The organism is Micromonospora endolithica, from assembly GCF_003626595.1.
GTDB lineage: Bacteria > Actinomycetota > Actinomycetes > Mycobacteriales > Micromonosporaceae > Micromonospora > Micromonospora endolithica.
In genome coordinates this window covers 516,682-563,972 of the sequence record NZ_RBAK01000004.1, presented here as the reverse complement: position 1 = coordinate 563,972, position 47,291 = coordinate 516,682, and the positions used below count along the sequence as shown (strand labels likewise).

Below are 47,291 nucleotides of genomic sequence, written 5' to 3'. Positions count from 1 at the left end.
GCAACGACCACGACTCGCAGGGCCTGTTCCAGCAGCGCCCGTCCTCCGGTTGGGGCACGGTGGAGCAGATCACCGACCCCGAGTACTCCACCCTGGCGTTCCTCAAGGGCCTCAAGCAGGTCGACGGGTGGCAGGACATGCCGCTGACCGAGGCCGCGCAGACCGTGCAGGTGTCGGCCTACCCCGACCACTACGCCCAGTGGGAGCAGCAGGCCGCCGACCTCGTCGCCGAGCACTGGAACAACTGACAAGCTTTCCTCGTAAGGGGGAACAAGGCCGCTGGCCGGCACCCGAAGCCGGGTGCCGGCCAGCGGCGTCTGTGCGTGCAGATCTTGGACAGTTACCGTCCCGCCGGAACAGAAACTGTCCACGATTCACATTGACGCCCCCACCGAGGCGGGTCACCGGGGCGGGACGGCGCGGGCGGTCAGGAAGGCCCGCTCGGTCGCGTTGTCGGTACGGGCGGCCGCTGCCCGGTACGCCGCCGACGCCTCCTCGCTGCGGCCCAGCCGCCGGAGCAGGTCGGCCCGTACGGCGTGGAAGACGTGGTACCCGTCCAGCGGCAACCCCTCCACGACGGCCAGCGCCGCCGCCGGGCCGGCCACCTCGGCGAGCGCCACGGCCCGGTGCAGTGCCACCACCGGCCCGGGGGCGAGGACGGTCAGCTGGTCGTACAGCGCGAGGATCTGGCCCCAGTCGGTGTCGGCGGCGCGCGGCGCGGCGCTGTGCACCGCGGCGATCGCGGCCTGGATCTGGTACGGGCCGGGCCGGTCGCGCCGCAGGCAGCGGCGGACCAGGGCCTGACCCTCCGCGACGAGCGCGGCGTCCCACCTCGTCCGGTCCTGCGCGTCCAGCGGCACCGGCGTGCCGTCGACGGTGGTGCGGGCCGGGCGGCGGGATTCGGTGAGCAGCATCAGGGCGAGCAGCCCCAGGGCCTCCGGCTCGTCCGGCATCAGCTCCACCAGCAGCCGGCCCAGCCGGACCGCCTCGGCGCACAGCTCGTCCCGGACCAGCCGCGGTCCGGAACTGGCGGTGTGCCCCTCGGTGTAGATCAGGTAGACGACGGCGAGGACGCCGTGCAGCCGGTCGGGCAGGTCGGCGTCGCGGGGCACCCGGTACGGGATGCCGGCGTCGCGGATCTTGGCCTTGGCGCGGACGATGCGCTGCGCCATGGTCGCCTCGGGCACCAGGAAGGCACGAGCGATCTCCGGGGTGCCCAGGCCGCCGAGCAGGCGCAGGGTGAGTGCGACCCGCGCGGCCGGACCGAGCGCCGGGTGGCAGCAGGTGAAGATCAGGCGGAGCCGGTCGTCGCGCACGGGGCCCTCCTCGGCCGGTACGTCACAGGCGTGCAGCAGGGCGGCCTCGGTGTGCCGGCGGTCCCGGGACGCCTCCCGGCGCAGCCGGTCCAGGGCACGGTTCCGGGCGGTGGTGATGATCCACCCGGCCGGGCTCGGCGGTGTGCCGGTCACCGGCCAGCGGGCCGCCGCCACCGCGAACGCCTCCTGCACCGCCTCCTCGGCGAGATCGATGTCGCCGAGGAGGCGGGTCAGGACGGCGACCGCGCGGCCGTACTCCGCGCGGAACGCCGCCTCCACCGCGTGCACCCCGGCGCCGGGCGGCTCGCCGCCCGGCACGGAGGTGTCGGGCACCGTCAGGCCTCGCCCTGGAAGGGACGCACCTCGATCGGCAGGGTGGTGGCCAGCGCGTACCGGCGGCCCCACTCCAGCGCGGCGTCCAGGTCGGGCGCCCGGAGGATGGTGATGCCGCCGAGGTACTCCTTGCCCTCGGCGAACGGCCCGTCGGTGACCAGCACGTCGTCACCCTTCGGCCGCAGGACGGTGGCGGTGGACGGGTCGTGCAGGCCCTGGCCGAAGACCCAGCACCCGGAGTCCTCCAGCTCCCGGCGGATCTGGCCGAGGTCGCGCATCACCCCGGCCAGGAACTCCGGGTCGGGCATCCCCGCGCCGGCGGGGTGGTGGATGCTGATCAGGTACTGCCGCATGGCTCCTCCTGGCGTGCTGGCCGACCGTACGCCGGCCTCTCATCCTCCACACGAACGCCGCGGGTCCGGATCGACACCGCGCCGGGACTTTTTCCGCCCGGGCCGGGTAGGCGGGCCGGGTGCGTACCGACGTGGTGGTGGTCGGCGCGGGGTTCTCCGGGCTGGCCGCGGCGCTGGCGTTGAAGCGGGCCGGCGCCGGGGTCCGGGTGCTGGAGGCCCGTGACCGGGTCGGTGGGCGGGTGCTGACCCGCTGGCTGCCCGACGGGACCCAACTGGACCTGGGCGCGCAGTGGATCGGTCCCACCCAGGACCGGGTCCGCGCGCTGGTCACCCGGTACGGGCTGGCGACCTTCCCGTCCGCCGCGCACGGGACGCCGACGGTGCTGTGGGACGGCCGCCGGTACGCCGAGCCGCCCGCGCCGACCGGTGCGGTGCTGGCGCTGCTCGACGCGTACGCCCAGGGGGTCGATCCGGCGGCGCCGTGGGCGGCGGCGCGGGCGGAGGCCTGGGACCGACGGACCGTCGCGGACTGGTTGGCGCGGGCCGCGCCCGACCCGGTGACCGCCCGCTACCTGGGTCGGCAGCTCGCCGGTGGTCTGCTGGCCGCCGCGCCGGCCGAGATCTCGATGTTGCAGTTGCTGTTCTATCTGCGCAGCGGCGGTGGCAGCGCGATGCTGCTGGCGATGGCCGGCGGGGCGCAGCAGGATCGCCTGGTCGGCGGTCCGGGGGTGCTCGCCGACGCGCTCGCGGCGGCGCTCGGCCCGGACACCGTCCGGTGCGGCGCGCCGGTGCACGCGATCGTCCAGGACCGCACCGGGGTGACCGTCCGCACCGACGACGAGGTGGTGACCGCCGGTGCGGTGGTGGTGGCGGTGGCGCCGGCCCTGGCCGGTCGGATCCGGTACGACCCGCCGCTGCCCGCCCTGCGCGACGGGCTGAACCAGCGGATGCCGATGGGGTCGGCGGTGAAGGTGCACGCGGTATACCCGGAGCCGTTCTGGCGTGCCGACGGCCGGTCGGGCGTGGCGACCTGCGCCGACGGCCCGGTCACCGAGACGGTGGACAACGGCACCCCGGGTTCGGCGCGCGGGGTGCTGACCGCGTTCAGCTACGGCGCCGAGGCCACCGCGCTACGCCGGTTGTCGCCGCCGGCCCGTCGGGAGGCGCTGCTCGACGCGCTGGTGGCGATCGTCGGCCCGGCGGCGGGGCGTCCGGACGAGGTCGTCGAGTACGACTGGTCGGCCGATCCGTGGACCCGGGGCTGTTTCTGCGGGGCACTGACCGTCGGGGCGTGGCGGGCGTACGGGCCGGAGCTGCGCCGGCCGGTGGGCCGGGTGCACTGGGCGGGCACCGAGACGGCGACCCGGTGGGCCGGGTACCTGGACGGCGCGATCGAGGCCGGCGAGCGGGCGGCGGCCGAGGTGCTCGACACCACCGATCAGTTGTCGCTTAAATAAGCTTGGCCTGATATAACTGTCCGGTGCACGCCTTCGATGTGCTCGGCGACCCGGTGCGCCGGCGGATCCTGGAACTGCTCGCCGACGGGGAGATGACCGCCGGCGCGCTCGCCGACGTCGTCCGGGCCGAGTTCGGGATCTCCCAACCCGCCGTCTCCCAGCACCTGAAGGTGCTGCGGGACAACGGTTTCGCCACCGTACGCGCGGCCGGCACCCGGCGGCTCTACGCCGTCGACGCCCGACCGCTGCGCGAGGTGGACCAGTGGCTCGACCACTTCCGCCTGTTCTGGACCAACCCGTTGCAGGCCCTCGTGACCGAACTCGCGCGGGGCCGCCGCGAACGGCGTACGGGCACCCCGCCCGCCGCCGCGCCCGAGGAGAGGAACCAACCATGATCGACGCCACCAGCCAGGTCAGCGCCATCCGCCGGCAGCTCGGCACCCGCACGCTGGAGGCCGGCGAGGCCCGCGTGATGACCATCAGCCAGACCTACGACGCGCCCCTGGAGGACGTCTGGGACGCCTGCACCAACGCCGAGCGCATCCCCCGCTGGTTCCTGCCGGTCACCGGCGACCTGCGGCTGCACGGGAAGTACCAGCTGGAGGGCAACGCCGGCGGCACCGTGGAGCGCTGCGACCCGCCGAAGAGCTTCGCCGCCACCTGGGAGATGGGCGGCGAGGTGAGCTGGATCGAGGTCACCCTGACCCCGGTCGACGACGGCCGTACCCGCTTCCAGCTCGACCACGTCGCGAACGTGGCCCAGGAGTTCTGGGACCAGTTCGGTCCGGGCGCGGTCGGCGTCGGCTGGGACCTGGGGCTGCTCGGTCTGGCCAGCCACCTCGCCGCCGACGGCAGCGGGGTCACCCCGGAGCAGGCCGCCGCCTGGACCGCCTCGGCGGAGGGGAAGGACTACATCACCCGCAGCAGCCAGGCGTGGTACGAGGCGAGTGTCGCCGCCGGCACCGACGAGGCCGCGGCCCGGGCCGCCGCCGAGCGCACCACCGCCTTCTACACCGGCGAACCGGCGGCCTGACCCGGCGCGGTGGCCCGCCGGGACCACCCCGGCGGGCCACCACCGGACGGCCGGGCCACGCCGACCCGGCGGGCCGCGCCCTGCCGTCCCGGGCGACGGGAACCCGGCGGTCACCGCCCGGCGGTCCGGCCGCCCGCCCGGTAACGTGCTGCGGCATGACCGGCGTGGCGTACTCGCACTGTTCCTTCTGCGGCGCGGCCTACCCGGCCGGGGCCGGGTGGCCGCGGGTCTGCGCCGCCTGCGGGCAGACCGTCTGGCGCAACCCGACGCCCGTCGCGGTCGCGGTGCTGCCGGTCCGCACGGCCGCCGGCCTCGGGGTGGTCGTGGTACGCCGGGACATCGAGCCGGCGCGCGGCCAGCTCGCGCTGCCCGGCGGTTTCGTCGAGTACGGCGAGGAGTGGCGCGACGCCCTGGTCCGGGAACTGCGGGAGGAGACCGGCCTGCTCGCCGACGCCGACGACGCCCGGCTGTTCGCGGTGCACGGCGCGCCGGCCGGCGGCACCATGATGGTCTTCGGTGAGCTGCCGGAGCGGCCCGCCGAGGGCCTGCCGCCGTCGGCGCCCACCGAGGAGGCCACCGAGTGGCTGGTGCTCACCGAGCCGACCGAGCTGGCCTTCTCCACCCACACCCGGGTACTGGCCGACTTCCTGTCCCGCGGACGCGGCTGAGGTCCGCCGGTGCCTGAGCCCGGTGTAGCTCACCCGGTCAGGTAGGCCGACGGCACGGCGTCGGTGAGCCAGACGCCGTTGGCGCTGCGGTGGAAGACGTGGCCGTCGCGGCTCATCGCCGCCGCGTCCACGGTGAGCACGACGGTCGCCCCCGACCGGCGGGCGCCCACCCGGCGCGCGGTGTCGACGTCCACGGACAGGTGGACGTGGTGCCGGCCGCCCCGGTGCAGGCCGGTGGCGCGGATCGAGTCGAGGTTGGCCGCGCTGGTGCCGTGGTAGAGCCGCTCCGGCGGCGACGCGGGCGCCAACCCCAGGTCGACCGGGATCGAGTGGCCCTGGCTGGCCCGGATGACCTCCGCGCCGTCGGGTCCGAGAGCCACCGCGAAACGCTGCTTGTCGTTCCCGGCGACCACCACGTCGAGGTCGGCGCGGTCGATCCGCAGCGCGACGAGGAACTCGGCGAGCGGCACCCAGCCGGCCCGGTCGGGCGTCAGACCGAAGCGGCCGGGTTCGTGGCGTAGCGCCAGGGACATGCGTTTGCTCAGCCGTACCATCGCGCGGTGTTCCACGCCCGCATTCTCGCCCGGCCGGCGGCGCGCCGCGAGTGCGATTTCTGGCGGCGGACCGCGGGCGTGCCGGCGGGGACCCTCAGCACGGGACGGTGTCGTCGGGGTGTGGCGCGCGGGCGAGGTAGCCGCTGGCCTGGAGGTCGAACAGTTCCCGGTAGAGGCCGCCGGCGGCCATCAGCTCGTCGTGGCTGCCCGCCTCGACCAGCCGGCCGGCGTCCATCACGAAGATCCGGTCGGCGTGCCGGACGTTGGCCAGCCGGTGGGTGATCAGCACGACCGCCCGGTCGGGCCGGCGGCGCAGGTGCCCGAACAGGGCGTGCTCGGCCCGGGCGTCCAGCGCGGCCGACGGCTCGTCGCAGATCAGCAGGGCGGCGTCCCGGTAGAGACCCCGGGCGGCGACGAGCCGCTGCCACTGTCCGCCGGAGAGGTCCTGGCCGTCGCGGAACTCCCGAGCCAGCAGCGTGTCGTAGCCGTACGGGAGGCCGTCGATCATCTCGTCGGCGGCGGCCGCACGGGCCGCCTCCCGGACGCTGGGTCCGGGCCGGTCGGGCCCGCGGTCGTGCCGGCCGATGCGGATGTTCTGCCCGGCGGTGAAGGGGAACTTCCACCAGTCCTGGGTCATCACGGCGACGTGCGCGGCGGTGGAGTGCGGGTCCAGTTCCCGGGTGTCCACCCCGTCCCAGCGGATGACGCCGTCGGTGGGCCGGTAGAGCCCGGCGATCAGTTTGGCCAGGGTGGTCTTGCCGGAGCCGTTCTCCCCGACCAGGGCGATCACCTGCCCGCGCCGCACGGTGAGGCTGACCCGGTCGACGGCGGGCCGGTCGGTGTCCGGGTACCGCAGGCTGGCCCGGTCCAGCGTGATCGTGTCGAAGCCGGCCGCCGCCCGGCCACCGCCCGGGGTCACCCGGTCCCGGGCACGGGTCAGGAAGTCCCGGTAGTCCTGGTAGTAGAGCGCGTCCTCGTACAGCGAGTTGGTGGCGACCACCGCGACGCCCAGGCTGGTGCGGGCCGACTGGAGGGCCAGCAGCGCGGTGGCGGCGGCGGCGAGCGCCACCATGCCGCTGAGCAGCAGGGCGCCGAGCACCGCGTACACCCCGAAGGTGGCCAGGCCGGCGATGGCCGCGCCGGTCACCCGGGTGCCGGTCTGGGCACGGACCAGGCGCAGGTGGGCGCGGGTCTCCACGGCCATCACGGTGCGGTACTCGGTGAGCAGGAAGTCACGCATCTGGTAGGACCGCACCTCGGCGGCGGTGTGCCGGTTGGCCATCAGGTGGGCGAGCATCCACATCCGCCGCCGCCGGTTGATCCGGGCCAGCATCGCCAGATATTCGCGGCGCGCCATCCGGATCGCGGTGATCGCCTGCGGGACGGCGGCGAGCAGCAGGCACGGCAGCAGCAGCGGCTGGATCACGGTGACGGCCACCGCGGTGGCCACCATGCCCACCACCCCGGTGACCAGGTTGACCGTGTGGTCGACGATCCACGCCGCCTCGGCCATGCCCCGGTCACGGGCGCGGTCCATCTCCTCGGCGAACCCGGCGTCGTCGAACGCGGCCAGGTCGACGGCCGTGGTCGCCTCGAACAGCCGCAGCTCGACCTGGTAGTTGATCTGCGGGGTGAGCCGGGCCTGGGCCCAGCCGGCGGCGATGGTGAGGCCACCCCGGGCGGAGACCGCGCCGGCGGCCACCAGCAGCGCCGGCAGGGCGGCCCGCACCCGGTCCGGGGTCGGTCCGGCGGCGAACAGCTCACGCAGGACGCTGGTGGTGGCGAGCAGCCCGAACGTGGTGAGCACCCCGGCGGCGACGTTGAGGCCGATCGAGGCGACCGTGTCCCGCCGGTTGGTCGCCCAGGCCAGGCCGACCGCCTCCCGCACCAGGCGCGGCAGCCGACGGGCCACCGCCCGGAAGCTGGTGTGCGCGAAGGCGGTGGCGTGGTGCAGCCAGTCGGAGTCGTCCAGCTCCGGCAGCACCGTCTCGCCGCCGGGCGGGGACGCGGCGCCGGGCGCGGGCTCGCCTCCGGGCCGGGGGTCGTCGGACGGGGGCCGGGGGCGGGCCATCGACTCCACGGGCGCTCCTTCTCCGCGTACGGCGACGGTCCCCGGGAGCCTACTGTCCGCAGTCGGGTCGTGTCTGCGGGTGATCGGCGTGTCGAACGCGTGTGCCAGAAGGCGTGTCGCGCTCAGCCGGCCGGCTCGACCCGCCACGGCAGCAGCACCCGGAACACGGTGGCGCCCGGAACGGACTCCACCCGGATGTCGCCGTGGTGCTTGCGGACCACGATCCGGTACGAGATGTCCAGGCCCAGCCCGGTGCCCTCGCCGACCGGCTTGGTGGTGAAGAACGGCTCGAAGATGCGCGGACGCACCTCCGGCGGGATGCCCGACCCGGTGTCGGCCACCTCGACGGCCAGCCGTTCCCCGTCGCGGCCGGTGCGGACGGTCAGGGTGCCCTTCTCCCCCATCGCGCCCAGCGCGTTGTCGACGAGGTTGGTCCACACCTGGTTCAGCTCCGCCGGGTACGCGGGGATCGGCGGCAGCGTGCGGTCGTACTCCCGGACCAACCGGACCCCGGCGGGCAGCTTGCCCTTGAACATGGCCAGGGTGGCGTCGAGCAGGTCGTGGACGTCGACCACCTGGTGCGGTGCGCGGTCCAGCTGCGAGTACTGCTTGGCCGCGCCGACCAGGCCGGAGATCCGGGTGACCGCGTCGCCGATCTCCCGCATCAACAGCTCGGTGTCGACCGTATAGGTGATCCACCGGACCGCCGCCTCCAGGTCGGCCGGGCCGACCGCCGCCTCCACGTGGGCCAGCCACGCCACGTCCAGGCCGCCGGCGACCAGCGTCGGCGCCAGGTCCCAGCCCCCGCCCACCCCGCGTTCGTCCAACCAGTCGGACACCTCGTCCTCGGCGTCGGCGGCGGCCATCGCGCCCAGCGGCGGCGCGCCCGCCGCCCGGGCCACCGCCTCCTCCTGCAACGCCACCAGGCCGTGCAGGTCCCGGCCGTCGAGCCGGCCGTCGGCGATCATGGCCAGCTTGTGCCGCATGCCGGCCACCCGCTCGCGCAGCGTCGCGGTCGCCCGTACGGCCGCGCCGGCCGGGTTGTTCAGCTCGTGGGTGAGGCCCGCCGACAGCGAGCCCAGGGCCAGCAGGCGCTCCCGCTCACCGACGATCGTCTGGGTGTCCCGCATGCCGAAGAAGAGGCCCTCCAGCAGGTGCATCGCCATCGGGAACCAGGACCGCACCGCGTGCGCGAAGTCCTCCGCCGGCAGCACGAAGAGGTCCGCCTCGTCGATCGCCCGCAGGCTGTTGCGGTAGACCTGCTCGACCTGCTCGTCCAGGTACGCCTGGGTGGCCCCGCCGTACACACCCCGCTGGTCGGTGCGGTTGACCTCCACGTCGTCGCCCCGGACCCGCCGGCTCATCGACACCGTGCCCCGCAGCAGCACGAAGAAGCAGGTCGCCGGCTCCCCCTCGGCGTAGACCAGGGTGCCGGCCGCCCGCCGCTCGACCCGGCCCTGCTCGGCCAGCCAGGCGAGCTGGGCGTCGTCCAGGGACTCGAAGAGGAACAGGCTCCGCACCTCGTCCGGCGTCAACCGATCCGCGGTGGTCATTGGGCCTCCAGGTAGCGGTGGACCAGGGACACAGCCATCGCGCCCTCGCCGACCGCCGAGGCGACCCGCTTCACCGACTCGGCGCGCACGTCACCGGCGGCGAACACGCCGGGCAGGCTGGTCTCCAGGTGGTACGGCTCGCGGGACAGCGACCAGCCCGGTGGTCGCCGCCCGCCGGCCACCAGGTCCGGCCCGGTGACCAGGAAACCCCGCCGGTCGCGCACCACGGTGCCGTCCAACCAGTCGGTACGCGGCTCCGCGCCGATGAAGATGAACAGCCACGACGCGTCGACGGTGCGGGCCTGCCCGGTGCGGGTGTCGCAGAGGGTGAGGCGTTCCAGGTGGTCGGTGCCCTCCCCGCCGGCCACCACGGTGTGCGGGTGCACCCGCACGTTGTCGATCCGCTCCAGCTGGTCGATCAGGTACCTCGACATCGAGGCGGTCAGGTCGGCACCCCGGATGAGGATGTGCACGCGGGTGGCGTACCGGGAGAAGTGCACCGCCGCCTGGCCGGCGGAGTTCGCCCCGCCGACGACGTACACGTCCTGGTCGACGCAGCTCGGCGCCTCGGTCGCGGTGGAGCCGTAGAACACCCCCCGGCCGGTCAGCTCGGCCAGGCCGGGGGCGTCGAGGACCCGGTAGGCGACGCCGGTGGCCAGCACCACCGTGTGGGCGGCGATCCGGCTGCCGTCACCGAAGCTCAGCACCCGGGCCGACCCGGCGTCGGCCAGCCCCACCACCTCCCGGGTGGTCAGCAGCTCCGCGCCGAACTTCAGCGCCTGCCGGCGCGCGCGGTCGGTCAGCTGCGCGCCGGACACCCCGTCGGGGAATCCGAGGTAGTTCTCGATCCGGCTGCTCTGCCCGGCCTGACCGCCGGTGGCCCGCCGTTCCACCAGCACCGTCCGCAGGCCCTCGGAGGCGCCGTACACCGCCGCGCCCAGCCCCGCCGGACCGCCGCCGACGACCACCAGGTCGTAGAAGTCGGCGGCCGGGGCGACGGTCAACCCGACCAGCGCGGCCAGCTCCGTCTCGGTCGGGGCGACCACCGCCTTGCCCTCGGCGGTCACCACCAGCGGCACGTCCGCCTCGCCGGCGCCGGCCGCGGCCAGCAGCCGACCGCCCTCCGGGTCGTCGGCGAGCAGCCACCGGTACGGCACCAGGTTGCGGGCCAGGAAGTCCCGGACCGTGAAGGAGGGCGCCGACCAGCGGTGCCCCACCACGCGCAGCTCGACCGACGCCGCGTCGGGGGTGGCCGCCCACGCGTCCAGCAGGGTGTCCACCACCGGGTAGAGCTTCTCCTCCGGCGGGTGCCACGGCTTGAGCAGGTAGTGGTCGAGGTCGACCAGGTTGATCGCGTCGATCGCCGCGTCGGTGTCGGCGTACGCGGTGAGCAGCACCCGCCGGGCCGCCGGGAACAGGTCCATCGCCCGTTCCAGGAACTCCACCCCGGTCATCTCCGGCATCCGGTGGTCGGCGAGCAGCAGCGCCACCTGCTCGCCGCGGAGTTTTATCTCGCGCAGCGCGTCGAGGGCCTCCGGGCCGGAGCCGGCCCGCACCACCCGGTAGCGATCGCCGTAGCGCCGCCGCACGTCCCGGGCCACGGCCCGGGACACCACCGGGTCGTCGTCGATGGTGAGGATCGCCGGGTTCGCCATGGCGCCCATGAAACCACCTCCGCCGTCCGCCGCCCACCCGGCCGACACCGCCGGGGTTGGTGGCCGGCGCAGCGGGTAGTCCACCGGGCCGCGCGGGCGGCGGCGGTGGTCCGGTCGGCGCCACCGCGAGAGGGCTGCCGGGGGGTCGATGTCGGAAGGACCAGCACCGTCGGTGGAACCGGTCGAGGCCGGGGACGTGGTCGAGTTGCGTGTGCACGGGGTCTCCGGCGCGGGCGCCGAACAGGTGCTCGACCGCCCGAACGTCCAGCAGGTGGCCGGGGACGGCTCCGGCGGGTTCTACCGGGTCCGGCGCGGATACCCGGAGCGGACCGGGGCGGGCGGGGTGGTGCTGGAGGCGTACCGGTGGAACGACCTGCCCTCCGGGACGGCGGTCCGGACGTTGTCACTGGTGTTCCTTCTGCCTTTCATGCTCTGCAACGTGGCGACCTGGATGCGCCCGGTCACCCGCACGTACCCTCGGGCGGTCAAGGGCCTGAGCCGGGTGCTCGCGCTGAGCCTGACCATGCTCTACGTGCTGGCCGCCGCCGGCGTGGCCCTGGACCTGCTCGCCTGGAAGTGCCTCGCCACGCCGAGCTGTCTCACCGGGCGGACCTGGCTGTCCTGGCTGGGCGGCCAGCCGGTCGGCCTGCGGCTGGCGGTGCTGTCGCTGCTGCCGGTCGCCGCGGTGGTCATGGTCTGGCGGCTCGGCGCCCGGCCGGGCAGCAGCTTCGCCGCCTTCCGCGGCTCGACGGTCACCGAGGGCTCGCACCAGTTGAGCGCGGTCGGCCAGTGGGACGGCGCGCCACTGGTCGGGCGGCTGCGGTTGATCCACGTGGCGGCCGCCTTCGCCACCCTGGACCTCACCCTGCTGACCGCCCGACTGGCCGGTGGCGGATCCGTGGCCGCGGCGGCCCTGCTGGTGCCGACCGTGGCGATCCTGGTGACCTGCCTCGTCCTGGTCTGCCTGCACTCGCTGATCGACTCGGTCGGCCCGCACCAGCGGGTGGACCTGCTCTGCCGGGCGTTGCTGGCCGGGGCCGGCGCGTCGACCGTACTGGTGGTGGTCCTGGTGGCGGCCGACCCGAGGCCCTGGGCCGACGGCGGAAGCCTGCCCGGCTACTCGCTCACCATCGCCACGCTCTTCGCGACCCAGACGGTGCTGCTGTTCGCGCTCTGGGGCGTGGTGCTGCGGGAACGGCTCGGGCAGCCCGACGGCGGAGCGCGGCGCGGCTACGGCACACCGGTTCTGACCAGCGCCGCCGCCGGGCTGGCGGTGGCGTTCTCCGCCGAACTGGTGTACCGGGTGGCGGACCTGCTGGACCGCAACGCGCCGACCGCGGACCGGCTGGCCACCGGGCCGCCGCTGCCGTACAAGTGGGCGATCTTCGGGTTCTTCCTGGCGGTGGTGATCGCGCTGGCGGCCAACGCGTTCATGGTGGTGCAGTCCCGGCCGACCCGGCGACGCGCCGCCGCCGATGCGGTGGCCCGGGACTTCCCGCACGCCCCGCCGGAGGCGGCACCCCGGCTTCGCCAGGTGGTCAAGATCGTCGCCCGGGCGGCGTTCACCGAACGGCTGGAGTCCCTCGGCGTGGTCTTCGCGTGGCTCGCCGGTCTCGGCATGGCGACCAGCACCCTCGGCCTGCTGCGGCTGACCCCGGGTCCGGTCGTCGAGGACGTCACCGGCGTGCCGGCCGGGCTGGTCGAGTTCGGCATCATGCTGGGCAGCTACGTGATCGCCGGGTCCGTCCTCGTACTGCTGGTCGGCGGGCTCTTCGCCTACCGGACGATGGAGTTCCGGCGGTACGTGGGCGTGCTGTGGGACCTGGGCACCTTCTGGCCCCGGGTGACGCACCCGTTCGCGCCGCCCTGCTACGCCGAGCGGGCCGTGCCGGAGCTGAGCCGGCGGATCACCTGGCTGGTCGAGCAGGGGCACCGGGTGCTGCTCACCGGGCACAGCCACGGATCGGTCCTGCTCGCCGCCACCGTGCTGCAACTGCCCCCGTCGGTCTGCGGTCGGGTGGCGTTGCTGACGTACGGGTCGCCACTGCACCGCCTCTACGAACGGTTCTTCCCGGCGTACGTGGGCGGCGACGTGCTGCGCGACGTGGGTGACCGGGTCGGCTGGCGGTGGCTGAACCTCTGGCGGGACACCGACCCGATCGGCGGCTGGATCTTCTGCCCGCACCGCCTCGGCGACCCGCCCACCGTGGCCGGGCCGGCCGGGTCGGTGGACCGGCGACTGCGCGACCCGTGGGACGTGGTCCCGCCGCCCGGCGACAGCGTGCCGCCACCGGTGTGCGGGCACTGGCCGGGCGAGTCCGACCCGCGGTTCGCCGCGGCGGTGCGGGAACTGGCCGACCGGCTGCGCCGCGCCGGCTGACCACCCGCGCCGGCCGAGCGCCGGCAGGTCAGCAGGGAACGGGACGGCCGCCGCGGAAGAGGCCGCCGGTGGGCCGGACGGCCGATCCGCGGGTTTCTGTTACGCACCCGCGGCACGGCGGGTCTCCGGACCGGTCAGCCCGATCCGGGGCCTGCCGAACAGGAGGACGACACCGTGCCACAGCAGCACATGACCCCATCCACGTGCCGTACGGCCGGGAGGCGCGGGCGGTGAACTGGGGAGATCTGACGGCGTTCCGCGCCGTCGTCGAGGAGCTGAGTTTCACCAGGGCCGCCGCACGGCTGCGGATCGCGCAGCCCGCCCTGTCGGTGCGCATCCGCCGGTTGGAGCGGGAGCTCGGCACCCGGCTGTTGGAGCGGACGACCCGCAGCACGCGGGTGACCCCGCAGGGCCGGGCCCTCGCCGACTGGGTCGACGAGACCGCCCGCAGTTGGGACCAGGTCCGGGCGGAGGTCTCCGGCGTGGTCGCCGCACGTGCACCCGGTCATGCCGACACCATTAATAATTGTCCGCGGATAAATGCGCGGCGCGTTTCTTAAATCCGCCATAACTATCACCACCAAGTTGCACCGGACAGTCCTTCACAGCTAATTTCTGAGCGCTCACACAACCGGTCGCGACCATTTTTGCCGACCGGGCAGCAACCGTCGAAAGGTGCACGACAGATGTCGGCTCAACAGTCCGGCGCGCGACGCCGGATCCGGTCCCTGGCGACCCCGGTGGGGCTCGCCCTGGCGCTCGCTGCCACCGTCCTGACCGGATGCGACCCGACCGGGAAGACCGCCGCGCCGGCAAGCCCGACGGCCCGCCCGTCGGCGGCGGCCAGCCCGACCGGGGACGGGGTCACCGGACCCCGCCCCACCACCGCGGCACCCGCCACGTCCCGGCCGGCGCCCACGCTCGCGCCGCCGACGCCGACGCCGGTGCCGGGGGGCCGGACCGCCGGGGCCGGCATCGGCGGCCCCACCTGGGGTCCGGACCGGTTGCCACCCACCCGAGGCGGCCGCTACCTGTACGTCTCCGGCCGGGGTGACGACCGCAACGACGGCCTGAGCCGCGCGCGACCACTGCGGACGCTGGCTCGGGCGGCCCGGCTGACCGACCCCGGCGACACCGTCCTGGTCGACGACGGCGAGTACAGCGCCCCGGGACGACCGACGGTGGTCGCCATCGAACGCTCCGGCACCGCCGCCCGGCCGATCACCTGGGCCGCCCTGCCCGGCGCGCGGCCGACCGTCCGGGCCACCGGCTTCCACGGCATCTGGGTGCACGCCTCACACATCATCGTCGTCGGCTTCACGATCACCGGGATGGAGGGGAAGCTGAGCAGGGCGCAGATCGCCGCCGCCGCCCGCGGCGACGTCAGCGACCCGGCCGTCTCCAACAGCTGCATCAGCGTCTCGGAACTGAAGAACGCCAACCCGCTGCGCCCACCGACGCACGTCCAGGTGTGGGGCAACTCGGTGAGCGGATGCACGCTGGGCGGGATCGTCACCCAGCTGGCCGACTACGTACGGGTGGAGTACAACGTCTCGACCGGCAACGGGTTCCGGTCGTCGTGGGGCGGCAGCGGCATCTCCCTGCACGGGAACTTCGACTCCGACCGCAACACCGGATACCGCAACCACGTACGCGGCAACGTCAGTTGCGACAACGCGAACTACAACCGGAGCCACGCCAGCGGTCTGACCAAGGTCCAGGACGGCAACGGCATCATCATCGACTACTTCAACCGGCCGCCCCGGGCGAGCAGGGCGTACACCGGGCGGACGCTGATCGAGAACAACATCGTCTGCCGCAACGGCGGCCGGGGCATCAACGTCTTCAACAGCTCGTACGTGGACGTGGTCAACAACACCGCGTACCACAACGCCTGGCACCCGGAGATCGACGGTGACCTGACCATCGTGCGGGGCACCGACGTGCGGGTGGTGAACACCATCGTCGTCGCCCGGCCCGGCGAGATCGCGCTGTCCGCCGGCGGGACGAACGTGCGCCTGGATCACAACCTGGTGGTCGGTCCCTACCGGGCACCCGCCGACCGTGCCCTGCTGACCGCCGACCCCCGGTTCGTCGACCCCGTGAAGGGCGACTTCCGGCTGCGGCCGGGAAGTCCCGCGATCGACCGCGGTACCCGCACGCTCGCCCCGAGGACCGACGCGCACCGTCGACCCCGGGCCGGCGTGGCGGACCGCGGCGCGGTCGAGCGGGGCTGAGGCGGGACCGGCCACTCACCTCCGGGTGCCGGACGAGCGCCGGCACCCGGAGGACCGCGCATTCATAATCGGTACGACATAATTGTCGCCCGACTCGTGCGCGCTTTCGCCGGGCGCCCGGCCCGGCGACATCCCCGATCCCGCCGCGACTATTCTCAGCGCGCCGGGCCACGACATTCCGGTGGCCCGGCGGTGGATCCGGAAAGGGCCGGTCACGTGACGACTGACGCGTACGACAGGCGGCGCCGGCTCGGGCCGGACGACGACGGACTGGTGGCCGCCGCCCGTGGTGGGGACCGCGCCGCCTTGGACGCGCTGCTGCGGGCGTACCTGCCGCTGGTCTACAACGTCGCGGCCCGCTCGCTGGATCGGGCCGACGCCGAGGACGTGGCGCAGGAGACGATGCTGCGCGCGGTCGCCGGGCTGGACCGGCTGCGCGACCCGGGCCGCTTCCGCTCGTGGCTGGTGGCGATCGCGCTCCGGGAGACCCGCCGCTTCGGTGGGCGGCGCGGCGCCGACCAGCGGTGGCGCGCCGACGAGGGGCCGGAGGACCTGCCGACCGGCCGACCGGGACCCGACGACGACGCGGTACGCCGGGTCGAGATGGCACGGCAGCGCCGGCACCTGGCGGCCGGGGCGCGCTGGCTCGACGCCGACGACCGTGAGCTGCTGCACCTGTGGTGGCTGACCGAGGCCGACGCGCTGGACCGGGCGGAGTTGCCGGCGGCGCTCGGCATCTCCCCCGCCCACACCCGGGTGCGGCTGCAACGCCTGCGCGAGCGGCTGCGGACGGCACGGCTGATCGCCGAGGCGATCGACGCCGTCCGATCGCCGGACGGCTGCGACGTGTTGCGGGCGCTGCTGCGCGGGTGGGACGGCCGGCCCGCACCGGTGTGGCGCAAACGCATCGCCCGACACCTCGACGGCTGCGCCGCCTGTGGCGGAGCCGACCTGCTGCCGCCGGAGCGCCTGCTGGCGGCCGTACCGCTGCTGGTGCCGCCGGTCGACCTGGCGGGCGCGGTCGTCGAACGGCTGGCCGGCGCGGTCGCGGCGTCCGGCCCGTCCGGCGGCGCCGCGGCCGGTGGCGGGTCGGGCCCGGCCGGCCCGGCCGTGGCCAAGGCCGGCGCCGCGGTGCTGGCCGTGGTCGCCGTCGTGCTCGCGGTCGGCATGATCCTCGTCGACCCGCCGGGACGGCCCGAGCGCGCGATCGCCACCGCGCCGACCCGGCCGGGCAGCGTCCCGGCGGCGACCTCGGCCGCGCCGGTGCGGCCGACCCCCTCGCCCGCCGCACCGGCCGGCCCCGTCGCCGGCGCCGGCACAGGCGGACCCACCTGGTCGGCCGGCCAGCTCGCCCCCCGGGACGGCGGTCGCTACCTGTACGTCTCCGGCCGTGGCGACGACGGCAACGACGGCCGGAGCCGGGCGGAACCGCTGCGGACGCTGCGACGGGCGGCTCAGCTCACCGAGCCCGGCGACACGGTGTTGGTCGACGACGGTGAGTACGTCGCGCCCGGCCGTCCGGACGTGCTGCCGATCGAACGCTCCGGAACGGCCGACCGGTGGATCACGTGGGCGGCCCTGCCCGGCGCCCGTCCCGTGGTCCGCACCACGAGTTGGAACGGCATCCGGATCCGCGCCTCGTACGTCACGGTGGCCGGCTTCACGGTGACCGGGCTGCGCGACGAGCTGAGCGCGGCGCAACGGGAGGCGGCGCGCCGGGGTGACACCTCCGACCCGGCGATCTCCGGCAACTGCCTGTCGGTGGCGGAGCTGCGCAACGCCGACCCGCCCCGCCGTCCGCACCACGTGGTGGTGTGGGGGAACACCGTGACGGACTGCCCGCTCAACGGGATCAGCGCCCAGTTCGCCGACCACGTGACGATCGCCCACAACGTGGCCGCCCGCAACGCCTGGTGGTCGCCCCTGGGCGGCAGCGGCATCTCGGTCAAGAACACCTGGAACTCCGATAATTCGACCGGGGTGAAGATGGTCGTGCGGGGCAACGTCACCTACGACAACCAGAACCTGGTGCCCTCGGTGGGGACCGGCAAGATCACCGACGGCAACGGCATCATCGTGGAGTCGACCGACAACACCGACTTCCGGGGTGCCCCGCTGTTCCAGACCCCGTACGCCGGTCGCACTCTGGTGGAGAACAACGTCTCCTACCGCAACGGCGGGCGCGGGATCAACGTGTTCCGGACGGCGCACGTCGACGTGGTCAACAACACCCTGTACCGCAACGCCGCGCACCCGGACATCGACATCGACCTGGCGGTGACCGACTCGCGGGACGTGCAAGTGGTCAACAACGTGGTGGTGCCCGGCCCGGCCAGCCCGGCCGCGGCGGTCTCCCGGTCCACGCGGGTGCGCTTCGACCACAACCTGCTCGTCGGCCGCACGCTCGGGGTCGCCGACGCGGCGCGGCTGGGCGGTGACCCCCGCTTCGTCGACCCGGCGGCCGGCGACTTCCGCCTGCGGCCCGGCAGCCCCGCGGTGGACAGCGGCGCCGAGGGCCCGGCGACCGACGTCCGTCGCGTGGCCAGGACCGGCCGGGTGGACCGGGGCGCGTTCGAGAGCGGCTGAGCCGGCCGGCGACGGCCAGTGGCGGTGGCGGATATCCTCCACCGGTGAGCGCCGCCCGGCAGACCGACCGCACGCTGATCGCCTCGAACAAGAAGGCGCGGCACGACTACACCGTCCTGAAGACGTACGAGGCGGGCATCGTGCTGTCCGGCACGGAGGTCAAGTCGCTGCGCGAGAGGCGGGCGTCGCTGGTCGACGCGTTCGCGCAGGAGCGCGACGGGGAGCTGATGCTCTACGGGCTGCACATCGCCGAGTACGGCTACGGCACCTGGACCAACCACGCGCCGCGCCGCACCCGCAAGCTCCTGCTGCACCGGGTGGAGATCGCCCGGATCCTGGAGAAGCTGCGCGAGGGCGGGGTGACCCTGGTGCCGCTGTCGATGTACTTCTCCGGCGGCTGGGCCAAGGTGGAGCTGGCCCTGGCCCGGGGCAAGCGGTCGTACGACAAGCGGCAGACCCTCGCCGAGCGGGACGCGCAGCGGGAGATCGCCCGCGAGCTGGGCCGCCACCTCAAGGGCCGTCCCCGCCGGGGCTGATGCGGAGCTGCTGGCCTGGGTGGAGCCGGCGAACCGGGCGGTGCTCGCCCGCCTCACCGAGGTGGTCGACGCGACGCCCGCAGGACTGGAAGGCCGGGATCGGGGCGGGCGGGCGCGGCGGGCGGGGCGGTCAGCGGGCGCACTGGGCGCAGGTGCCGAAGATCTCCAGGGTGTGTCCCACGTCGGTGAAGCCGTGCTCGGCCGCGACCTGGTCGGCCCACCGCTCGACGGCCGGGCCGGCCACCTCGACCGCCCGGCCGCAGGACCGGCAGACCAGGTGGTGGTGGTGTCGACTCTGGCTGCACCGGCGGAACAACTGCTCGCCGCCGGGCAGCCGGGTGGAGTCGATCTCACCGGCGTCGACCAGCAGTTGGAGGGTGCGGTAGACGGTGGTCAGCCCCACCTTGGCGTCCCGGTCGCACAGCATCCGGTGCAACTGCTGCGCCGTGTGGAAGCCCTCGACCTCCCGGAGCAGGGTCAGCACCTCGGCGCGCTGCCGCGTGTTCCGGGCCACGTTCGGGATCGCCTGCGTCACCGTACCCTCGCCATCTCCCCAGCCCGGGCCACGGTCGGCGGCCCGGTCGCCGACGTCAGGGCCGGCAGCACCCATTATGCGCGTGTCCCGTCGCGGCGGCCGGTCGGGCCGCCCCGCGACCCTCGCGGCCGGCCGTGCCGCGCGGGGACCGGCCGCCCCGCTCCCCCACCGGCTCACCGGGGCAGCGGAGGCGTCGGTGCCGGCGGGCCGTCCACCGGCACCCGCCCGACGCAGCGCGGATCGGGCTCGTCGACCGGCTGCCGGGGGATCATCCAGTCCAGCGCGGTGTCCTCGACGTGCCACCCGTAGACGTCGATCCGGCTGACCGGTATCCGCCCGGGGTCGGGACAGAGGCGTTGACCGCGCACCTGGTCGTTCGGGAGGAACCGGACCTCACCACCCCGGTCCAGCACGATGGTCATCCGGTCGGTCACGGCCACCGCCTGACCCCGGACGACCTCACGGGTGGGGCCCGCCTCCGGCCCCACCTCCACCGCCACCTCGGGCAGCAGCGGCACCCGCAGGAAGACCACCCCCATCACCACCGGCACCACGGCGGCCACCGTGTAGGCCAGCGCGCGGGTCAGCCCCGGCGCGACCCGCCGCGGCAGCGGGCCGGTCAGCACCGCCACCCCGGCCGGTGGCACGAGCAGCAGCAGGGCGGTGAACGGCTCGACTGTGAGGGCGGACAGCGCGGCCGGGGCCAACCAGGCGTAGCCGGCCGCGGCCACCGTCACCGGCAGCAGCAGCCCGGTGACCAGCAGCAGGCGCGGCCGGTCCGGGTGACGGTGCCGGGTCCGCAGGGCCAGCACCGCCAAAGCGAGCATCGCCAGCAGCGGCAGGAACCGCAACTGCCAGGTGAGCGCGGCCAGCCCGACCGCCGCGACCAGCACCCAACCGGGCGTACGGGTGGTGCCGTAGGCGAGCAGCGACCGCTCGGTGTCGAACCGGTCCGGCGCGCTGACCCGGAGCAGCCGGCCGAGCAGCCCCAGCACCAGCACCACCAGCGGGAACGCCCAGATCAGGGCGATCAGCAGCGCGCTGAGCAGGCCCAGCGGGCTGACGTACTGCACCAGCAGCAGCATCGTGGGCATGTCCTGCCGGCTGAGCCGCCACAGCCGCAGCACCAGCAGCAGCACCGGGAACGCGGGCAGCAGGGTCAGCAGCCACTGTTGCGCCTGCTGCGCCGGGCGTGCGCCGGGACGGCGGTCCGGACGCCCGTCGCCGGCCGGTTCGGCGTCGGCAGCGCCCACCTCTCCCACGGCCACTGCCGCACCTCCACCAGTTCCTCGGGGTCCGGTTCCGGCTGCCGGGAGACCGCCACCTGCTGTTGTTCGCTGTATCGCTGCTCGGCGCCCAGGTAGCGGTCGAAGGCCCGCTTCCACCGGTCGCCGTCCGGGCCGGCGAAGGACTCCTGCAACGAGAGGTTGACCAGGTCGCGGACGGCCGGGTTGGTGCCGGTGTTGATCCCCCACTTCTCGGGGGTCTCGTCGCCGATGTCCCAGTGCGCGAGTTCCTTGCGGTTGTTCAGGGCCACGGCGGGTGGCAGCTCGCCGGGCGGGCGGGGGCCGACGAAGCCGGCGAGGATCGCCGCGTCCGTGGTGACCGCTGCCACCTTCCCGTCGTAGAGATCCTGGATGCAGTCGCTGATCCGGTTCTTCCCGACCACCGTGGCGCCGACGTCGGACAGGCTCGGCTCCGAGCTGGTGGCCTTCTCCAGGCTCTGCTCCGAGGTCGAGGTGGCCAGCGTGCAGACCTTCCGGTCGGCGAGGTCGCGCAGGCTCGACACCGCGCGCCGGTCGGACTTCAGCGTCACCACCGACTGTTCGGTCTCCAGGTAGGGGAAGGAGAACACCACGCCGTCGGCCTTGCGCTCCTCGGTGATGCTGTACGAGGCGACCACCAGGTCGACGGTGACGTAGCTGCCGTCGGTGTTGCGTGCCTGCCGCCGGGCCCGGTCCTCGCTCTGGATGGCCAGCAGGGTGACCTCCGGCGCGTCGAACCCGAGGTCCTCGGCGACCATGTAGGCGATCTCGATGTCGAAGCCCTCGAAGGTGCCGTTGGTGAGTTTCTGCGACACGCCGGGCTGGTCGTCCTTCACCCCGATGAGCAGCTTGTCGCGCTTGGTCAGGCCGGCCCGCTCCCGTAGCTCGTCCCGGGTCGGCGGACCGGTGGCCACGATCACCCGGACCACGGCCACCGCGATGACCGCGAGCAGGACCACCAGCGCCGCCAGGCGCAGCCGCCGCGACCGCGACGAACCGGCGGCGGGGTCCGGCCCGGGCAGCACGTCGTCGGATCCCCGTGCCTGATCCACTTCAGCCTCCCCCGCCGCCGACACCGTGAGTGTCCATTGTGCTGCACATCGTTCTCGGCCCGGCATCCGGCGAACGGTTCGGCGGGTCGGGGCGCCGACGACGCCGTACCTGCGAGGGCTCGGCCGCCAGAACGCCGCATCTGCGGCTGCGGGCCCTCTTTCGGATCGCAGATGCCGGAACGTATGGTGCTCCGGTGGAGATGTTCCGGATCGGTGAGGCGGCCGACCTGCTCGGGGTCAGCGCCGACACCGTCCGGCGCTGGATCGACGCCGACCGCCTCGCCGCGGTCCGCGATCCGCAGGGGCACCGGGTGATCGCCGGGAAGGACCTGGCCGCGTTCGCCCGCGGACGGTCGGCCGACCCGGACGAGCGGGCGGACGCCTCGTCGGCCCGCAACCGGCTGCGCGGCATCGTCGTGAACGTCGTGAAGGACACCGTGATGGCCCAGGTGGACATCCAGGCCGGGCCGTTCCGGGTCGTCTCGCTGATGAGCCGCGAGGCGGTCGACGAGTTGGACCTCACCGTCGGCTCGCTGGCCGTGGCCGTGATCAAGTCGACCACCGTGGTGGTGGAACGGGTCGCCCCACCGGGCGGCCGGGGAAGGACCGCGCCGTGAGCCGAACCCTGTCGCGTACCGTCCGGGCGGTCGTCGCGGTCGTCGCGGTCGTCACCGTCGCGGCGCTGGCCGCCTGCGGCGGCACCGGCCCCGGCGGCGGGTCCGGTGGGTCCGGCGGCGCGGTGACCGTCTTCGCGGCGGCCTCGCTGACCGACTCGTTCACCCGGATCGGCAGGGACTTCGAGGCGGCCAACCCGGGCACCGCCGTGGTGTTCAACTTCGCCGGCAGTTCCGCGCTGGCCACCCAGATCGACCAGGGCGCCCCGGCCGACGTCTTCGCCGCCGCCGCGCCGACGCCGATGGACACCGTCACGAGGGCGGGCAACGCCGACGGCGAGCCGGCGGTCTTCGTCCGCAACCAGCTCGTGATCGCCGTCGCCCCGGGCAACCCCGCGGGCGTACGCGGGCTGGCCGACCTCGCCCGGCCCGGCCTGAAGGTGGCGCTCTGCGCCGAGCAGGTGCCGTGCGGTGCGGCGGCCCGGCGGGTCCTGGACGCCGCCTCGGTCACCCTCACCCCGGTCACCCTGGAGCAGGACGTGCGCGGGGCGCTGGCCAAGGTGAGACTCGGCGAGGTGGACGCCGCCCTGGTCTACCGGACCGACGCGCGGGCGGCGGCCGCCGAGGTGGCCGCGGTGGAGTTCGCCGAGTCCGCCGGGGCGGTGAACGACTACCTGATCGTCGTCCTCGCTGACGCGCCCCACCCGGACGGGGCCCGCGCCTTCGTCGCGTACGTCCGCTCGGCGCCGGCCCGGGCGGTGCTCGCCGGGGCCGGGTTCCAGTCGCCGTGACCCCGGCCGCCACCGATCCGGCAGCGGGCGCGCCGGTGCGGACCCGCCGCCGGCCCGGCCGGGTACCGGTAGCCCTGCTGGTGCCGGCCACGCTGGGCCTGGTGTTCCTGGTCCTGCCAGTGGCCGGACTGCTCGCCCGCGCCCCGTGGGCCACGCTGCCGCAGCGGCTGGCCGACCCGGCCGTGCTCACCGCGCTCCGGCTGTCGTTGCTCACCGCCACCCTGGCCACCCTGCTCTGCCTGCTGCTCGGCGTGCCGTTGGCGTGGCTGCTGGCCCGCGTCGAGTTTCCCGGCCGCCGGGTGGTCCGCGCCCTGGTCACCGTGCCGCTGGTGCTGCCGCCGGTGGTCGGTGGCGTGGCGCTGCTGCTGGTCTTCGGCCGCCGGGGTCTGCTCGGCGAGTGGCTGGACAGCGCGTTCGGCCTCACCCTGCCGTTCACCACCACCGCGGTGGTGCTCGCCGAGGCGTTCGTGGCGATGCCGTTCCTGGTCATCGCCGTGGAGGGCGCGCTGCGCGGGGCCGACCCGCGGTACGAGGAGGCCGCGGCGACCCTCGGCGCCGGCCGCTGGACCACCTTCACCCACGTCACGCTGCCGCTGGTCGCCCCGGGACTGGCCGCCGGTGCGGTGCTGTGCTGGGCCCGGGCGCTCGGCGAGTTCGGCGCGACCATCACCTTCGCCGGCAACTTCCCCGGTCGCACCCAGACCATGCCGATCGCGGTCTACCTGGCGCTGGAGACCGACCTGGAGGCCGCCGTGGTGCTCAGCCTGATCCTGCTCACCGTCTCGGTGGTGATCCTGGCCGGCCTGCGCGACCGCTGGCTGACCGGCCCGTGACCGCGCCGCTGCTGGACGCCCGCCTGGTCGTGGACCGGGGCACGTTCCGCCTGGACGTGCCGGTGACCGTGGCCGCCGGGGAGGTCGTCGCGGTGCTCGGGCCCAACGGCGCGGGAAAGACCACCGCGCTGCGGGCCCTGGCCGGGCTGCAACCGCTGACCGCCGGCCACGTCACCCTCGGTGGCGTCGACCTGGACCACCCGGACCGGCGGGCGTGGACGCCGGCCGAGCGTCGCCCGGTCGGCGTGGTCTTCCAGGACTACCTGCTCTTCCCCCACCTGAGCGCCCGGGACAACGTGGCGTTCGGGCCGCGCCGGCACGGCGTCGACCGGCGCACCGCCCGCCGGACCGCCGACGAATGGCTGACCCGGGTCGGCCTGTCCGGGTACGCAGGCCGCCGGCCCGGGCAGCTCTCCGGCGGTCAGGCGCAGCGGGTCGCGCTGGCCCGCGCGCTCGCCGTCGCGCCCGCGCTGCTGCTGCTCGACGAACCACTGGCCGCCCTGGACGCCCGCACCCGGCTGGACACCCGCGCCGAGCTGCAACGGCACCTCACCGCGCACGGCGGCGCGACCGTGCTGGTCACCCACGATCCGCTGGACGCGCTGGTGCTGGCCGACCGGCTGGTGATCGTGGAGGGCGGCCGGGTCGTGCAGGAGGGCGACGCGGTCACCGTCACCGCCCGGCCGCGCACCGACTACGTCGCCCGCCTCGTCGGGCTCAACCTGTACCGGGGCCACGCCGCCGGGCACACCGTCCGGGTCGGCGACGGACTGACCCTCACCGTGGCCGACCGGCTCGACGGCGAGGTCTTCGTGGCCTTCCGGCCGGCCGCGGTGGCGCTGCACCCGCACCGCCCCGACGGCAGCCCCCGCAACACCTGGCCGGCGACCGTGGTCGGCGTGCAACGGCACGGCGACAACCTGCGGGTACAGCTCGACGGGCCGATCGCGGTGGCCGCCGACGTGACACCGGCCGCCGCCGCGCAGCTGCGCCTGGCGCCGGGCCAGCCGGTCTGGGCCGCGGTCAAGGCGGCGGAGACGAACGCGTACCCCGCGACGTGACCCCGCCGGCCGTCAGCGCCGCGCGCCCAGCGGCACGGCCAACCAGCAGCCACCGGCGGCACGGGGCGGCCTGCGAGCGCCGCCGCCGATCGGCCCCACATCGCGGCCTGCCAGCGGCGCGGACGGCCGGTGGATTCGGGCTCAGTCGGCCAGCAGGTCGGCGTGGGCGGCGCGCAACCGGGCGAGGGCCGGGTCGCTGCCCGGGGTGACCCGGCGGTCCAGCTCGGCCCAGACCTCGGCCAGGGCGGCGGTGACCGCACGCAACTCGGCGGAGTGCCGGCGGGCGCTGAGCCGGTGCGCCTCCTCCAGCCGGCGGGCCCAGCCGGCGGTGACGGTGGCCAGCCGGTCGGCGTCGGCGCGGGCCTGCGCCCGGGTGCGGGCGGCGGCGGCCGGCACGATCGCGGCGACCGGCCGCGGATCGCCGTCGCGGGTCACCACGGTGACGGTGTCGGTCAACTCGGCCAGTGCCACGATCTGGGTGAGCCGGGTCCGGGCCTCGCGCAGCGGCACCGCGCGGGGTTGGTCGGCGTGCGGGGTGAGGGCGGGGACAGCCATGGATGCATGGTGCCCCCGGGGTACGACACATTCCGGTGCCCGTACCGCCAGGACGCCACGCACCGGTGTGCCGCCGGCGGCGGTCCGGCTCCGTTGTGGACACCCGGTCGACGTCCGACCGTCGGGTTAGGCTGCCCGCCCGACGTCGGGCTACCGGCGGAGGACCGCCACGGCCGGGAGGAGGCGACGATGACGACGGCGACCTGGCGGCTCGCCCACCAGACGGCCCGGTGGTGCCGGTTCGCCGTGGTGACCGTCGACGTCGCGCCGGCGCCGCGGCCCGAGGTCCGGGTCACCGGCGTCGTCGCCGGCATGCGTGACGAGCGGCGGGAGGTGGAGCTGGGGGCCCGCGCCGCGTTGCGCCGCCTGGCGGGCGCCGGCCCGTTCGTGGTGACGGTGACCGGCATCCGGGCCACCGTGGTCGACACCGGCGTGGGCGACCTGCACGAGGCCGCCGCGCGGGCGGTGTGGCAGGCGGCCGGTGGCGTCGCGGAGCGGCTGCGGTACGCCGGCTTCGGTGAGCCGGAGCTGGTGGCGGCCTGGCTGCGGGACCGTCTCGGGCTGCGGGTGGAGAGTGTCACCGAGGCACGGCCGCAGCGACCCGGGGCGCGCGACGTGGACCCGGTGGGCCCGGTGCACGCGTGGTTGCACCCGGCCGGTCGACCACCGACCCGGCTCGACCCGCGCGGTGGCGAGCTGCTGCTGCGCACCGGTGATCCGTACCCGTCGTACCGCACCGGCGAGGGCGTGGTGCGGGTGGGGCCGGCGGGGCCACCGGATCCCCTCGCCGACCTGGTCGGCGAGCGGCTCACCGGCGGCGCGGTCCTGGTCGCGCCGGCCACCGGTGCCTGCGCGGGGTTGCTGCTGCGTGCCGGAGCGCGCGAGGTGCTCGTCGCCGCGGCGGGTGACCGGTGGGTGCTGGCGCGGGATCCGGCGCCGTCGGCGGTGGCCGCGACCTGGCAGGTCCGCGGCCTGGACTCCTTCGGATGAGCCGGCGCGGCGGGCAAAGGACATGCGCGCACCGGTGGGTCGGGGTGATGATGGCGGCCCACACCCCGGGAGGTCGCCGTGCACGTCGAACCGGTGCCCGCCGACACCCGCGCGGTGGTGCTCGTCGAGGGCGCGAGCGACCGGGTCGCGGTACGCACACTGGCCGCCCGGATCGGCCGGGACCTGGACGCCGAGGGGGTCCGGGTGGTGGCGATGGGCGGGGCCACCAACATCGGCCACTTCCTCGACCGGCTCGGACCGGCGGGTCGGCGTCTGCGGCTGGCCGGGCTCTACGACCACGCCGAGGAGGGCTTCTTCCGGCGCGGCCTGGAACGCGCCGGGCTGGGCGTCGACCTGACCCGACCGGCGATGGCCGCGCTGGGCTTCCACGCCTGCGTCGTCGACCTGGAGGACGAGTTGATCCGCGCGCTCGGGGCCGACCAGGTCCGGTGGGTCGTCACGCAGGCCGGTGACCTCGCCTCGTTGCTGCTGTTCCAGCGGCAGCCGGCACAGCAGGGCCGGCCGGTCGAGGCGCAGTTGCGGCGGTTCCTCGGCACCCGGTCCGGGCGCAAGGAGGCGTACGCGCGGCTGCTGGTCACCGCGCTGGACCCGGACCGGGTGCCACGGTCGCTGCGCGCGGTGCTCGACGACGTCTGACCGTGCATCCGGGCGGGCTGACCCGCGCTAACGGAGATGACCGGGGGCGACCGTGCCGTCCCGCGGCAGGTGGGTGCGCAGGGCGGCGAACTCGGCGACGGTCAGCCAGGACGGATTCGCCGCCATCGGCTGGCGGAACACCTCCGCACCGGCCAGCCGCCCGTCGGCCCGCAGCGCCGTCCGGCGTACCCGGCGGGCCTCGTCCAGGACGGTCAGGTCCAGTGGCACGGTCCAGGCCGCGCCCGGATCCCCGGCGAACGGCGGGCCGGCGACCCGGCCGACGCCCCACACCCCGTACGGCAGTCGCCCCCGGCTGCCGCTGGCCCAGAACACGACGGGGTCGCCGGTCCGCATCAGGTCGGCGCGGTAGCCGGGGCGTACGCACCAGGAGTCGACCCGTGGGTCGCGGGCGAAGCGGGCCGTGAGGTCGACGCGGTCGGCGTTTCCCTTGAGCAGCCACGCGCCGAGATCCTCGATGGTCACCCGCCGGTCGGTCATGCCCGCCATCCTCGCCCGGCCGGTCGGGGTTCGCACCGCGACCCGCCCCCGCCACGGGTCCTGCCGCCGTCCTCGGTGGTGCCTGCCATCCATTGAGGAAAACGCTTACCCGAGGGTATTGACGGTAACGAGTATGTGTCGCTAGGTTGGGGCGGCCGGCGAGAAAGCGCTTTCCACCGCCTGATCGACTCCATCGACAGGGAGCGCCCACATGCCCCGACGCCACCTCCGCGCGTTCTGCCTCGCCCTGCTCGCCGTGGTCACCGTCCTGGCCACGGCACCCGCCCCCGCCCAGGCCGCGCCCCGCTTCCGCGTCCTGGTCTTCTCCAAGGTCACGAACTTCTACCACTCGTCCATCCCGGCCGGTAAGACCGCGATCCAGCAGCTCGGCGCGGCGAACAACTTCGAGGTGGTCGTCACCGACGACGCGATGGCCTTCACCGACGCCAACCTCGCCGGCTTCGACGCCCTGGTCTTCAACAACACCAACTCGCTGCCCACCTCGGGCGACCTGCTCAACGCCAGCCAGCGGGCGGCGTTCCAGAAGTTCATCCGGGACGGCGGCGGCTGGGTCGGCCTGCACGCGGCGACCGCCAGCGAACGCGACTGGCCCTGGTACGAGGGCCTGGTCGGCACCATCTTCGACTACCACCCGGACTTCTCCTCGACCGGCGGGGTGTACCCCGGCCGGATCAAGGTCCTGGACCGGGCGCACCCGTCCACCAGGAACCTGCCGGAGCTGTGGGAGCGCAGCGAGGAGTGGTACAACTGGAAGACCAATCCCACCGGCAACGTGCACACCCTCGCCCAGATCAAGGTCCGCGACGGCATCAACGGCCTGGACGAGGGCGTCGACCACGCGTACTCCTGGTGCCACCGCTACGACGGCGGCCGGTCCTGGTACACCGCCGGCGGGCACAGCAGCTCCTCGTTCAGTGAGCCGGCGTTCCTGGAGCACCTGCGGTACGGCATCGAGTGGGCGGCCGGCGCGGCGGCCGGCGACTGCGGGGCCACCGAGACCAGCAACTTCGAGCGCGTCGGCCTGGTCACCGAGAACCTCGCCGACCCGTTCGAGCTGGCCGTCGCGCCGGACCGGAAGGTCTACTACATCCAGCGCACCGGCGCCCTGAAGGTGGTCAACCAGGACACGCTCCAGGTCACCACGCTGCTCGACTTCGCCTACAGCTCCGCCATGACCGACCAGTCCGACGGGCTGATCGGCATGACGCTGGACCGCAACTTCGCCACCAACGGGTGGATCTACCTGCTCTGGTCGGACAAGACCCTGAAGCAGCTCAACCTCTCCCGCTTCACGGTGGCGAACAACGCGGTGGCGATGTCGTCGGAGAAACGCCTGCTGACGATCCCGACCTTCCGTGGCGAGGGCCGGGCGAACTCGCACATGGGCGGCTCGCTGGCGATGGACGCCGCCGGCCGGCTGTACGCGGCGATCGGCGACAACACCGACCCGTTCGCGTCCAGCGGGTTCACCCCGATCGACGAGCGCGCCGGGCGGGCCGCCTGGGACGCGCAGGCCACCTCCGGCAACACCAACGACCTGCGCGGCAAGATCCTCCGGATCACCCCGCAGGCGGACGGCACCTACACCGTCCCCACCGGCAACCTCTTCGCGGCGGGGACGGCGAAGACCCGGCCGGAGATCTACGCGATGGGCATGCGGAACCCGTTCCGGGTCACCGTCGACCCACTGACCAACGCGGTGCTGGTCGGCGACTACGGACCGGACGCCCGGACGGCCGATCCCAACCGCGGTCCGGAGGGGACGGTGGAGTTCAACCGGATCACCTCCGCCGGCAACTACGGCTGGCCGTACTGCGTCGGCAACAACATCCCGTTCAACGACTACAACTTCGCCACCGGCACTTCCGGGGCGAAGTTCAACTGCGCGGCGCCGGTCAACAACTCCCCCAACAACACCGGCCTGACCAACCTGCCGGCGTCGAGGTCGGCGCTGGTCTGGTACGCGTACTCCGCCTCCAGCCAGTTCCCCGAGGTGGGCACCGGCGGCGGCGGCCCGATGAGCGGCCCGGTCTACGACTACAACCCGGCCAACACCCGGACCACCAAGTTCCCCGAGTACTACGAGGGCAAGTGGTTCGTCTACGAACTCACCCGCCGGTGGTTCAAGACGCTGTCGGTGCACAAGACCGCGCAGACCTTCACCGACGCCCGCTTCGGCCCGACCAACGTCGGTGACCTCCAGTCCATCAACGGGGTTCTCGGGGGCATGTCCTGGATCCAGCCCTTCGAGGCGGAGTTCGGGCCGGACGGTTCGCTCTACGTGATCGACTTCGGCGAGGGCACCGGCAGCGGTCGGGGCGGCAGCAACGCCGGCGCCGGCATCTACCGCATCGACTACGTCGCCAATGGCCGTCCGCCGACGGCGAAGATCGCGGCGAACAAGGACAGCGGCCCGGCGCCGCTCGCGGTGACCTTCTCCTCGGCCGGATCGGCCGCCGGGGACGGCTCGTCGCTCAGCTACGCCTGGGACTTCACCAACGACGGCACGACCGACTCCACGGCGGCCAACCCGAGCTTCACCTACCCCGGCGCGGGGAAGTTCACCGCGCGGCTGACCGTGCGCAACAGCGGCAACGGGTTGACCGCCACGGCGGTGACCGACGTGGTGGTCGGCAACACCCGGCCCACCGTCACGATCACCATTCCCGACGGCGGATTCTTCGACTTCGGCGACAAGATCCCGTACACGGTCACCGTCACCGACCCCGAGGACACCACGATCGACTGCGCGAAGGTGGTGGTGCAGACCCAACTCGGACACGATGCGCACGCCCATCCGCTGGACATCTACACCGGCTGCTCGGGGGTGCTGTCCACCGAGGCCGACGCCGGTGACGGTCACGGTCCGGGGCAGAACCTCTACACCGTGGTGACCGCCCAGTACACCGACGGCGGCGGCGCCGGCGGGACACCGGCGCTGGTCGGCTCGACCAAGGTCCAGTTGCAGCCGAAGAGCAAGGAGGCCGAGCATCTCAGCTCCTCCTCCGGGGTGACGGTCTTCGACCGACCCACCGCCCGGGCCGGGAAGCGGATCGGCGACATCGACCACAACGAGTGGGTCGCGTACGGTCCGGTGAACCTGAAGAACATCGGCTCGGTGACGGTCGGCGCGTCCTCCGCCGGCACCGGCGGGGACGTCGAGTTCCGGGTCGGCTCACCCACCGGCACCCTGCTCGGCAAGGCCACCATCGCGCCCACCGGGAGCTACGACAACGTGGTCTCGCCCACCGTCACGCTGACCAACAAACCCACCGGCACGTTCACGCTCTACGTCACGTTCGTCAACGCCGCCCAGCCCACCAGCGGCACGCCGGACCTGATGGCCTTCGACTGGCTGCGCTTCAACGGCGCCGGGGTGAAACAGGAACCGGCCGGGTCGTCGCTGTCCCTGGCGGCCACCCCGACCGGCGGCGCCGCGCCGCTGACGGTGAACCTGACCGCCACGGCCACCGCCGGGGCTGGCCAGTCGGTCACCGACTACGCGTGGGACTTCGGCGACAACAGCGCCGTGACACACGGCGCCGCGCTCCGGACGACCAGCCACGCGTACGCCCGCAAGGGGACCTTCACCGCCCGGGTGACGGTCACCTACAGCACCGGCGAGACCCGCTCGGCCAACGTGACGGTCACCGTCACCTGACCCGGAAGCACCACGGATCCGGCGGGCGGGGACCTGGTTCCCGCCCGCCGGGTTCTGTCCCGCCCGGCGGGGCAGGTGCCGAACAGCGGAATACCCGTCAGTCCCTTCGCCGGCCCTGGTGGCGGACAAGAGTGAGCAGGGCGGCATGCGTCTGCTCGTCGGCGGCTGCGACGAGACCGCCGATGCCGGTGTGGACCGGTTGGCCGTCGATCCCGGTGACCACACAACCGGCCGCCTCACAGAGCGCGATACCGGCGGCGAAGTGAACGCTGTCGCGCAGCTGGCCGTCGGTGACGTAGGCGGCGCGGCGGCCGGCGGCGACCCAGGCTACCGCCAGGGTGGTGGAGACCACGCGCGGGCGGAACCGCTCGGTGAAGCTCTCGTCGGCGAGCATCCGGGCCGCCGAGAAGACGTCGCCGTTGGGAAAGGGCGGGTCGAGGTTGACATCGACCAGCCCGGAGTGGGCGGACGGCTCGAGCCGCTCGTCCCCGCCAGCGCGACGCACGTACGCGGCGACGCCATCGGTCCAGAACACCTCCCTGGTGAACGGATCGGCAGAGGCGGCCACCGCGACCCGCCCGCCGGTTCGTAGAGCTACGTTCACCGAGGCCAGCAGGTTCCCCACCGCGTAGTTCACGGTGCCGCACAACGGGTCGACCAGCCACCCGCGACCGTTGTCGCCGGTGCCGGTACGCCCGCTCTCCTCCCCCACCACCAGGTCGTCCGGGCGCGCACCGCGCAGGACGTCGAGGATGGCCTTCTCGGCCTCGATGTCGGCTGTGGTGGCGAAGTCGCCCGCGGACTTCGGGAAGTGCGTGAGCGATGATCCGTAGTGGGAACGCACGACCGCCGCCCCGGCTTCCGCCGCTTCGATGGCCAGCTCGTGATCGCTGATCGACATGTGGGCACCATAGATGCCGCCTGCTCCCGGGACGCATGGTCGCCCCGCCCTGGCAGGCCATCACTCATCGGACGTTCGGCCGGCCGAGCTGGCGAAGTCAGCCCAGCGTGGCCGCCTTGCGCAGCAGCACCGAGCGTTCGCGCTGGTTGGCGCAGAGCCGGGCCGCCAGCTCCAGCTCGGCGCGCGCTTCCGGTCGCCGGCCGAGCCGGGCCAGCAGTTCACCGCGTACGGTCGGGACCAGATGCGAACCGGGGAGCCGGTCCGAGGCGATCAGCTCGTCCACGATGGCCAGGGCCCGCGCCGGGCCCGAGGCCATGGCAACGGCGACGGCCCGGTTGAGTTCGACCACCGGCGAGGGTGCGACCCGGCCGAGTGCCTCGTAGAGCACCACGATCCGGTCCCAGTCGGTTGCCTCGACCGACGGTGCCGACGCGTGGGTGGCGGCGATCGCGGCCTGCAGACCGTAGGCGCCGAGGCCGCGAGTCGCGGCCTTGGCCAGCGCGGTCAGCCCACGGCGGATCGCCGAGCTGTCCCACCGCCGCCGGTCCTGGTCCTCGAGCAGGACCGGCGAGCCGTCCGGGGCGGTCCGGGCCGGGAAGCGCGCGGCCGTCAGCTCGCACAACGCGAGCAGGCCGTGCACCTCTGGCTCGTCCGGTTGCAGCGCGGTCAGCGTGCGGGCCAGTCGGATCGCCTCGTACGCGACGTCGGGGCGCAGCAGCTGGTCGCCCGCCGCGGCTGTCGACCCCTCGGTGAAGATCACGTAGATGACGCTGAGCACGCCGGCGAGCCGCTCCCGGCGCTCGGCGGCCGGCGGCAGCTCGAGCGGCACCCGGGCCGCCGCGATCGTCTTCTTGGCCCGGGTGACGCGGGCCTGCACGGTGGGCACGGGCACCAGGAACGCGCGGGCGATCTCCTCGCTGGACAGGCCGCCGACCACGCGCAGGGTCAGCGCCACCCGAGCCTCCGGGGAGAGCACCGGGTGGCAGCTGACGAACATCAGCGCGAGCACGTCGTCGTCGATCCGGTCGGGATCGACGTCCGCGTCGACCGCCGAGTCGACCGCCAGGTCGGCCGCCAGCAGGGCGTACCGGTCCTGGAGGGCGACCCGACGGCGGATCGCGTCGATCGCCCGCCGCCGGGCGGTGGTCATCAGCCAGCCGGCCGGATTAGCCGGAGCGGCGTGCGGCCACGACACCAGCGCCTCGGCCACCGCCTCCTGGGCCGCGTCCTCGGCCAGCCCGAAATCGCCGGTGAACCGGGTCAGCGCGGTGACGATCCGCGCCGACTCGATCCGCCAGACGGCCTCGACATCGGGCGTACCCATCAGATCTGGCCGCTGGTCTCGCGCCGGGCCCCTTCCTTGACGAACGTCCCGTTGTCCTGCGGGACCTCGTCACTCCCGGCCACCCGCCGGACCTCGATCTTGGACCCGGGGGCCGCCGGGACCCGCGTGGCCCACTCGACCGCCTCCTGTTTCGAGGCGACGTCGAGCAGGAAGAAGCCCCCGAACAGTTCCTTGGTCTCGCCGTACGGCCCGTCCGTGACCACCGGGGCCTCGCCGCCGAAGTCGACCACGACGCCCTGGCCCGGATCGTCCAGCCCTTCCGCCTCGAGGAGAACCCCGGCCTTGATCATCTCCTCGATGAACTGGCGGGTCCTGGCCATCATCTCGTCGATGTCGGCCATCATGGCCGCGTTCGACTCGTCGGTGCCCCGCATGATCAGCAAGTACTTCGACATCGCGTTCTCCTCATCCGGCGGAGCCGCCACTCGGCCCTCGCACCCTGAGGTCGAACGAGTGACCCGTGGATCGACACGGCCCGGGAAGTATCTCGCCGGATGACGACAACCAGGTACGGCCGGATGTAGTCGTAGGACGCCTGGGACACCGTCAGCTCGCCGCCGGAGTCCCACGCCACGTCACCGCTGAGCAACCAGCCGAACAGCGGTCCGGGCTGGTCGTTCTCGTCCGCGACGGAGCCGTCCACCGACACCGAGCGGTAGATGACCTCTGTGCCCACCGGCCGCTCCTCTGCGTGGGGGTCCTTCCGCGTACCCCGATCTCGCCGGCCACGACGGGTCACCGGCGCCGGTACGGGTGCCGGACCAGGGTGAGCAGCACCGCCAGCGCCAGGCCGAACAACGGCGCGCCCGTCACCCCGGCGACGGTGGCGACCACCGCGACGACCGCTGCCGGCACCCAGCACCAGGCCGGGACCGGGCGCGACGCGCGCCCCCGGCGGCGCGCCGCCGCCTCGACCGCCATCGGCACCACCAGCGCCGGCAGCGCGGCGGCCAGCAGGGTCAGCCAGGACAGCAGCGACCGGTCGAACCGGGCCACCGCGAGCAACCCGCCGAGCCCGGCCACGGCGGCGGTCGCCACCGCGGGCGGCACCCGGGGCGCGAGGCCACGAACCGCGAGTCCACCGGAGTACGTCGTGGTCAGCGCGGCGGCGAACACGCCGACCGCGACGAGCAGGTTGCCCCATCCGGCCACCCCGGCGGTGGCCAGGACGGCGACGACGTCGGCCGAGCCGGTACGCGACCACAGCCCCGCCCCGACCACCACGCCCAGCAGGGTGGGTACCACCAGCAGCCCGACGCACCAGGCCAGGTCCCGGCGGCGGGCCAGCCCGACGCTGAAGTCCGGGGCGCGGACGGCGAACACGGCCACGTACCCGACCAGCGCGGCGACGTCGGCCCAGGTGGCACCGGTAACCGGTGCGGAAACGTCGACGCGGACCGGCGCGGTCGGCGGCGGGAGCGCCACCAGGCACCACCCGACGAGGGCCACCGCGCTCAGGGTGGTGGCCACGGCGACCCGGTTGCCGAACCGGACCGAGCGCAGCGACACGGCCAGCACCAGGGCCTCCAGCAGGACCGGGCCGGCCCAGCCGGGCAGCTGGGCCAGCGCGGACAGCGACGCGCCGCCGAGACCGACGTTGAAACCGTTCCAGCCGATCATGGAGGCCGCCAGCACCCCGGCGAGGACGGCCCGCGGGACCCGCCGGACGTACGCCGGCAGCACCCCGGTCAGCGGACGACCGTCGCCGCGCGGTGGCCGCAACCCGATGCGGCCCTGCCCCCAGAGCAGACCGGCCATCAGGGCCGCCCCGACGAGCAGACCGGCCAGCGGCACCGCGCCGCCGTGCCGGGCGGCCATCGCCGCGCCCAGCACCAGGGCGGCCGGGGCGGTGCCGATGCCCAGCCAGGCACCGGCCGCCCCGGTCCACCTCCGCACCCCCACGCCCGGCGCCGCGGCGACGCCGGGCGGGTCGGGACGCGGCTCAGGCAACGTGGCGCAGGTAGCCCGCGATCGAGGCGTCCAGGACCTCCCGGCCCGGCCGCGCCCACACCTCGGCGGAGAAGACCTCCACCTCGACCGGCCCGGTGTAGCCGACCGCGTCGACCGCCTCGCGCAGGCGACGCAGCTCGATGCAGCCCTCACCGGGCAGCGCCCGCCCGAGCAGCACGCCCTCGGGCAGCGGTGTCACCCAGTCGCAGACCTGGAACGCGGCGATCCGCGCGCCCGCGCGGGCGATCTGCGCGTACACCGTGTCGTCCCACCACACGTGGTACGCGTCGACGACGACGCCCACCACACCCGGGTCGAACGCCTCGGCGATGTCCAGCGCCTGCCCGAGGGTCGCGACCACGCACCGGTCGGCGCAGAACATCGGGTGCAGCGGCTCGATGGCCAACGTCACCCCGGCCGCCGCCGCGTGCGGGGCCAGCTCGGCGATCGCGTCGGCGACCCGCCGCCGGGCGCCGTCGACGTCCCGGCTCCCCGCCGGCAGGCCCCCGGATACCAGCACCAGCACCGACGTGCCGAGGGTGGCGGCCTCCTCGATCGCCCGCAGGTTCTCGTCCCGCCAGCCGTCGGCGGTGAAGAAGCCACCCCGGCACAGCGAGGTGACCGCCAGGCCGGCGTCGCGCACCAGCTTCGCGGCGCGGGTCAGCCCGTACCCGGCGACCGGCTCCCGCCACAGACCGATCCCGGGCACCCCGGCGTCCACGCAGCCGGCGACCGCGTCCTCCAGCGGCCAGTGCTGCGACGTCGCCTGGTTGAAGGAGAACCGCCCCAGCCCCGGCTCAGTCACTGGTCCACCCCGGCGACGGTGAAGAACGCCCGTGCCCGGGCGGCGGCCAGGTCGGCGTCCGGGAGCAGGCCGGCCTCATCGGCGAGGGTGAGCAACGTGGCCAGGTGCGCCGGCGAACGCCCGGACTGCAACCCACCGACCATGGTGAAGTGGTCCTGGTGACCGGCCAGCCAGGCCAGGAACACGATGCCGGTCTTGTAGTACCAGGTGGGCGCGCCGAACAGGTGCCGGGCCAACGGCACGGTCGGCGGGAGGATCTCGTCGTACGCGGCGACGTCGCCCCGGTCCAGCGCGGCCAGCGCGGCGGCGGCGGCCGGTGCGATCGCCGCGAACACCCCGAGCAGCGCGTCGGAGTGCCCGACCTCGTCACCCCGGATCAGCTCCGGGTAGTGGAAGTCGTCGCCGGTGTAGAGCCGCACCCCGGCCGGCAGCCGGCGGCGCAACGCCACCTCCCGGTCGGCGTCCAGCAGCGACACCTTGATCCCGTCCACCCGGGACTCGTGTGCCTTGATCAGCTCGACCACCGTGTCGGCGGCCAGGTCCAGGTCGGTCGTCCCCCAGTAGCCGGTCAGCGCCGGGTCGAACATCGGCCCCAGCCAGTGCAGCACCACCGGTTCGTCGGTGGCGGCGAGCAGATCGTCGTACACCCGCAGGTAGTCCTCGGGCCCGCGGGCCGCGGCCGCGAGGTGCCGGCTGGCCATCAGCACCGGACGGGCCCCCGCCTCGCGTACCTCCGCCAGCTGCTCCCGGTAGGCCCGGGTCACCTCGGCCAGGCTCGCCGGACCGGCCGGCAGCTGGTCGGTGGCCACCCCGGCCACGATCCGGCCGCCCACCGCGCGGGCCTCGGCCGCGCTGCGCCGGATCAGCTCCCGGGTGGTCGGGTGGTCCAGGCCCATGCCGCGCTGCGCGGTGTCCATCGCCTCGGCCACCCCCAGCCCGTACGACCAGAGGTGCCGGCGGAACGCCAACGTACGCTCCCAGTCGAGCACCGCCGGGGCACCCGGCACGTTCTCCGCCGCCGGGTCGGCCACGACGTGCGCGGCGGCGTACGCGACCCGGCTCGCCGGCGGCCCGGCCGGACGCGGGTGGCCGTGACCGCCGCGCATCCGGTACCGGACCCCGCCGGGAAGCCGCACCTCGACCGGGGTCACAGATCCGCCTTCCGTTCGCGACTGCGGGGCTCGCAAACCCGGCTCACTCCTCGCGCTCACAGGCCCAGCTCGGGCACGTCGAGCCGGACGCCCTCGCGGGCCGACCGGAGTCCCAGCTCGGCCAGTTGCACGCCGCGCGCGCCGGCCAGGAAGTCCCAGCGGAACGGCTCGCCGACCGCGACGTGCCGCAGGAACGCCTCCCACTGCACCTTGAACCCGTTGTCGAAGTCGTCGTTGTCCGGCACCTCGGTCCACTGGGCGCGGAAGTCCTCGGTGACCGGCAGGTCCGGGTTCCACACCGGTTTCGGGGTGACCGCCCGGTGCTGCGCCCGGCAGTTGCGCAGCCCGGCGACCGCGCTGCCCTCGGTGCCGTCGACCTGGAACTCGACCAGCTCGTCCCGGTTGACCCGGACACACCACGACGAGTTGAGCTGGGCGATCACCCCGCCGTCGAGTTCGAAGATGCCGTACGCGGCGTCGTCGGCGGTCGCCCGGTAGGTGCGGCCGGCCTCGTCGACCCGCTCCGGGACGTGGGTGGCGGTGACGCAGGAGACCGACCGGACCCGGCCGAACAGCTCCTCCAGCACGTACTGCCAGTGCGGGAACATGTCCACCACGATCCCGCCGCCGTCCTCCGACCGGTAGTTCCAGGAGGGACGCTGGGCGGGCTGCCAGTCGCCCTCGAACACCCAGTAGCCGAACTCGCCGCGTACCGACAGGATCCGGCCGAAGAAGCCGCCGTCGATGAGACGCTTGAGCTTGCGCAGGCCGGGCAGGAAGAGCTTGTCCTGCACCACGCCGGTCCGGACCCCGGCGGCGCGGGCCGCCCGGGCCAGGTCCAGCGCGCCGCCGGTCTCCTCGGCGAGGGGCTTCTCCGTGTAGACGTGCTTGCCGGCCTCCAGGGCGGCCCGGATCGCCTTCTCCCGCTGCTGGGTGACCTGGGCGTCGAAGTAGATCTCCACGTCGTCCCGGGCCAGGGCCTCGCTCAGGTCGGTCGTCCAGTCGTCCAGGCCGTGCCGTTCGGCGATCTCCCGGAGTTTGCTGGCGCTGCGCCCGACCAGCACCGGGTGCGGCCACAGGGTGGTCCCGTCGGCCAGGGGCACGCCGCCCTGCTCACGGATGGCCAGCAGCGAGCGCACCAGGTGCTGGCGGTAGCCCATCCGCCCGGTGACGCCGTTGACGATGATGCCGATCGACCTGCGGGTCATGGTGTTCCTTTCGTTTCACGGGTGCCTGCTCAGTGCGCGGCGACGCTGCCGAGCAATCCGCGCAGTTCGGTGGCGAGGCGGTCGAAGCGGGCGTCCGACATGACCTGCGCGTAGTCGCGGTGGGCCGGCAGGTCGACGTCGAAGGTGCGCAGGATGCGCCCCGGGCGGGGGCTCATCACGACCACCCGCGTGCCGAGGAAGACCGCCTCGGCGATGGAGTGCGTCACCAGCACCACCGTGGTGCCGGTGTCCCGCCAGATGCGGTTCATCTCGGCGTTCATCGACTCCCGGGTGAGGGCGTCCAGCGCGCCGAACGGCTCGTCCATCAACAGCACCGGCGGGGAGTGCAGCAGGGCGCGGCACAACGCCACCCGCTGCTGCATGCCGCCGGACAACTCGTGGGGCAGCGCCTTCTCGAAGCCGCGCAGCCCGGTCATCTCGATCAGGCCGTCGGCCCGCTGCGCGGCGGCGCGCCGGTCCATTCCCCGCATCTCGGCCTGGAGCAGGATGTTGGCCCGTGCCCCCCGCCACTCCAGCAGGGCGGCCCGCTGGAAGACGAAGCCGATGTCCTTCTGCGGACCGGCGACCGGGCGGCCCATCAACGACACGTCGCCGCTGGTCGGCCGGACCAGCCCCGCCACGATCTTGAGCAGGGTGGACTTGCCGCAGCCGGACGGTCCGACGATGGTGACGAACTCCCCGGGCGCGATGCGCAGCGACACGTCGTCCAGGGCGGTGGTCTGCGACCGCTTGGAGGTGAACCGGACGCTCACCCCGGAGAGGTCGATGGCGGTGCCGGTCCGGACCGGCGTGCCGGCGGCCACCGGGTCAGCCCTTCGCCGCGTAGGAGGCGTCCCAGTACGCGGTCGGTGCGCCCGGGTCCTTCAGCTCCGCGTACCGGGACATCAGGTCGACGGTCTCGCCCCACTGCGCCTCGGTGTTGACCCCCGGTGCTTCGTCCGTGCCGATCAGCGGCAGGGCCAGGGTGAGCTGCTTGGTGAGCACCTCGGCGGGCGGTTCGTTCTCGGCCAGCTCGGCCATCGCGGTGACCGCGCCGGCAGTGTCCTTCGCGGCCTCGGTCCAGGACTTCTGCGTCGCCCGGACGAACCTGCGGGCCAGCTCCGGGTCCTTCTCCAGGGTCTGGGTGTTGGCCACCAGGCCGGTGCCGAGCAGGTTCATCCCGTAGTCGGCGAAGAGCAGCACGTCGACCTTCTTGCCGGTCTTGTTCTCGATGGTCGGGGCCTGGTCGTGGAAGAAGCCCATGATGGCGTCGACCTTGCCCTCGGCCAGCGCGGCGATCTTGCCGGCGGCGTCGACGTTGACCACCTTGACGTCACTCTTGGTCAGGCCGTTGCGCTCCAGCCAGGCGGGGAAGGTCGCGTAGAGGGCGTCGCCCGGGGTGCCGCCGACGGTCTTGCCCTTCAGGTCCTGCGGGGTCTTGATGTTCTTCTCGGCGAAGAACTCCACCGAGGCCGGCCCCTTCTCCAGATAGGAGCCGATGCTGCGGACCGGCATGCCGCTGGCGACGGACTTCACCAGCACCGGGCTGTCCGCCCAGCCGAAGTCGGTCTGCTTCTGGGCGACCTGCTTGATGGTGTTGCCGGAGCCGTTGCCGGGCTGGATCTTCAGGTCGATGCCCTCGGCGGCGTAGTACCCCTTGCTCAGGCCGTAGTAGAAGGGTGCGTGCTCGCCGTACGGGACCCAGTTGAGGGTCAGCGTGACGGTCTTCTTCCCGCCGGCGTCGGTTCCGTCGTCGCCGCCGCAGCCGGTGGCCGCGAGCAGCAGTGCGGTGGACAGGAGCAGGGCGGTGGTGGCGGTGCGCTTCATCGGTGCCTCCGTGTCGGTGGGAAACTCAGAGGGGTGCGCGGTACGGCGGGTGCGGTCAGGAGGTGGTGAGCGGAACACCGGCGCGTCGGCTGGCGTGCCACGGGATGAGCAGTGCCTCGGCGATCTCGACCAGGACGAACAGGACGATGCCGATGGCGGACATGAGGATCAGGTCGGCGAAGAGCAGCGCCGAGTCGAGATTGCCGTTGGCCAGCAGCAGGACGTACCCGAGCCCCTCGCTGGCGCCGACGAACTCGCCGACCACCGCCCCGACCACCGCGAGGGTGACCGCGACCTTCAGGCCGGCCATCAGGTGCGGCAGCGCGTTCGGGAAGCGGATCTTGCGGAAGGTGCGCCACGGTCCGGCGCCCATGGTGGACGCCAGGTCGAGCAGCTCCGGGTCGGTCGAGCGCAGGCCGGCCACCCCGGAGATGACCACCGGGAAGAACGCGATGAGCACGGCCAGGATCACCTTCGGGGCCAGGCCGAGCCCGAACCACACCACCAGCAGCGGCGCGATGGCGATCTTCGGGATGACCTGTGCGAACAGGACGATCGGGTAGAGCGCCTTGTCCAGGGTCCGGGAGTAGGCGATGGCGACGGCGGTGGCCAGGCCCAGCGCGGCGGCGAGGACGAAGCCGAGGACGGTCTCGTAGAGCGTGACCAGGGTGTGCCGGGCAAGCTCGGACCACTGGTCGGTCATCGTCGTCCACACCTGGCCGGGGGTGGGGACGAGGTAGTTCGGCACGTACTCGCGGGCGGCGACGAACCACCAGGCGGCGAACACCGCCACCAGCACCAGCGCGGGCCGCCAGAAGGCGTCGGCCAGCGCGGTGACCCGCCGGCCCAGGCCGGGACCGGACGGCCGGTCGGTCGGCGTCCCCGGCACGCCGGCCGGGGCGGCGCCGTGGGCGGGCGGGTGCCCGGCCGGGTCCGCGTGGTCGCGGTCGCCCGGTGTCGCGGCCGTCGGTACGGGTGTTCCGGCCGTCGGCACGGCGGACCGGCGGCCACCGGTCTCCAGAGCGTTGTCGGTCACGCGATCCTCCTTCGAGCCCGGAGACGTCCGGTGTGGACCGGGCCGGGTCAGCGAGTCAGGCAAACGCTTTCCTGGGAGCGTAGGGGCGGGTTCACCGCATAGGCAAGGGCTTTCCTCTATCGATTTCGGTGCCGGTCCTCCCGACGGCCGACCGGCCGGCGGCCCGGTTGCGGCCCACGGGCCGGTGCCGCCGGTCAGCCGCCCGCGGGGTAGGTGTCCAGCAACCCGCACATGCCGAGGCGCCCCCGCTCGACCGGCTCGGGCACCGCGTACACCCGGGCGTCGGCGAGATGCCCGGCGTCGCCGGCGGCGAGCGCGTCGAGTTGCCCGCCGGTGCGCGCGGCGGCCGCCGCCGCGCCGGCCGTCCAGCGCTCTCGCCACTGCGCGATCAGGGGGCGGCGCAGCGCGACGGCCGCGTCGAGGAACCGCCGCAGCGCCGGCCGGCCGCCGGCGCGCAGCGCCGCGAAGCCGGCCACCGCCAGGTCGCGGCGTCGGTACGCGGCGGCCACGTCCGCCCCCGGCGCTCCCCCGCCGGGCAGCGCCGTCGCCGCGGCGTAGGCGCCGGGATCCGCCAGGTACTCGGCGGGCAGGGTGAGCACCGCGTCGCCCGCCTCGGGCAGGCCGCTGTTCTGCATGAGTACGACGATGCGCAGTCCACCGTGGTTGACCAGGCGGTGCACGGTGCCGGGGGTGAACCACACGACCGCGCCGGGCCCCAGCGGCGTCTCGGCGAAGCTGTCCATGGTCAGCGTCTGCACCACACCCGACCCACCGGTCACCACGTACGCCTCGGTGCAGCACAGGTGCACGTGCGGCGTCCCGCCCACCAGGCCGTCCGGGCCCGCGGTGTCGTAGACGCACAGCCGGGACACCCCGACACCTCCCGGCAGCGGATCCAGCGGCACGGCGGCCGGCGGTACCCCGGTAGCCGTCCGCGTCCCGGCCTCACGCATCGAAGTACTCGTCGGTGTCGTCGGCGGCGGGCAGCGACACCAGCAGCACCTTCAGGTCACCGATCGCCCGGTGCCGGCAGCCGGGCCGGATCAGGAACGCGGACATCGGACGGGCCGGGTGACGCACCCCGTCCAGCTCGATCTCCCCCTCCCCCTCCAGCACCACGTAGTACTCGGTGGCAACCTTGTGGTGGTGGGTGACCGCGTCACCCACCTGGAGCAGGTGGATGCTGGCCTGCCCACCGCTCTCGGTGACGAAGGCGCGGCGGGTGGTGCCGCACGAGCACCGCTTGGGCGGTAGCTCGTCCAGCTGGACGACGGCGTGGCGGTCGGACATGGCGGGGCCTCCCTGCGGGAAAGGGCTTTCTTTGCGGTACGGTGACGCTAGCCCGCACGGTGAAATGCCGTCAACAGTCAGTGAGGGGGCGGCCATGGCGACACTGTCCGACGTGGCGCGACGGGCGGGCGTCTCACCCGCCACCGCGTCCCGCGTGATCAACGGCAGCAGCAAGCCGGTGACCGAGGACCTGCGGGAACGGGTGCTGCGCGCCGTCGCCGACCTCCAGTACGTGCCGAACGCCCACGCCCAGCTGCTGGCGCGTTCGCACCGCACCGCCGTCGGCGTCATCGTGCACGACGTGTCCGACCCCTACTTCGCCGAGATCACCCGGGGCCTGCAACGGGTCGCCACCGACCAGGGACGGCTGCTGATGATCTGCAACAGCTACCGCGACCCGGACCGGGAGCTGGAGTACGTCGAGTTGCTGCGCGGCCACCAGGTCGCCGCGATCATCATGGCCGGCTCGGGCTACCACGACGCCACGTTCACCAAGCGGCTCAACGAGAAGCTGACCGCGTACGAGGAGACCGGCGGCCGGGTGGCGGTCATCGGCCGGCACGAGCACTCCGGCGACGCCGTGATGCCGGACAACCGCACCGGCGGCTGGCTGATCGGCACCGAGCTGTGCGCGCTCGGGCACGCCGAGATCGGCGTGGTGGCCGGCCCGGAGGTCCTCACCACCACCACCGACCGGCTGGCCGGGTTGCGGGCCGCGCTCACCGAGCACGGGCGCAGCCTGCCCGAGCACCGCATCCGGTACGCCGAGTTCGACCGTGACGGCGGCGCCGCCGCGACCGCCGCCCTGCTCGACGCCGAGCCGGCGCTGACCGCCGTGGTGGCCCTCAACGACTCGATGGCCATCGGCGCGCTCGCGTTGCTGCGCTCCCGCTCGGTGCCGGTGCCGCAGCAGGTGTCGGTCACCGGCTTCGACGACATGCCGATCGCCCGGGACGTCACGCCGGCGCTGACCACCGTCCGGTTGCCCCTGGTCGAGATGGGCGCGCGGGCGATGGCGCTCGCGCTGGACCCCGGCGCCGGGGGACCTCGGGTGGAGGTGCTCGCCGCCGAGGTCGTCCGCCGGGACAGCACCGGACCGGCCCCGGACGCGGGCACGGCACGGGTCCGGCCGACGAACCAGGCCGGATCGGGACGGCGGGTCCGGCGGGCGGCTGCCGGCCGTACCCCGTCGTAGTATCGGCCGATGGCCCGCGACGCCCACCCGGACCTGACCGCGGCCGTGCCACAGGCGGTGGCCCCCACGCCGCGGCGCCGTCCGGTGCCGGGCCCGGTCGCCGTGAGCTGATGGCCTACCCGGACAGCCCCACCCGGCGCGCCCTCTCCCCCGAGGACGTGGCCCGGTACGTGCACGCCTCGTTCGGGGCCGACCGCCGGACCGCCGACTGCGGGCCGCTGGCCGGTGGCGGCTTCGCCGCCGTCTGGTGGGTACGGCTCGACGACGGCCACGACGTGGTGCTCAAGGTCGCCCCCGCGCCGGACGTGCCGCTGCTGCGCTACGAACGCGGCCTCGCCGCCGCCGAGGTGCGCTACTTCCGGCTGGTGGCCGCCGCGGCGCCCACCGTCGCGGTGCCACCCGTGCTGCACCACGGCGTCGATCCTGACCTCGGCGAGTGGGTGTTCACCGGTCGGCTGCCCGGCCGCGCGCTGAGCGATCTGGCGTCCACCGGCGTGGACCTGGACCGGGTCCGGCACGACTTCGGACGTACCGTCGCGACGCTGCACCGCGTCACCGGCGACCGCTTCGGCTACGCCGACACCGCCGACACCGGCCGCGACGGCCACCGGTCCCGGCCCGGCGGGGACGGCTCACGCGCGCGGCCCGGTGGCGGCCGGGCCGGCGCGGCCACCTGGCGCGACACCTTCGGCGCCATGGTGGACGACCTGCTCGCCGACGCCACCGACTGGGCGGTACGGCTGCCCGTGAGCCCGGGGCGGATCCGGTCGCTGGTCGACCGGTACGGCGACCCGCTCGACGAGGTCCGCCGTCCCGCGCTGGTGCACTTCGACGGGTGGGACGGCAACGTCCTGGCCGCGCCCGACGCCGGCGGCGAACTCCGGATGTGCGGTCTGGTCGACGGCGAGCGCTGGCTGTTCGGGGATCCGTTGCTGGACCTGGTCTCCCCGCTGCTCTTCCGCCGGGCGGAGGACGAGCCCGCGCACCCCTTCCTGCGCGGCTATGCCGAGGCCACCGGCGCACCGGCGCTGCCCGACGAGGCGGCGCGGCGACGTCTCGCGCTGTACCGGCTGCACCTCTACCTGCTGATGACCGTGGAGATGCCGAGTCGGGGCATCACCCGGCAACGCGACCCGGACCGGCACGCCCGGCTGGCCCGTCTGCTCACCGCCGAGGTGCAGCACCTGGAACGCCACTGACCAGCCGGCGTCTGCACCTCGGCAGGCAACGGCAGCCCGTTACGGTGTCGGGATGACGGACAACTCCCGGTCGCTCGGCCGGCCCTTCTGGACCTTCTGGAGCGCCACCGCACTGGCCAACGTCGGTGACGGCATCCGCCTGGCGGCGTTCCCGCTGCTCGCCGCCGCCCTGACCGACAACCCGATCGGTGTCGCCGCCGTCGCGGCGGCCCAGATCCTGCCGTGGCTGCTGGCCGGTCTGCTCGCCGGTTCCCTGGCCGACCGCCGGGGGGCACGGACGATGATCGCCGCCGCCGACGTGGGTCGGGCCGTGGTCCTGACCGTGCTGGCCGTGGCGGTCGCCGTCGGCGGGGCGACGATCCCGCTGGTCGCGGGCGCCGCCTTCCTGCTCGGGGTGGGCGAGACGCTGCGGGACACCGCCGCCCAGACCGCGGTGCCCCGCCTGGTCCGCGACGACCAGCTCGAACGGGCCAACGGTCGCCTCGTCGCCGGCGAGGTAGTCGGAAACGAGTTCGTCGGTCCTCCGGTCGGCGCCCTGCTCTTCGTCGTCGGTGCCGCACTGCCCTTCGCCGCCAACGGTGCCGCGCTCGCCCTGGCGATCATGCTCGTGCTGTCCCTGCCGATCACCCTGCTCGGTGCCGTCGCGGCGCCGCAGGCCGCCGGGCGGGACCGTTCGGGGGTGGACGGTCCTCGTGGCGACTCAGCGCTGGCCGGCCTGCGGTGGCTGGTCCGGCAACCTCTGCTGCGTACCCTCGTCCTGGTCGGCGCGGCCGTCGCCGCCGCGGACGCGGCCTGGTTCGCGGTCTTCGTGCTGTACGCCCGGGAGAGCCTCGGCCTGGACGCCCTGGGCTTCGGCCTGCTCCTGGCCACCGGCGCGGCCGGCGGACTCGCCGGCTCCTTCGCGGCCGACCGGCTGGTCTCGCGGTTCCGGCACCGGTCGGTGTTGACCTGGTCGATGGCGGTCACCGCCGGAGTGCCGGTGCTTCTCGTGGTGGCGCCGAACCGGATCGCCGCCGTCACCGTCATCGTCGTGACCAGCGCCGCGTTCGCCGTCCTGAACGTGGCCGCCCTGTCGGTGCGCCACCGTCTCGTACCCGGCGGCCTGCTCGGGCGGGTCGTCGCCGTCTCGCGGATGACCACCTACGGCTGCGCCGCGCTGGGCACCCTGGCCGGCGGCGCACTCGCCGCGAGCGCCGGTGCCGACGCGCCGTTCCTCTTCAGCGGCACGATCGCCGTCGCCGCCACCGCCTTCTGGTGGGTGGCGTCGCGGCCGCCGGCACCGGACGCGGCCGGCTAGCGCGAGCGGGCGGCCACGCGGCCGCCGGGACTCAGAACATAGGCGGTGCCGTGGCCGGCGAGCCGCCGGATCCGCCCCCGTCAGCGGCTCCGCTCCCACATGGAGCCTTACCGCAGGCGGCGAAACTGTCGTACAGGTGTCCTAAAGTAGTCGCATGGTCACGGCGATCGGGCAACTCCGCGCGGCGGTCGACGACGTCGTCGACGTGTCGCCCTGGGCATTGTCCGAAGCGGACCTGATCGCCGCGCTCGACGCCGTGCACCTGCTGGAGCAGCGACTGGCGGCCGCCCGGCTGGGTCTGGTGCGGGAGGTCGACAGCCGGGGGCTGGCCACCGCGCAGGGTGCCGCCTCAACGGCTGGCTGGCTCCGCGACCGGTTGCGGATCACCGGCCGGGCCGCACGGCACATGGTGGCAGCGGCGGTGAGCCTGGACGCGGGTCCGGCGCCCGCACGGTCGGCGCTGGCGCAGGGCACGATCACCGTCGAGCAGGCCCTCGTGGTGGTCGAGGCCGTCGGCGCGCTACCGGTCGAGGCCGGACCGGAGGTGGCGGACAAGGCGGCCCAGGTGCTGGTCGACCTCGCCGCGGTGCACGAGCCCATCGCCCTGCGCCGTCTCGGCGCGCGCATCCTCGACCATGTCGCACCCGATCTGGCCGAGCGAGCCGAGGCCGAGGCCCTGCGACGGGCCGAGGAGCGCGCACTGACCCACCGGCACGTCACCATCTCCGAGCAGCCCGACGGGCAGGTCCGGCTGAGCGGTCGCCTGGACGGCGAGACGGCTGCGCTGCTCCGGGCGGCGATCGAGCCTCTGTGCCCACCGTC

Annotated in this window: 44 protein-coding genes and 1 pseudogene (1 of these 45 running past the window's edge); 21 read left to right on the top strand and 24 right to left on the bottom strand. The window is 74.2% G+C overall.

Going from position 1 to position 47,291, the window contains the following annotated elements; all coding sequences use genetic code 11:
* A pseudogene (locus D7223_RS14415) lies at positions 1-248 on the top strand (hypothetical protein); the annotation flags it as partial.
* A gap of 153 nt (positions 249-401) precedes the next feature.
* On the opposite strand, the gene D7223_RS14410 reads toward D7223_RS14415, so the two are convergent.
* Both D7223_RS14410 and D7223_RS14405 read right to left on the bottom strand, forming a co-directional pair.
* Complete coding sequence (locus D7223_RS14410) at positions 402-1,649, bottom strand: RNA polymerase sigma factor (RefSeq protein WP_420330312.1); 1,248 nt, start codon at positions 1,647-1,649, stop codon at positions 402-404.
* A gap of 2 nt (positions 1,650-1,651) precedes the next feature.
* The gene (locus tag D7223_RS14405) at positions 1,652-2,002 is read right to left on the bottom strand and encodes a YciI family protein (RefSeq protein WP_120728869.1); all 351 of its coding nucleotides are present in this window, start codon (positions 2,000-2,002) and stop codon (positions 1,652-1,654) included.
* A gap of 119 nt (positions 2,003-2,121) precedes the next feature.
* Here D7223_RS14405 and D7223_RS14400 point away from each other — a divergent pair, with 119 nt between their 5' ends.
* The 4 genes from D7223_RS14400 to D7223_RS14385 all read left to right on the top strand — a co-directional run bounded on the left by D7223_RS14400 (position 2,122) and on the right by D7223_RS14385 (position 5,160).
* Complete coding sequence (locus tag D7223_RS14400) at positions 2,122-3,459, top strand: flavin monoamine oxidase family protein (RefSeq protein WP_202864647.1); 1,338 nt, start codon at positions 2,122-2,124, stop codon at positions 3,457-3,459.
* A gap of 23 nt (positions 3,460-3,482) precedes the next feature.
* A complete protein-coding gene (locus D7223_RS14395; protein WP_120728868.1) occupies positions 3,483-3,854 on the top strand; it encodes an ArsR/SmtB family transcription factor in 372 nt (123 codons plus the stop codon).
* Entirely contained in the window at positions 3,851-4,492 is a 642-nt protein-coding gene (locus tag D7223_RS14390; RefSeq protein ID WP_120728867.1) for an SRPBCC family protein, read from the top strand. Before D7223_RS14395 ends, D7223_RS14390 begins: the two co-directional genes overlap by 4 nt.
* Positions 4,493-4,647: 155 nt before the next feature.
* Positions 4,648-5,160, top strand: coding sequence for an NUDIX domain-containing protein (locus tag D7223_RS14385; RefSeq protein WP_120728866.1), 513 nt, complete (start codon positions 4,648-4,650; stop codon positions 5,158-5,160).
* Between the two features lie 29 nt (positions 5,161-5,189).
* On the opposite strand, the gene D7223_RS14380 is transcribed toward D7223_RS14385, so the two are convergent.
* From D7223_RS14380 to D7223_RS14365, 4 genes are all read right to left on the bottom strand, one after another.
* Complete coding sequence (locus D7223_RS14380; RefSeq protein ID WP_120728865.1) at positions 5,190-5,729, bottom strand: RNA 2'-phosphotransferase; 540 nt, start codon at positions 5,727-5,729, stop codon at positions 5,190-5,192.
* 79 nt (positions 5,730-5,808) lie between these two features.
* On the bottom strand, positions 5,809-7,794 hold the full coding sequence (locus tag D7223_RS14375; protein WP_420330311.1) for an ABC transporter ATP-binding protein: 1,986 nt from the start codon (positions 7,792-7,794) through the stop codon (positions 5,809-5,811).
* Positions 7,795-7,907: 113 nt separating this feature from the next.
* The gene (locus D7223_RS14370; RefSeq protein WP_120728864.1) at positions 7,908-9,338 is read right to left on the bottom strand and encodes an ATP-binding protein; all 1,431 of its coding nucleotides are present in this window, start codon (positions 9,336-9,338) and stop codon (positions 7,908-7,910) included.
* Positions 9,335-11,002, bottom strand: coding sequence for an NAD(P)/FAD-dependent oxidoreductase (locus D7223_RS14365; RefSeq protein WP_238161936.1), 1,668 nt, complete (start codon positions 11,000-11,002; stop codon positions 9,335-9,337). Before D7223_RS14365 ends, D7223_RS14370 begins: the two co-directional genes overlap by 4 nt.
* A 163-nt stretch (positions 11,003-11,165) precedes the next feature.
* On the opposite strand from D7223_RS14365, the gene D7223_RS14360 reads away from it, so the two are divergent.
* The 5 genes from D7223_RS14360 (at position 11,166) to smpB (ending at position 18,732) form a co-directional block, all read left to right on the top strand.
* Complete coding sequence (locus D7223_RS14360; RefSeq protein WP_238161929.1) at positions 11,166-13,373, top strand: hypothetical protein; 2,208 nt, start codon at positions 11,166-11,168, stop codon at positions 13,371-13,373.
* A gap of 203 nt (positions 13,374-13,576) precedes the next feature.
* Positions 13,577-13,933: a LysR family transcriptional regulator gene (locus D7223_RS33950; RefSeq protein WP_272948691.1), complete on the top strand. Its 357-nt coding sequence runs from the start codon at positions 13,577-13,579 to the stop codon at positions 13,931-13,933.
* A gap of 126 nt (positions 13,934-14,059) precedes the next feature.
* A complete protein-coding gene (locus D7223_RS14350) occupies positions 14,060-15,610 on the top strand; it encodes a right-handed parallel beta-helix repeat-containing protein (protein WP_120728862.1) in 1,551 nt (516 codons plus the stop codon).
* Positions 15,611-15,826: 216 nt separating this feature from the next.
* Positions 15,827-18,196, top strand: coding sequence for a sigma-70 family RNA polymerase sigma factor (locus D7223_RS14345; RefSeq protein WP_147252510.1), 2,370 nt, complete (start codon positions 15,827-15,829; stop codon positions 18,194-18,196).
* 44 nt (positions 18,197-18,240) lie between these two features.
* Positions 18,241-18,732, top strand: a complete 492-nt coding sequence (smpB, locus tag D7223_RS14340; protein WP_120728860.1) for an SsrA-binding protein SmpB — start codon at positions 18,241-18,243, stop codon at positions 18,730-18,732.
* A 130-nt stretch (positions 18,733-18,862) separates the two neighbouring features.
* On the opposite strand, the gene D7223_RS14335 is transcribed toward smpB, so the two are convergent.
* The 3 genes from D7223_RS14335 to D7223_RS14325 all read right to left on the bottom strand — a co-directional run bounded on the left by D7223_RS14335 (position 18,863) and on the right by D7223_RS14325 (position 21,584).
* Complete coding sequence (locus D7223_RS14335; protein ID WP_120728859.1) at positions 18,863-19,267, bottom strand: Fur family transcriptional regulator; 405 nt, start codon at positions 19,265-19,267, stop codon at positions 18,863-18,865.
* 173 nt (positions 19,268-19,440) lie between these two features.
* Positions 19,441-20,529 carry a hypothetical protein gene (locus D7223_RS14330; RefSeq protein WP_120728918.1) on the bottom strand — a complete coding sequence of 363 codons (1,089 nt, stop codon included), beginning with the start codon at positions 20,527-20,529 and terminating at the stop codon, positions 19,441-19,443.
* Positions 20,427-21,584, bottom strand: a complete 1,158-nt coding sequence (locus D7223_RS14325) for a transporter substrate-binding domain-containing protein (protein ID WP_238161928.1) — start codon at positions 21,582-21,584, stop codon at positions 20,427-20,429. Before D7223_RS14325 ends, D7223_RS14330 begins: the two co-directional genes overlap by 103 nt.
* Before the next feature lie 194 nt (positions 21,585-21,778).
* Here D7223_RS14325 and D7223_RS14320 point away from each other — a divergent pair, with 194 nt between their 5' ends.
* From D7223_RS14320 to D7223_RS14305, 4 genes are read left to right on the top strand one after another with little or no spacing between them, the layout of a single operon-like run.
* Complete coding sequence (locus D7223_RS14320; RefSeq protein WP_120728857.1) at positions 21,779-22,201, top strand: TOBE domain-containing protein; 423 nt, start codon at positions 21,779-21,781, stop codon at positions 22,199-22,201.
* A gap of 8 nt (positions 22,202-22,209) precedes the next feature.
* Positions 22,210-22,989: a molybdate ABC transporter substrate-binding protein gene (modA, locus tag D7223_RS14315; protein ID WP_420330313.1), complete on the top strand. Its 780-nt coding sequence runs from the start codon at positions 22,210-22,212 to the stop codon at positions 22,987-22,989.
* Complete coding sequence (locus tag D7223_RS14310; protein ID WP_120728856.1) at positions 22,986-23,822, top strand: ABC transporter permease; 837 nt, start codon at positions 22,986-22,988, stop codon at positions 23,820-23,822. The genes modA and D7223_RS14310 overlap by 4 nt, the downstream gene beginning before the upstream one ends.
* Positions 23,819-24,883 (top strand): ABC transporter ATP-binding protein, encoded by a 1,065-nt coding sequence (locus D7223_RS14305; RefSeq protein ID WP_120728855.1) that lies wholly within the window; start codon positions 23,819-23,821, stop codon positions 24,881-24,883. The genes D7223_RS14310 and D7223_RS14305 overlap by 4 nt, the downstream gene beginning before the upstream one ends.
* 141 nt (positions 24,884-25,024) lie before the next feature.
* Here the strand turns inward: D7223_RS14305 and D7223_RS14300 are convergent, their stop codons facing one another.
* Entirely contained in the window at positions 25,025-25,438 is a 414-nt protein-coding gene (locus D7223_RS14300) for a type II toxin-antitoxin system Phd/YefM family antitoxin (protein WP_120728854.1), read from the bottom strand.
* A 189-nt stretch (positions 25,439-25,627) separates the two neighbouring features.
* Between D7223_RS14300 and D7223_RS14295 the strand changes: the two genes are divergently transcribed.
* Positions 25,628-26,428: a hypothetical protein gene (locus D7223_RS14295; protein WP_120728853.1), complete on the top strand. Its 801-nt coding sequence runs from the start codon at positions 25,628-25,630 to the stop codon at positions 26,426-26,428.
* Positions 26,429-26,506: 78 nt separating this feature from the next.
* Positions 26,507-27,085: a TOPRIM nucleotidyl transferase/hydrolase domain-containing protein gene (locus D7223_RS14290; protein WP_120728852.1), complete on the top strand. Its 579-nt coding sequence runs from the start codon at positions 26,507-26,509 to the stop codon at positions 27,083-27,085.
* A 27-nt stretch (positions 27,086-27,112) separates the two neighbouring features.
* Here D7223_RS14290 and D7223_RS14285 read toward each other — a convergent pair whose 3' ends face one another.
* The gene (locus D7223_RS14285; protein ID WP_120728851.1) at positions 27,113-27,583 is read right to left on the bottom strand and encodes a hypothetical protein; all 471 of its coding nucleotides are present in this window, start codon (positions 27,581-27,583) and stop codon (positions 27,113-27,115) included.
* 211 nt (positions 27,584-27,794) lie between these two features.
* Here D7223_RS14285 and D7223_RS14280 point away from each other — a divergent pair, with 211 nt between their 5' ends.
* Positions 27,795-31,265 (top strand): ThuA domain-containing protein, encoded by a 3,471-nt coding sequence (locus D7223_RS14280; RefSeq protein ID WP_120728850.1) that lies wholly within the window; start codon positions 27,795-27,797, stop codon positions 31,263-31,265.
* A gap of 97 nt (positions 31,266-31,362) precedes the next feature.
* Here the strand turns inward: D7223_RS14280 and D7223_RS14275 are convergent, their stop codons facing one another.
* The 13 genes from D7223_RS14275 to D7223_RS14215 form a co-directional block, all read right to left on the bottom strand.
* The gene (locus tag D7223_RS14275; protein ID WP_120728849.1) at positions 31,363-32,166 is read right to left on the bottom strand and encodes an inositol monophosphatase family protein; all 804 of its coding nucleotides are present in this window, start codon (positions 32,164-32,166) and stop codon (positions 31,363-31,365) included.
* A gap of 97 nt (positions 32,167-32,263) precedes the next feature.
* Positions 32,264-33,490 (bottom strand): RNA polymerase sigma factor, encoded by a 1,227-nt coding sequence (locus tag D7223_RS14270; RefSeq protein WP_120728848.1) that lies wholly within the window; start codon positions 33,488-33,490, stop codon positions 32,264-32,266.
* Positions 33,490-33,906: a YciI family protein gene (locus tag D7223_RS14265; protein ID WP_120728847.1), complete on the bottom strand. Its 417-nt coding sequence runs from the start codon at positions 33,904-33,906 to the stop codon at positions 33,490-33,492. The genes D7223_RS14270 and D7223_RS14265 overlap by 1 nt, the downstream gene beginning before the upstream one ends.
* Entirely contained in the window at positions 33,888-34,187 is a 300-nt protein-coding gene (locus tag D7223_RS33520) for a hypothetical protein (protein WP_238161924.1), read from the bottom strand. Before D7223_RS33520 ends, D7223_RS14265 begins: the two co-directional genes overlap by 19 nt.
* A 59-nt stretch (positions 34,188-34,246) precedes the next feature.
* Positions 34,247-35,461 (bottom strand): SLC5/6 family protein, encoded by a 1,215-nt coding sequence (locus D7223_RS14255; RefSeq protein WP_147252509.1) that lies wholly within the window; start codon positions 35,459-35,461, stop codon positions 34,247-34,249.
* Positions 35,454-36,266 (bottom strand): sugar phosphate isomerase/epimerase family protein, encoded by an 813-nt coding sequence (locus tag D7223_RS14250; RefSeq protein ID WP_238161923.1) that lies wholly within the window; start codon positions 36,264-36,266, stop codon positions 35,454-35,456. Before D7223_RS14250 ends, D7223_RS14255 begins: the two co-directional genes overlap by 8 nt.
* Positions 36,263-37,372 (bottom strand): dihydrodipicolinate synthase family protein, encoded by a 1,110-nt coding sequence (locus D7223_RS14245; RefSeq protein ID WP_120728915.1) that lies wholly within the window; start codon positions 37,370-37,372, stop codon positions 36,263-36,265. The genes D7223_RS14250 and D7223_RS14245 overlap by 4 nt, the downstream gene beginning before the upstream one ends.
* A 101-nt stretch (positions 37,373-37,473) precedes the next feature.
* Positions 37,474-38,625 carry a Gfo/Idh/MocA family protein gene (locus D7223_RS14240; RefSeq protein ID WP_120728845.1) on the bottom strand — a complete coding sequence of 384 codons (1,152 nt, stop codon included), beginning with the start codon at positions 38,623-38,625 and terminating at the stop codon, positions 37,474-37,476.
* A 29-nt stretch (positions 38,626-38,654) separates the two neighbouring features.
* Positions 38,655-39,449, bottom strand: coding sequence for an ABC transporter ATP-binding protein (locus D7223_RS14235; RefSeq protein WP_120728844.1), 795 nt, complete (start codon positions 39,447-39,449; stop codon positions 38,655-38,657).
* Positions 39,450-39,453: 4 nt separating this feature from the next.
* Positions 39,454-40,452, bottom strand: a complete 999-nt coding sequence (locus D7223_RS14230; RefSeq protein ID WP_120728843.1) for an ABC transporter substrate-binding protein — start codon at positions 40,450-40,452, stop codon at positions 39,454-39,456.
* Positions 40,453-40,507: 55 nt separating this feature from the next.
* A complete protein-coding gene (locus D7223_RS14225; protein WP_202864646.1) occupies positions 40,508-41,488 on the bottom strand; it encodes an ABC transporter permease in 981 nt (326 codons plus the stop codon).
* Between the two features lie 194 nt (positions 41,489-41,682).
* On the bottom strand, positions 41,683-42,441 hold the full coding sequence (locus tag D7223_RS14220; protein WP_120728842.1) for a cupin domain-containing protein: 759 nt from the start codon (positions 42,439-42,441) through the stop codon (positions 41,683-41,685).
* Positions 42,434-42,778, bottom strand: coding sequence for a cupin domain-containing protein (locus D7223_RS14215; protein ID WP_120728841.1), 345 nt, complete (start codon positions 42,776-42,778; stop codon positions 42,434-42,436). Before D7223_RS14215 ends, D7223_RS14220 begins: the two co-directional genes overlap by 8 nt.
* A gap of 94 nt (positions 42,779-42,872) precedes the next feature.
* On the opposite strand from D7223_RS14215, the gene D7223_RS14210 reads away from it, so the two are divergent.
* The 4 genes from D7223_RS14210 to D7223_RS14195 all read left to right on the top strand — a co-directional run.
* The gene (locus D7223_RS14210) at positions 42,873-43,973 is read left to right on the top strand and encodes a LacI family DNA-binding transcriptional regulator (RefSeq protein ID WP_120728840.1); all 1,101 of its coding nucleotides are present in this window, start codon (positions 42,873-42,875) and stop codon (positions 43,971-43,973) included.
* A 110-nt stretch (positions 43,974-44,083) separates the two neighbouring features.
* A complete protein-coding gene (locus D7223_RS14205) occupies positions 44,084-45,172 on the top strand; it encodes a phosphotransferase family protein (protein ID WP_120728839.1) in 1,089 nt (362 codons plus the stop codon).
* A gap of 52 nt (positions 45,173-45,224) precedes the next feature.
* Positions 45,225-46,469: an MFS transporter gene (locus D7223_RS14200; protein WP_120728838.1), complete on the top strand. Its 1,245-nt coding sequence runs from the start codon at positions 45,225-45,227 to the stop codon at positions 46,467-46,469.
* 154 nt (positions 46,470-46,623) lie between these two features.
* Positions 46,624-47,291: the 5' portion of an HNH endonuclease signature motif containing protein gene (locus D7223_RS14195; protein ID WP_120728837.1), read on the top strand. Its footprint extends 583 nt past the window's final position; the window shows 668 of its 1,251 coding nt (coding positions 1-668); the start codon lies at positions 46,624-46,626; its stop codon lies off the right edge, out of view.

Excerpts from the sequence above, each read along its gene's own strand:
- D7223_RS14405 (WP_120728869.1), bottom strand. The coding sequence starts at position 2,002 with ATGCGGCAGTACCTGATCAGCATCCACCACCCCGCCGGCGCGGGGATG.
- D7223_RS14390 (WP_120728867.1), top strand. The coding sequence starts at position 3,851 with ATGATCGACGCCACCAGCCAGGTCAGCGCCATCCGCCGGCAGCTCGGC.
- D7223_RS14385 (WP_120728866.1), top strand. The coding sequence starts at position 4,648 with ATGACCGGCGTGGCGTACTCGCACTGTTCCTTCTGCGGCGCGGCCTAC.
- D7223_RS14370 (WP_120728864.1), bottom strand. The coding sequence starts at position 9,338 with ATGACCACCGCGGATCGGTTGACGCCGGACGAGGTGCGGAGCCTGTTC.
- D7223_RS14365 (WP_238161936.1), bottom strand. The coding sequence starts at position 11,002 with ATGGGCGCCATGGCGAACCCGGCGATCCTCACCATCGACGACGACCCG.
- D7223_RS14350 (WP_120728862.1), top strand. The coding sequence starts at position 14,060 with ATGTCGGCTCAACAGTCCGGCGCGCGACGCCGGATCCGGTCCCTGGCG.
- D7223_RS14300 (WP_120728854.1), bottom strand. The coding sequence starts at position 25,438 with ATGGCTGTCCCCGCCCTCACCCCGCACGCCGACCAACCCCGCGCGGTG.
- D7223_RS14295 (WP_120728853.1), top strand. The coding sequence starts at position 25,628 with ATGACGACGGCGACCTGGCGGCTCGCCCACCAGACGGCCCGGTGGTGC.
- D7223_RS14285 (WP_120728851.1), bottom strand. The coding sequence starts at position 27,583 with ATGACCGACCGGCGGGTGACCATCGAGGATCTCGGCGCGTGGCTGCTC.
- D7223_RS14280 (WP_120728850.1), top strand. The coding sequence starts at position 27,795 with ATGCCCCGACGCCACCTCCGCGCGTTCTGCCTCGCCCTGCTCGCCGTG.
- D7223_RS14275 (WP_120728849.1), bottom strand. The coding sequence starts at position 32,166 with ATGTCGATCAGCGATCACGAGCTGGCCATCGAAGCGGCGGAAGCCGGG.
- D7223_RS14270 (WP_120728848.1), bottom strand. The coding sequence starts at position 33,490 with ATGGGTACGCCCGATGTCGAGGCCGTCTGGCGGATCGAGTCGGCGCGG.
- D7223_RS14265 (WP_120728847.1), bottom strand. The coding sequence starts at position 33,906 with ATGTCGAAGTACTTGCTGATCATGCGGGGCACCGACGAGTCGAACGCG.
- D7223_RS14245 (WP_120728915.1), bottom strand. The coding sequence starts at position 37,372 with ATGCGCGGCGGTCACGGCCACCCGCGTCCGGCCGGGCCGCCGGCGAGC.
- D7223_RS14240 (WP_120728845.1), bottom strand. The coding sequence starts at position 38,625 with ATGACCCGCAGGTCGATCGGCATCATCGTCAACGGCGTCACCGGGCGG.
- D7223_RS14230 (WP_120728843.1), bottom strand. The coding sequence starts at position 40,452 with ATGAAGCGCACCGCCACCACCGCCCTGCTCCTGTCCACCGCACTGCTG.
- D7223_RS14220 (WP_120728842.1), bottom strand. The coding sequence starts at position 42,441 with ATGCGTGAGGCCGGGACGCGGACGGCTACCGGGGTACCGCCGGCCGCC.
- D7223_RS14215 (WP_120728841.1), bottom strand. The coding sequence starts at position 42,778 with ATGTCCGACCGCCACGCCGTCGTCCAGCTGGACGAGCTACCGCCCAAG.
- D7223_RS14210 (WP_120728840.1), top strand. The coding sequence starts at position 42,873 with ATGGCGACACTGTCCGACGTGGCGCGACGGGCGGGCGTCTCACCCGCC.
- D7223_RS14205 (WP_120728839.1), top strand. The coding sequence starts at position 44,084 with ATGGCCTACCCGGACAGCCCCACCCGGCGCGCCCTCTCCCCCGAGGAC.
- D7223_RS14200 (WP_120728838.1), top strand. The coding sequence starts at position 45,225 with ATGACGGACAACTCCCGGTCGCTCGGCCGGCCCTTCTGGACCTTCTGG.